68 protein-coding genes and 1 pseudogene (2 of these 69 cut by a window edge) are annotated in these 53,626 nt (G+C 57.2%); 36 read left to right on the top strand and 33 right to left on the bottom strand.

What is annotated here, in order from left to right:
• The 3 genes in view from ALB80_RS17115 to ALB80_RS17105 are tightly spaced (at most 2 nt apart) and all read left to right on the top strand, a layout consistent with a single transcriptional unit that may run on beyond the window.
• Positions 1-109, top strand: partial view of a Fur family transcriptional regulator gene (locus tag ALB80_RS17115; protein ID WP_050605309.1) — the end only. 404 nt of this gene lie to the left of the window's left edge; only the last 109 of its 513 coding nucleotides appear in the window; its start codon lies beyond the left edge, outside the window; the stop codon is at positions 107-109.
• A gap of 2 nt (positions 110-111) precedes the next feature.
• On the top strand, positions 112-852 hold the full coding sequence (locus ALB80_RS17110) for a metal ABC transporter ATP-binding protein (RefSeq protein ID WP_050605308.1): 741 nt from the start codon (positions 112-114) through the stop codon (positions 850-852).
• Positions 852-1,649, top strand: coding sequence for an iron chelate uptake ABC transporter family permease subunit (locus ALB80_RS17105; RefSeq protein ID WP_050605307.1), 798 nt, complete (start codon positions 852-854; stop codon positions 1,647-1,649). The genes ALB80_RS17110 and ALB80_RS17105 overlap by 1 nt, the downstream gene beginning before the upstream one ends.
• A 96-nt stretch (positions 1,650-1,745) precedes the next feature.
• Here ALB80_RS17105 and ALB80_RS17100 read toward each other — a convergent pair whose 3' ends face one another.
• Positions 1,746-2,342: a LysE family translocator gene (locus ALB80_RS17100; RefSeq protein ID WP_050605306.1), complete on the bottom strand. Its 597-nt coding sequence runs from the start codon at positions 2,340-2,342 to the stop codon at positions 1,746-1,748.
• A 73-nt stretch (positions 2,343-2,415) separates the two neighbouring features.
• Between ALB80_RS17100 and ALB80_RS17095 the strand changes: the two genes are divergently transcribed.
• Both ALB80_RS17095 and ALB80_RS17090 read left to right on the top strand, forming a co-directional pair.
• A complete protein-coding gene (locus ALB80_RS17095) occupies positions 2,416-2,868 on the top strand; it encodes an Lrp/AsnC family transcriptional regulator (protein WP_050605339.1) in 453 nt (150 codons plus the stop codon).
• Positions 2,869-2,987: 119 nt separating this feature from the next.
• A complete protein-coding gene (locus tag ALB80_RS17090; RefSeq protein WP_050605305.1) occupies positions 2,988-3,566 on the top strand; it encodes a PA14 domain-containing protein in 579 nt (192 codons plus the stop codon).
• Positions 3,567-3,610: 44 nt separating this feature from the next.
• Here the strand turns inward: ALB80_RS17090 and ALB80_RS17085 are convergent, their stop codons facing one another.
• Positions 3,611-4,573: an L-malyl-CoA/beta-methylmalyl-CoA lyase gene (locus ALB80_RS17085; RefSeq protein ID WP_050605304.1), complete on the bottom strand. Its 963-nt coding sequence runs from the start codon at positions 4,571-4,573 to the stop codon at positions 3,611-3,613.
• Between the two features lie 295 nt (positions 4,574-4,868).
• On the opposite strand from ALB80_RS17085, the gene dgcN reads away from it, so the two are divergent.
• The 3 genes from dgcN to ALB80_RS17070 all read left to right on the top strand — a co-directional run bounded on the left by dgcN (position 4,869) and on the right by ALB80_RS17070 (position 7,781).
• Positions 4,869-5,870, top strand: coding sequence for an N-acetyltransferase DgcN (gene dgcN, locus ALB80_RS17080; protein ID WP_050605303.1), 1,002 nt, complete (start codon positions 4,869-4,871; stop codon positions 5,868-5,870).
• A gap of 74 nt (positions 5,871-5,944) precedes the next feature.
• Positions 5,945-6,910 (top strand): N-acetyl-D-Glu racemase DgcA, encoded by a 966-nt coding sequence (gene dgcA / locus ALB80_RS17075; protein ID WP_050605302.1) that lies wholly within the window; start codon positions 5,945-5,947, stop codon positions 6,908-6,910.
• A gap of 10 nt (positions 6,911-6,920) precedes the next feature.
• A complete protein-coding gene (locus ALB80_RS17070) occupies positions 6,921-7,781 on the top strand; it encodes a D-amino-acid transaminase (RefSeq protein ID WP_050605301.1) in 861 nt (286 codons plus the stop codon).
• Positions 7,782-7,823: 42 nt separating this feature from the next.
• Here ALB80_RS17070 and ALB80_RS17065 read toward each other — a convergent pair whose 3' ends face one another.
• The 3 genes from ALB80_RS17065 to ALB80_RS17055 all read right to left on the bottom strand — a co-directional run bounded on the left by ALB80_RS17065 (position 7,824) and on the right by ALB80_RS17055 (position 9,291).
• Complete coding sequence (locus tag ALB80_RS17065) at positions 7,824-8,138, bottom strand: DUF1244 domain-containing protein (RefSeq protein ID WP_050605300.1); 315 nt, start codon at positions 8,136-8,138, stop codon at positions 7,824-7,826.
• 89 nt (positions 8,139-8,227) lie between these two features.
• Positions 8,228-8,467: a DUF6868 family protein gene (locus ALB80_RS17060; protein ID WP_050605338.1), complete on the bottom strand. Its 240-nt coding sequence runs from the start codon at positions 8,465-8,467 to the stop codon at positions 8,228-8,230.
• 86 nt (positions 8,468-8,553) lie between these two features.
• On the bottom strand, positions 8,554-9,291 hold the full coding sequence (locus ALB80_RS17055; protein WP_050605299.1) for an N-formylglutamate amidohydrolase: 738 nt from the start codon (positions 9,289-9,291) through the stop codon (positions 8,554-8,556).
• 140 nt (positions 9,292-9,431) lie between these two features.
• On the opposite strand from ALB80_RS17055, the gene pyk reads away from it, so the two are divergent.
• The 5 genes from pyk to rplT all read left to right on the top strand — a co-directional run bounded on the left by pyk (position 9,432) and on the right by rplT (position 13,898).
• A complete protein-coding gene (gene pyk, locus ALB80_RS17050) occupies positions 9,432-10,877 on the top strand; it encodes a pyruvate kinase (protein WP_050605298.1) in 1,446 nt (481 codons plus the stop codon).
• A 254-nt stretch (positions 10,878-11,131) separates the two neighbouring features.
• Positions 11,132-11,569, top strand: a complete 438-nt coding sequence (locus tag ALB80_RS17045) for a universal stress protein (protein ID WP_050605297.1) — start codon at positions 11,132-11,134, stop codon at positions 11,567-11,569.
• Between the two features lie 13 nt (positions 11,570-11,582).
• Complete coding sequence (locus ALB80_RS17040; protein ID WP_050605296.1) at positions 11,583-13,133, top strand: sodium:alanine symporter family protein; 1,551 nt, start codon at positions 11,583-11,585, stop codon at positions 13,131-13,133.
• A 184-nt stretch (positions 13,134-13,317) separates the two neighbouring features.
• Positions 13,318-13,518 (top strand): 50S ribosomal protein L35, encoded by a 201-nt coding sequence (gene rpmI, locus ALB80_RS17035; RefSeq protein WP_050605295.1) that lies wholly within the window; start codon positions 13,318-13,320, stop codon positions 13,516-13,518.
• 14 nt (positions 13,519-13,532) lie between these two features.
• The gene (rplT, locus tag ALB80_RS17030) at positions 13,533-13,898 is read left to right on the top strand and encodes a 50S ribosomal protein L20 (protein WP_050605294.1); all 366 of its coding nucleotides are present in this window, start codon (positions 13,533-13,535) and stop codon (positions 13,896-13,898) included.
• 148 nt (positions 13,899-14,046) lie between these two features.
• Here the strand turns inward: rplT and ALB80_RS17025 are convergent, their stop codons facing one another.
• Positions 14,047-15,288 (bottom strand): membrane dipeptidase, encoded by a 1,242-nt coding sequence (locus ALB80_RS17025; RefSeq protein ID WP_050605293.1) that lies wholly within the window; start codon positions 15,286-15,288, stop codon positions 14,047-14,049.
• A gap of 171 nt (positions 15,289-15,459) precedes the next feature.
• On the bottom strand, positions 15,460-16,851 hold the full coding sequence (locus ALB80_RS17020; RefSeq protein WP_050605292.1) for an aspartate aminotransferase family protein: 1,392 nt from the start codon (positions 16,849-16,851) through the stop codon (positions 15,460-15,462).
• Between the two features lie 215 nt (positions 16,852-17,066).
• Between ALB80_RS17020 and ALB80_RS17015 the strand changes: the two genes are divergently transcribed.
• Positions 17,067-18,695: an acyl-CoA synthetase gene (locus ALB80_RS17015; protein ID WP_050605291.1), complete on the top strand. Its 1,629-nt coding sequence runs from the start codon at positions 17,067-17,069 to the stop codon at positions 18,693-18,695.
• Here ALB80_RS17015 and ALB80_RS17010 read toward each other — a convergent pair.
• From ALB80_RS17010 to hmgA, 8 genes are all read right to left on the bottom strand, one after another.
• Positions 18,692-19,027, bottom strand: a complete 336-nt coding sequence (locus ALB80_RS17010) for a DOPA 4,5-dioxygenase family protein (protein WP_050605290.1) — start codon at positions 19,025-19,027, stop codon at positions 18,692-18,694. The genes ALB80_RS17015 and ALB80_RS17010 overlap by 4 nt on opposite strands.
• An 85-nt stretch (positions 19,028-19,112) precedes the next feature.
• Positions 19,113-19,751 carry a maleylacetoacetate isomerase gene (gene maiA / locus ALB80_RS17005; RefSeq protein WP_050605289.1) on the bottom strand — a complete coding sequence of 213 codons (639 nt, stop codon included), beginning with the start codon at positions 19,749-19,751 and terminating at the stop codon, positions 19,113-19,115.
• An 11-nt stretch (positions 19,752-19,762) separates the two neighbouring features.
• The gene (locus ALB80_RS17000) at positions 19,763-19,960 is read right to left on the bottom strand and encodes a DUF2783 domain-containing protein (protein WP_050605288.1); all 198 of its coding nucleotides are present in this window, start codon (positions 19,958-19,960) and stop codon (positions 19,763-19,765) included.
• Positions 19,961-19,965: 5 nt separating this feature from the next.
• Positions 19,966-21,576 (bottom strand): FAD-dependent oxidoreductase, encoded by a 1,611-nt coding sequence (locus ALB80_RS16995; protein ID WP_050605337.1) that lies wholly within the window; start codon positions 21,574-21,576, stop codon positions 19,966-19,968.
• 133 nt (positions 21,577-21,709) lie between these two features.
• Positions 21,710-22,660 (bottom strand): MBL fold metallo-hydrolase, encoded by a 951-nt coding sequence (locus ALB80_RS16990; RefSeq protein WP_050605287.1) that lies wholly within the window; start codon positions 22,658-22,660, stop codon positions 21,710-21,712.
• Positions 22,661-22,670: 10 nt separating this feature from the next.
• Positions 22,671-23,927 (bottom strand): fumarylacetoacetase, encoded by a 1,257-nt coding sequence (gene fahA, locus ALB80_RS16985; protein ID WP_050605286.1) that lies wholly within the window; start codon positions 23,925-23,927, stop codon positions 22,671-22,673.
• Between the two features lie 21 nt (positions 23,928-23,948).
• Complete coding sequence (locus tag ALB80_RS16980; RefSeq protein ID WP_050605285.1) at positions 23,949-24,572, bottom strand: LysE family translocator; 624 nt, start codon at positions 24,570-24,572, stop codon at positions 23,949-23,951.
• Positions 24,569-25,924, bottom strand: a complete 1,356-nt coding sequence (gene hmgA / locus ALB80_RS16975) for a homogentisate 1,2-dioxygenase (protein ID WP_050605284.1) — start codon at positions 25,922-25,924, stop codon at positions 24,569-24,571. The genes ALB80_RS16980 and hmgA overlap by 4 nt, the downstream gene beginning before the upstream one ends.
• A 183-nt stretch (positions 25,925-26,107) precedes the next feature.
• Between hmgA and ALB80_RS16970 the strand changes: the two genes are divergently transcribed.
• The 4 genes and pseudogenes from ALB80_RS16970 (at position 26,108) to ALB80_RS22715 (ending at position 28,616) form a co-directional block, all read left to right on the top strand.
• Positions 26,108-26,434, top strand: a complete 327-nt coding sequence (locus tag ALB80_RS16970; RefSeq protein ID WP_371255996.1) for a MarR family winged helix-turn-helix transcriptional regulator — start codon at positions 26,108-26,110, stop codon at positions 26,432-26,434.
• A gap of 60 nt (positions 26,435-26,494) precedes the next feature.
• On the top strand, positions 26,495-27,745 hold the full coding sequence (locus ALB80_RS16965) for an adenylate/guanylate cyclase domain-containing protein (protein ID WP_050605336.1): 1,251 nt from the start codon (positions 26,495-26,497) through the stop codon (positions 27,743-27,745).
• 246 nt (positions 27,746-27,991) lie between these two features.
• On the top strand, positions 27,992-28,189 hold the full coding sequence (locus ALB80_RS22915; RefSeq protein ID WP_216597685.1) for a sulfotransferase: 198 nt from the start codon (positions 27,992-27,994) through the stop codon (positions 28,187-28,189).
• A pseudogene (locus ALB80_RS22715) lies at positions 28,158-28,616 on the top strand (sulfotransferase family protein). The gene ALB80_RS22915 and the pseudogene ALB80_RS22715 overlap by 32 nt, the downstream one beginning before the upstream one ends.
• A 149-nt stretch (positions 28,617-28,765) precedes the next feature.
• On the opposite strand, the gene ALB80_RS16955 reads toward ALB80_RS22715, so the two are convergent.
• Positions 28,766-29,575: a division plane positioning ATPase MipZ gene (locus tag ALB80_RS16955; protein WP_050605281.1), complete on the bottom strand. Its 810-nt coding sequence runs from the start codon at positions 29,573-29,575 to the stop codon at positions 28,766-28,768.
• Positions 29,576-29,793: 218 nt separating this feature from the next.
• On the opposite strand from ALB80_RS16955, the gene ALB80_RS16950 reads away from it, so the two are divergent.
• Both ALB80_RS16950 and ALB80_RS16945 read left to right on the top strand, forming a co-directional pair.
• Positions 29,794-30,681 carry an AEC family transporter gene (locus tag ALB80_RS16950; RefSeq protein WP_050605280.1) on the top strand — a complete coding sequence of 296 codons (888 nt, stop codon included), beginning with the start codon at positions 29,794-29,796 and terminating at the stop codon, positions 30,679-30,681.
• Positions 30,682-30,734: 53 nt separating this feature from the next.
• On the top strand, positions 30,735-31,145 hold the full coding sequence (locus ALB80_RS16945; RefSeq protein WP_253276902.1) for a VOC family protein: 411 nt from the start codon (positions 30,735-30,737) through the stop codon (positions 31,143-31,145).
• A gap of 72 nt (positions 31,146-31,217) precedes the next feature.
• Here the strand turns inward: ALB80_RS16945 and rpmE are convergent, their stop codons facing one another.
• Together rpmE and rplS are read right to left on the bottom strand one after the other, a co-directional pair.
• Positions 31,218-31,439, bottom strand: coding sequence for a 50S ribosomal protein L31 (gene rpmE, locus ALB80_RS16940; protein WP_050605278.1), 222 nt, complete (start codon positions 31,437-31,439; stop codon positions 31,218-31,220).
• A gap of 11 nt (positions 31,440-31,450) precedes the next feature.
• Positions 31,451-31,834 carry a 50S ribosomal protein L19 gene (gene rplS / locus ALB80_RS16935; RefSeq protein WP_050605277.1) on the bottom strand — a complete coding sequence of 128 codons (384 nt, stop codon included), beginning with the start codon at positions 31,832-31,834 and terminating at the stop codon, positions 31,451-31,453.
• Positions 31,835-32,204: 370 nt separating this feature from the next.
• Between rplS and ALB80_RS16925 the strand changes: the two genes are divergently transcribed.
• Positions 32,205-33,005, top strand: a complete 801-nt coding sequence (locus ALB80_RS16925) for a GH25 family lysozyme (RefSeq protein ID WP_050605335.1) — start codon at positions 32,205-32,207, stop codon at positions 33,003-33,005.
• Here ALB80_RS16925 and ALB80_RS16920 read toward each other — a convergent pair.
• The 10 genes from ALB80_RS16920 to ffh all read right to left on the bottom strand — a co-directional run bounded on the left by ALB80_RS16920 (position 33,002) and on the right by ffh (position 39,810).
• Positions 33,002-33,427 (bottom strand): hypothetical protein, encoded by a 426-nt coding sequence (locus ALB80_RS16920; RefSeq protein WP_050605275.1) that lies wholly within the window; start codon positions 33,425-33,427, stop codon positions 33,002-33,004. The genes ALB80_RS16925 and ALB80_RS16920 overlap by 4 nt on opposite strands.
• 134 nt (positions 33,428-33,561) lie before the next feature.
• Positions 33,562-34,371, bottom strand: a complete 810-nt coding sequence (gene trmD, locus ALB80_RS16915) for a tRNA (guanosine(37)-N1)-methyltransferase TrmD (protein WP_050605274.1) — start codon at positions 34,369-34,371, stop codon at positions 33,562-33,564.
• 2 nt (positions 34,372-34,373) lie between these two features.
• Positions 34,374-35,183 (bottom strand): hypothetical protein, encoded by an 810-nt coding sequence (locus tag ALB80_RS16910; protein ID WP_050605273.1) that lies wholly within the window; start codon positions 35,181-35,183, stop codon positions 34,374-34,376.
• Positions 35,183-35,686, bottom strand: a complete 504-nt coding sequence (gene rimM, locus ALB80_RS16905) for a ribosome maturation factor RimM (protein WP_050605272.1) — start codon at positions 35,684-35,686, stop codon at positions 35,183-35,185. Before rimM ends, ALB80_RS16910 begins: the two co-directional genes overlap by 1 nt.
• A gap of 148 nt (positions 35,687-35,834) precedes the next feature.
• Positions 35,835-36,470 carry a 5,6-dimethylbenzimidazole synthase gene (gene bluB / locus ALB80_RS16900; RefSeq protein WP_050605271.1) on the bottom strand — a complete coding sequence of 212 codons (636 nt, stop codon included), beginning with the start codon at positions 36,468-36,470 and terminating at the stop codon, positions 35,835-35,837.
• Between the two features lie 12 nt (positions 36,471-36,482).
• On the bottom strand, positions 36,483-36,863 hold the full coding sequence (gene rpsP / locus ALB80_RS16895) for a 30S ribosomal protein S16 (protein ID WP_050605270.1): 381 nt from the start codon (positions 36,861-36,863) through the stop codon (positions 36,483-36,485).
• Positions 36,864-36,905: 42 nt separating this feature from the next.
• Entirely contained in the window at positions 36,906-37,202 is a 297-nt protein-coding gene (locus ALB80_RS16890) for a chorismate mutase (protein ID WP_050605269.1), read from the bottom strand.
• Positions 37,199-37,750: a GNAT family N-acetyltransferase gene (locus ALB80_RS16885; protein WP_050605268.1), complete on the bottom strand. Its 552-nt coding sequence runs from the start codon at positions 37,748-37,750 to the stop codon at positions 37,199-37,201. The genes ALB80_RS16890 and ALB80_RS16885 overlap by 4 nt, the downstream gene beginning before the upstream one ends.
• Positions 37,747-38,301 carry a GNAT family N-acetyltransferase gene (locus tag ALB80_RS16880; RefSeq protein ID WP_050605267.1) on the bottom strand — a complete coding sequence of 185 codons (555 nt, stop codon included), beginning with the start codon at positions 38,299-38,301 and terminating at the stop codon, positions 37,747-37,749. The genes ALB80_RS16885 and ALB80_RS16880 overlap by 4 nt, the downstream gene beginning before the upstream one ends.
• The gene (gene ffh, locus ALB80_RS16875) at positions 38,302-39,810 is read right to left on the bottom strand and encodes a signal recognition particle protein (protein WP_050605266.1); all 1,509 of its coding nucleotides are present in this window, start codon (positions 39,808-39,810) and stop codon (positions 38,302-38,304) included. It abuts the gene before it with no gap.
• Between the two features lie 352 nt (positions 39,811-40,162).
• Here ffh and ALB80_RS16870 point away from each other — a divergent pair, with 352 nt between their 5' ends.
• The gene (locus ALB80_RS16870; RefSeq protein ID WP_050605265.1) at positions 40,163-40,693 is read left to right on the top strand and encodes a prolyl-tRNA synthetase associated domain-containing protein; all 531 of its coding nucleotides are present in this window, start codon (positions 40,163-40,165) and stop codon (positions 40,691-40,693) included.
• On the opposite strand, the gene ALB80_RS16865 is transcribed toward ALB80_RS16870, so the two are convergent.
• Positions 40,694-41,431, bottom strand: a complete 738-nt coding sequence (locus tag ALB80_RS16865; RefSeq protein WP_050605334.1) for an aspartate/glutamate racemase family protein — start codon at positions 41,429-41,431, stop codon at positions 40,694-40,696.
• Positions 41,432-41,501: 70 nt separating this feature from the next.
• The gene (locus tag ALB80_RS16860) at positions 41,502-42,083 is read right to left on the bottom strand and encodes an FMN-dependent NADH-azoreductase (protein ID WP_050605264.1); all 582 of its coding nucleotides are present in this window, start codon (positions 42,081-42,083) and stop codon (positions 41,502-41,504) included.
• 120 nt (positions 42,084-42,203) lie between these two features.
• Between ALB80_RS16860 and ALB80_RS16855 the strand changes: the two genes are divergently transcribed.
• The 3 genes from ALB80_RS16855 to ALB80_RS16845 all read left to right on the top strand — a co-directional run bounded on the left by ALB80_RS16855 (position 42,204) and on the right by ALB80_RS16845 (position 44,534).
• Positions 42,204-43,082 carry a LysR family transcriptional regulator gene (locus ALB80_RS16855; RefSeq protein WP_050605263.1) on the top strand — a complete coding sequence of 293 codons (879 nt, stop codon included), beginning with the start codon at positions 42,204-42,206 and terminating at the stop codon, positions 43,080-43,082.
• On the top strand, positions 43,079-43,993 hold the full coding sequence (locus ALB80_RS16850; protein ID WP_050605262.1) for a DMT family transporter: 915 nt from the start codon (positions 43,079-43,081) through the stop codon (positions 43,991-43,993). Before ALB80_RS16855 ends, ALB80_RS16850 begins: the two co-directional genes overlap by 4 nt.
• Positions 43,994-44,120: 127 nt before the next feature.
• Entirely contained in the window at positions 44,121-44,534 is a 414-nt protein-coding gene (locus ALB80_RS16845; RefSeq protein WP_050605261.1) for a universal stress protein, read from the top strand.
• Here ALB80_RS16845 and ALB80_RS16840 read toward each other — a convergent pair.
• Positions 44,531-44,866 (bottom strand): helix-turn-helix transcriptional regulator, encoded by a 336-nt coding sequence (locus ALB80_RS16840; RefSeq protein WP_050605260.1) that lies wholly within the window; start codon positions 44,864-44,866, stop codon positions 44,531-44,533. The genes ALB80_RS16845 and ALB80_RS16840 overlap by 4 nt on opposite strands.
• 40 nt (positions 44,867-44,906) lie before the next feature.
• Positions 44,907-45,119 carry a hypothetical protein gene (locus ALB80_RS22240; RefSeq protein ID WP_157054233.1) on the bottom strand — a complete coding sequence of 71 codons (213 nt, stop codon included), beginning with the start codon at positions 45,117-45,119 and terminating at the stop codon, positions 44,907-44,909.
• A 106-nt stretch (positions 45,120-45,225) separates the two neighbouring features.
• Here ALB80_RS22240 and ALB80_RS16835 point away from each other — a divergent pair, with 106 nt between their 5' ends.
• The 8 genes from ALB80_RS16835 (at position 45,226) to ALB80_RS16800 (ending at position 50,714) form a co-directional block, all read left to right on the top strand.
• A complete protein-coding gene (locus tag ALB80_RS16835) occupies positions 45,226-46,140 on the top strand; it encodes a LysR family transcriptional regulator (protein WP_050605259.1) in 915 nt (304 codons plus the stop codon).
• 184 nt (positions 46,141-46,324) lie between these two features.
• On the top strand, positions 46,325-46,657 hold the full coding sequence (locus ALB80_RS16830; protein ID WP_050605258.1) for an AtpZ/AtpI family protein: 333 nt from the start codon (positions 46,325-46,327) through the stop codon (positions 46,655-46,657).
• A gap of 2 nt (positions 46,658-46,659) precedes the next feature.
• A complete protein-coding gene (locus tag ALB80_RS16825) occupies positions 46,660-47,418 on the top strand; it encodes a F0F1 ATP synthase subunit A (RefSeq protein WP_050605257.1) in 759 nt (252 codons plus the stop codon).
• A gap of 48 nt (positions 47,419-47,466) precedes the next feature.
• The gene (locus ALB80_RS16820; protein ID WP_005981269.1) at positions 47,467-47,691 is read left to right on the top strand and encodes a F0F1 ATP synthase subunit C; all 225 of its coding nucleotides are present in this window, start codon (positions 47,467-47,469) and stop codon (positions 47,689-47,691) included.
• A gap of 86 nt (positions 47,692-47,777) precedes the next feature.
• The gene (locus ALB80_RS16815) at positions 47,778-48,329 is read left to right on the top strand and encodes a F0F1 ATP synthase subunit B' (RefSeq protein ID WP_050605256.1); all 552 of its coding nucleotides are present in this window, start codon (positions 47,778-47,780) and stop codon (positions 48,327-48,329) included.
• Between the two features lie 5 nt (positions 48,330-48,334).
• Complete coding sequence (locus tag ALB80_RS16810; RefSeq protein ID WP_050605255.1) at positions 48,335-48,895, top strand: F0F1 ATP synthase subunit B; 561 nt, start codon at positions 48,335-48,337, stop codon at positions 48,893-48,895.
• Positions 48,896-49,094: 199 nt separating this feature from the next.
• Entirely contained in the window at positions 49,095-49,928 is an 834-nt protein-coding gene (locus tag ALB80_RS16805; protein WP_050605254.1) for a hypothetical protein, read from the top strand.
• A 3-nt stretch (positions 49,929-49,931) separates the two neighbouring features.
• Positions 49,932-50,714, top strand: a complete 783-nt coding sequence (locus tag ALB80_RS16800; RefSeq protein ID WP_050605253.1) for a class I SAM-dependent methyltransferase — start codon at positions 49,932-49,934, stop codon at positions 50,712-50,714.
• Positions 50,715-50,731: 17 nt separating this feature from the next.
• On the opposite strand, the gene ALB80_RS16795 is transcribed toward ALB80_RS16800, so the two are convergent.
• Entirely contained in the window at positions 50,732-51,502 is a 771-nt protein-coding gene (locus ALB80_RS16795; RefSeq protein WP_050605252.1) for a FadR/GntR family transcriptional regulator, read from the bottom strand.
• A 149-nt stretch (positions 51,503-51,651) separates the two neighbouring features.
• Here ALB80_RS16795 and ALB80_RS16790 point away from each other — a divergent pair, with 149 nt between their 5' ends.
• From ALB80_RS16790 to ALB80_RS16780, 3 genes are all read left to right on the top strand, one after another.
• Complete coding sequence (locus ALB80_RS16790) at positions 51,652-52,845, top strand: PLP-dependent aminotransferase family protein (RefSeq protein WP_050605251.1); 1,194 nt, start codon at positions 51,652-51,654, stop codon at positions 52,843-52,845.
• 44 nt (positions 52,846-52,889) lie between these two features.
• On the top strand, positions 52,890-53,285 hold the full coding sequence (locus tag ALB80_RS16785) for a hypothetical protein (RefSeq protein WP_050605250.1): 396 nt from the start codon (positions 52,890-52,892) through the stop codon (positions 53,283-53,285).
• 141 nt (positions 53,286-53,426) lie between these two features.
• Positions 53,427-53,626, top strand: the 5' end (the start) of a protein-coding gene (locus ALB80_RS16780) for a chromosome segregation SMC family protein (RefSeq protein ID WP_050605249.1). It continues 3,256 nt past the right edge of the window; only the first 200 of its 3,456 coding nucleotides appear in the window; it begins with the start codon at positions 53,427-53,429; the stop codon falls past the right edge of the window.

Genomic DNA, 53,626 nt, shown 5'->3' with positions numbered 1-53,626 from the left:
TCCGGCCAAAGGTGCTCTGGGCGCTGCCGCGCGCGCGGCAGGTTTCGAGATCGAACGAACAGTTGTAGAGGCCGAGGGTCTCTGCCCCGACTGCACCGAAAAGGCATAAAGATGACCTTGATCACTGTTGAGAACCTTAGCGTGCGCTATGGCGCGCATACCGTGCTGAGCCGTGTGGACATGGCCGTCGAACCGGGTGAGATTGTCACCATCGTTGGTCCCAACGGATCGGGCAAGACAAGCCTGCTGCGCGCCATCATAGGTGCGACCCGGCCGTCTGCGGGGCAAGTGTCCCTGAAGCCAGATCTGAAAATCGGATATGTGCCGCAGAAGCTGCATGTCGACCCGACGCTGCCCATTTCCGTCGAACGGTTCATGCGCCTGACCGACCGCGTGTCGCGCAAGCAATGTGTTGCGGCGCTGGAAACTGCGGGCGTGCCGGATCTGTTGTACCGCCAGATGTCGCAGTTGTCCGGTGGACAATTCCAAAGGGTGCTGCTGGCGCGGGCGTTGATCAACCGGCCTGACATTCTGTTGCTGGATGAGGCAACCCAGGGGCTCGATCAACGCGGGTCAGCCAGTTTCTATCAGCAGATTGAGGCGGTGCGCCGTGAAACCGGATGCGCCATTCTGATGATCAGCCACGAATTGCACGTGGTCATGAGCTCCTCGGACAGGGTGATATGCCTCAATGGGCATGTCTGTTGCGAGGGCTCTCCTGCGGTTGTGGCTTCGGCACCGGAATACCGGGCGTTGTTCGGAACAGGCACGGGCGGCGCGCTGGCGCTTTACCGGCACGAACATGACCACAATCACGATCATGATCACTCCTCCAAGGAAGCGGCTGAATAATGCTTGATGATTTTATGACTCGTGCGACGCTCGCCGGTGTCGGCGTGGCTTTTGCAGCCGCCCCCCTTGGGTGTTTCGTCGTGTGGCGGCGTATGGCGTATTTTGGGGATGCGACCGCACATGCCGCGATCTTGGGTGTGGCACTGTCGCTGACCTTTCAGATGTCGATATTCACCGGCGCGCTGGCCGTGGCGCTGATCATGGCGTTGACCGTTACACTGTTGGCCGGTCGCGGCTATGCGATGGATACACTGTTGGGCGTTCTGGCGCATTCTGCCTTGGCGTTTGGATTGGTCGCTGTTTCGTTCCTGTCCGGTGTGCGCATTGATCTGATGGCCTATCTGTTCGGGGATATTTTGGCGGTCTCACGCTCGGATCTGCTCGTGATCTGGGGCGGTGCCGCGCTGGTCGTTGCGCTGATCACGTGGCGTTGGTCACAGCTGTTGACGGCCACTCTGAACGAGGAACTGGCTTATGCCAGCGGTTTTGATCCCAAGCGAGAGCAATTGATCCTGACCTTATCCTTGGCTGTTACCGTGGCGGTCGCGATCAAGGTTGTGGGCGTGTTGCTGATCGCGGCGATGCTGATCATTCCGGCTGCCGCAGCGCGCAATCTGGCGCGCTCGCCGGAATCGATGGCCTTAATTGCCGCTGGGATCGGGGCGTTCTCCGCCGTTGCGGGATTGAGGGCGGCTTACGTTTTCGATACCCCTGCAGGGCCTTCGATTGTCTGCGTGGCCGCCGTTCTTTTCGCCTGTTTTAGCATCCTCGGTTTGAAATCACGGGGCAGGACGTAAGGCAGCGTTGAACCTAAGTGCTTGTGAACATGTCATTGTGCTGATTGTGCAGGGCGGACTGTATCCAGATTCGGATCACATCCGATTGGACTTTGCTCAATGGGGCCAAAGCACTGGATAAAGCGAGGCAAGTAGCAGCGCGGCCATTGTCCAGTTGAACGCAACCAACCGGCGCGGGTTTGTCAGCACGCGCGCCATCTGCTGTCCAAGGACAGTCCAGGTGCTGACCGAAGGCAGATTGACCGCCCCAAAGACAAGCGCCACCAGCAGGATCGCGTGCAACGTCTGGTTAGGTGCATAGGCCGTCGTAGCGGTCAGGGCCATGGCCCAGGCCTTGGGATTCACCCATTGAAAGGCGGCCGCTTGCAGGAATGTCATGGGGATGCCTGACGCCTCGGATCTTTTGGCAGGTGCGGCATGGGCGATCTTCCACGCCAGATACAGCAGATATGCCACCGATACGATTTTCAGTGCGGTATAGCTGACCGGGTATCGGTCAAAAACCTGCACCAACCCTGCGCCGACCAGCAGCACCATGATCGTGAATCCCAAACCAATGCCCAACATATGCGGGATCGAGCGCCGAAAACCGAAATTTGCACCTGATGCCATCAGCATCAGGTTGTTGGGCCCTGGTGTGATCGAGGTCACGAAGGCAAAGACGATCAGGGCCATCAGGATATCATAGGTCATGGCGCGCAGTATTGACCGTGACCATGAAAATGAAATTGCTTATTTGTGCGTGATTCCAGTAAATTCACAACTTATGACGAAAGAGGATCAGATAAACCGCCAGATATTGCGGGAATTAACACGCGACGGGCGCATCAGTAACCTGGAATTGGCCGAACGGATCGGTCTGTCGCCCTCGGCCTGCTTGCGCCGCGTGCAAGAGCTTGAAAGGGCTGGGGTGATCACCGGCTATCGGGCCGTTTTGGATCCAGCCGCTATGGGTGTGGGTTTTGTTGCTTATATCGGTGTTGGCCTTGGTGAACACACCAAGGCCGCGCAAGAGGGGTTTGAACGGGCCCTGCAACAAGCCCCCGAAGTGGTCGAGTGCCACAATATCACCGGTACAATCGAATACCTGCTTCGGGTCGAATGTGCGAACCTGCCGTCCTACAAAACATTCCATACCGAGGTGCTGGGAACGCTGCCACATGTCACATCAATCACCTCCTACGTTGTTATGGGATCGCCCAAGGACTTGAGGGCGTAGCGGCCGAAATTGTGAAGTTTCACTCTCTTGCAGGGAAAAAATTCAGGGCCTAGTGTCATGGTAATGACGTTGCCAGGGGATACGCCCAGCCATAATGGCACGCAAACAGGGAGATACCGATGAAACTTGTTCGAACAGTGGCGACCGCAGTAGCCATGTCGCTTGTTGCCGGGGCTGCTTTGACTGCCCCGCTGAAACTGCAACCCGCCAGTCCACAACCCAGTCCAAAGGCAGGGTTGAATGTGAAGTATTATGGTACAGGCAACCAACACAAAAAGATCCGAGATCTGAGCGAGGCAAAAAGCCTGCTGTCTCAAGCGAAGCCCGGAAAGCCGTTGCGGGGGTTGGATTACAGGGACACCAGCAAGGGCGAAGACGTCATGACGTTCGACCAGGCTTACAATGTTGCTGCCGAGGTGACGGGGTATATGAAGTTCGACTCGGCGGGGGTTTACGAGTTGGAAACGTGGTCGAATGACGGGATCGAGGCTTGGGTTGGTGGCCAACAGATTGGCCGCGTAACAAGCATTCAAGGCTGTGAAGCCAATCAACGCACCGAAGTAGAAGTGCCCAAAGCGGGCTGGTATCCATTGAAGATCGTCTATTTCCAAAAACTGGGAACTTCATGCCTGATGATGAAGTCAGGAAAGAAGGGTGACCGTGTCACATGGACGCCCAACGAGGCCTTTGGTCGTTGAATTGACTACATGAGGGCGCTCGATTGAGCGCCCTTTTTTGTGACTTAGCTGCCCGCCGCAATCAGTTCGGCCTGCGCCACAATAACTTCGGCTTGCTTGATTGAGGCAATATCGACCAAACGCCCTTTATAGACGGTCGCGCCTTCACCATTTGCCTTGGCCTGTTCCATTGCCGCTAGAATTTCGCGGGCCTCGGAAACGGCTTCGTCCGACGGGGTGAATACCTGATTGGCCAGCGCGATCTGCTTGGGATGGATCGCCCATTTGCCGACCATGCCCAAAGTTGCAGACCGTTTGGCCTGAGCGATATAGCCTTCGTCGTCGCTGAAATCGCCGAAAGGTCCATCCACCGGCAACACACCATGCGTGCGGCACGCCGCCACAATGGCCGCCTGCGCCCAGTGCCATGGATCGGACCAGTGTTTCTCGCCCTCGCGCAGCATGTAATAGTTTTCCTGCGTGCCGCCGATGCCCGTGGTCTGCATTCCCATCGAGGCAGCAAAATCTGCGGCCCCAAGGCTCATGGCCTGCAAACGGGGTGAGGAGGCTGCGATCTCTTCCACATGCGCGATACCGGCAGCGGATTCGATAATGACTTCGAAGCTGATCGGTTTGGTCCGGCCCTTGGCGCGTTCAATGGCGGTGACCAGAGCGTCCACCGCATAGACATCCGCCGCGCAACCGACTTTGGGAATCATGATCTGATCCAGACGGTCGCCTGCCTGTTCCATCACGTCGACAACATCGCGGTACCAGTATGGGGTATCCAGCCCGTTGATCCGGACGGACATGTATTTGTTGCCCCAGTCCACGGTGTTCAGTGCCTCGATGACATTGGCGCGTGCTACGTCCTTGTCCGAGGGTGCGACCGAGTCTTCAAGATCAAGGTTGATGACATCCGCAGCCGAGGCGGCCATTTTGGGGAACAGTTTGGTGTTCGACCCCGGGCCAAAAAGCTGACAACGATTGGGGCGTGCTGGTGCAGCGGGTTGGATGCGGAAGCTCATCTGGACCTCGTGTGGGTAATGAAATTACGATTTTCCTGCTCAATGAGGTATTAAATTGCGTGTCGCAGCGCAAGAGCGATTGTGCATCTGCGGCAATGCGGCTGCAGAATGGAACTTTAGGTTAACTGGGAAGGGGTGATTAAAGTTTAATCACTTTGAAAACTTCGAATAAATTTGCGCCATGGCGTAAGTACGCGCAAAAACGTCGCGCGTTAATCGTGTTGGGCGGATCAAAACGCGAAACGTTCGTTTTGCTGCTTCTCTAGCTTAGGCCGGAATCAAAGGAGTGACCGCAATGATCGAGACACCGTACCTGCTGTTTCTGGGCGATGCGCCCGACCAATTGGCGGCCAAAGTGGCTGTGGGCATCAAGGATTGGCGCCCGGAAAACGCCGTGGGCCAATACCGGATGGATGACTGCAAGGCCGACCTGGGTCTGACCGACATGACCCTGACCGAGGCGAAAGAGGCCGGCGCCAAAACGCTCGTGATCGGTGTGGCCAACCGTGGTGGTGTGATCAGCCAGGAATGGAAAAAGGTTCTGGTCATGGCGCTGGAGGAAGGATTTGACCTGGCTTCGGGTCTGCACAACTTGCTGCGCGATGAGCCCGATCTGGTAGCCGTGGCCGAAGCAACCGGTCAAAAGCTGCACGACGTACGCGTGCCCGAAGTGGATTACCCGATTGCCAACGGCAAAAAGCGTAAGGGCAAGCGTTGTTTGGCTGTGGGTACCGATTGTTCGGTGGGCAAGATGTACACCGCCATGGCGATGGATGCCGAAATGCGCAAGCGTGGTATGAAGTCGACCTTCCGGGCGACCGGTCAGACGGGTATCCTGATCACTGGCGATGGTGTGCCGCTTGACGCGGTCATTGCCGACTTCATGGCCGGTTCGATCGAATGGCTGACACCCGACAATGATGACGACCACTGGGACCTGATCGAAGGGCAGGGTTCGCTGTTCCACGTGTCCTATTCCGGCGTGACGATGGCACTGATCCACGGCGGCCAGCCGGACGCCCTGATCCTCAGTCACGAACCGACTCGCGAACACATGCGTGGTTTGCCGACCTATCAGCAGCCATCTTTGGAGACACTTCACGACACCGCGCTTGCGCTTGCCAAGGTAGCGAACCCGGATTGTCAGGTTGTTGGCGTTTCGGTCAACACGCAGCATATGTCCGAAGAAGACGCGATCGCCTATTTGGCCACGATTGAAGCCGACATGGGTCTGCCTGCAACCGACCCGTTCCGCTTTGGGTCCGGCAAGCTGGTGGACGCGCTGGCCGCGATGTGATCTGAGACACGTGCCGGTGGCGGGCTCATCCGCCTCCGGCGGGAGTATTTGGGAAAAGATGAAGGGGCGGGTGCGTGCAGATAGAGGTCTCTCGCGATGTGTTTCGGCTGGCGCAGGTGTTCACCATCTCGCGCGGGTCGCGGACTGAAGCAAAGGTGCTGACGGTACGGGTGTCGGACGGAACCCATCAGGGCTGGGGCGAATGCGTTCCCTATGCGCGCTATGACGAAACGCTCGAGTCGGTTGAGGCCGAGATTGCGGGTTTGCCTGCAGAGTTCACTCGACAGTCGCTGATGAATCTATTGCCAGCGGGTGCGGCCCGAAACGCCATGGATTGTGCCCTGTGGGATCTGGAGAGCAAGCGCGCTGGCAAACGTGCCTGGGACTTGGCCGGTCTGCCGGTGCCAGGCCCAGAGATCACCGCGTACACCCTGTCGTTGGATATGCCAGAGGCGATGCAAGCTCAGGCGGCTGAGAACGCGCATCGTCCGCTGTTGAAGATCAAACTGGGTACGCCTGACGATATGCCACGGCTTGAGGCCGTACGCGCGGGCGCTCCGAACTCCAAGATCATTGTGGACGCGAACGAAGGGTGGACGGCCGAAGTTTATGCCGATCTTGCGCCGCATCTGGTGCGCCTGGGCGTGGCCCTGGTCGAGCAGCCCCTACCGGCCGGAGATGACGATGCGCTGATCGGAATGGATCGCCCGGTCCCGGTCTGTGCTGATGAATCCTGCCATGACCGCAACAGCCTGCCCAAGCTGAAGGGCAAATATGATGTCATCAACATCAAGCTTGACAAGACGGGGGGCTTGACCGAGGCGCTGGAACTGCGCACTGCCGCGATTGCCGAAGGCTATGACGTCATGGTGGGTTGCATGGTCGGCAGTTCGCTTGCCATGGCCCCCGCGACATTGCTGGCGCAAGGTGCGATGGTAACGGACCTTGACGGCCCGCTTTTGTTGGCCGAAGACCGTGATACCCCGCTGATTTTTGACGATGCCGGAGTGCACCCACCGGTGTCCGCGCTCTGGGGTTGAGGAGACAAACATGACCCGAACCGTATACGTAAATGGCGAATACCTGCCCGAGGCAGAGGCCAAGGTGTCGATCTTTGATCGAGGTTTTCTGTTCGCAGACGCGGTTTACGAAGTGACCAGTGTACTGGACGGCAAGCTGATTGATTTCGAAGGCCATGCAGTACGTCTCAGGCGATCGCTGGACGAGTTGGAGATGGCCGAGCCATGCACCAAGGATGAGTTGCTGGAAATCCATCGTAGGCTGGTTGAGCTGAACGGCATCGAAGAGGGTCTCGTTTACCTGCAAGTCTCGCGCGGCAGCGATGGCGACCGGGATTTCGTATTCCCCTCGGCAGATACCGATCCGAGCCTTGTTTTGTTTACGCAGAACAAACCTGGTCTGGCTGATAGTCCGGCTGCCCAGAAAGGTGCCAAGATCATCTCGATCGAAGATATCCGCTGGGGCCGCCGCGATATCAAAACCGTGCAGCTGCTCTACCCATCAATGGGCAAGATGATGGCAAAGAAAGCAGGTTGCGATGACGCTTGGCTGGTCGAAGACGGTTATGTGACCGAGGGCACCAGCAACAACGCCTACTTCGTCAAGAACGGCAAGATCATCACCCGACCGCTGTCGAACGACATCCTGCATGGGATCACGCGTAAGGCTGTTCTGCGCATGGCAGCGGAAGCGCAGATGGAAATCGAAGAGCGTCTGTTCACCATCGACGAAGCCAAAGAGGCGGATGAGGCATTCACAACCTCGGCCAGTGCTTTTGTGATGCCGGTGGTCGAGATTGACGGGGTCGCGTTGGGTGATGGCACGCCAGGGCCGATCGCCAAACGCCTTCGCGAAATTTATCTGGACGAAAGCCGCAAAGCTGCAGTCTAAAGAATAGGCCCGCCGATTTGGCGGGCCTTCTTCGTTTCGAACTTAACCCTTTTTCGTTACATTCTCTTCGAACGCAACCTTGAAGGCTGCCTGTTTTTCGGGGCTGGCGTCGGTCTGATAATTGGCTTTCCATTCATCCATGGTCATGCCGTAAAAAACCTCGCGGGCTTCGTCCTTGCCCATCTCGATGCCTTTGTCATTGGCGGCTTCCTGATACCAGCGCGAAAGGCAGTTTCGGCAGAACCCGGTCAGATTCATCATATCGATGTTCTGGACGTCTGTGCGGTCTTCCATCAGGTGCTTTTGCAACCGACGAAACGCGGCGGCCTGAAGTTCGATTTCGGTTTGCTTGTCCATGATGCGGCTCCGGGTGGCTTTGTGTGCTGTGTCTGACCTAACAATCCCGCTGTCCTGTTACAACAATCAGACTTGCGATCCGAACTTGCTCACATCAGTTTCAAGGCCAACCAAGGTACGACACAAAAGATCAGTGTCAGGATCTTGTAGTTGGCAAGATATCTGAAATAGGCACGTTTCACATCGGGACGCTCCATCTGAAACATCCTGCCGTGAATGCCCGCGATCCAATCCTGCAACAGCAGGACCATCACGGTGGTGAACAGAAGAACCGCGATATTGAGCGCAGCCATCCAGCCAAAAAACGTCGTCAGAAAGTCATGTGTCACGATGATCCCCTTTCCCATATTATATGGGGGTTGAGGGCTGCGCTCACAATGGCGTGAAGTGTGGAAAGCCTGTGCCGGACTTGCGGTTAAAGGTCGCTGGTTTCCAATGCGCCCTGCAGGATACGGGCCAATCTTTCGGCCCATTCCCTTTGCCCCGCGTGATCCGCGATCAGATCATTGCGCAGTTCGATCAGGGCGTTGGGACGCCCGAACGCGGTGCAGTGCTTGTCAATCGCGTCGCCCGGCAGAACGCCGGTGTAGGGTTCGTTGACGCCTACGCACATATCGTCCTCGGCCTGAAGCCGGTCGATCAGGGCGCGCGCGAACCTCTCGTCTGGGGTGTGCAAGACACCTATGTGCCAGGGGCGCGGGTCACGTCCGCGCAGCTGGCGGGTGAAGGAATGCATCGAAACGATCACAGCGTGCGGCAATGCGGCCATCCGAGCCAGCGCCTCGTGATAGGGGCGGTAACACATGTTCAGGCGACGCTCGCGTTCAGCTGCGTCCGCATGGCGGTTGCCGGGGATGATTGAGCCGTCATAAAGCTTCATCAACAATGTCGGGTCGTCTTCACCGCGGTTGGGATCGATCACCAAACGCGAGAAATTTGCGGCAATTACTGGCGCGTTCAGGATCTCGCCCAAATGTTTTGACACCTCATAGGCACCGACATCATAGGCGATGTGGCGCTCCATGTCTTCGCGTGGCAGGCCAAGGTCGCCTCCGTTCACCTCAGGGGGTACAGTATTGGTTGCGTGGTCGCATGTGATCAGCCAACGGGACGGGCGATCCGCGCCGTGAACGAAAAACGGGGTGTATGTCATGAGCCTGTCATCTAGTTTGTCGCAGGTGTAGGGCAGTTGCTTTGAAAAGGGAATTGGGCAATAAGCACTGAGCTAATGTTTGCGGTAACATTTTACTGCACCCTAACTGCAACTAAGACGACGTGAGGAGAGCAGGACTGATGCGACGCCTGAGAAATGTAAAAATCGTGGCGACGCTGGGACCGGCGTCCAGTGATTATGAAACCATTCGTGCCCTGCACGAGGCTGGTGCGGATGTGTTCCGTTTGAACATGAGCCACGGCAGCCATGATGAGATTCGCGAACGGCACAAGATCATTCGGCAGGTTGAAAAAGACCTCGACAGCCCGATTGCCATTCTGGCTGACCTTCAGGGGCCCAAGCTGCGCGTTGGCGTTTTTGCCAATGAGGCGGAAGAGTTGGAAGAAGGCGCGGCATTCCGCCTCGACCTTGACCCTGCTGCCGGCGACATCAATCGGGTCTGCCTTCCGCACCCCGAGATTTTTGCAGCACTTGAGCAAGGCGCACGTCTTCTGGTGAATGACGGAAAGATACGTCTGACCGTACAGGATTGCGGACAGGATTTCGCCAATTGCAAGGTTGATGTGGGAGGTACGATCTCTAACCGCAAGGGCGTGAATGTGCCGGATGTGGTGCTGCCGCTGGCGGCGCTTTCGGCGAAGGATCGCGATGATCTTGAGTTTGTCTGCCAGTTGGGCGTCGACTGGTTGGCGCTGAGCTTTGTGCAGCGCGCAAAGGATGTGTTTGAAGCTCGGGCTTTGGCTGATGGCCGTGCTGCGATCCTGTCGAAGATCGAAAAGCCCGCCGCGGTTGAGGCATTTGAGGATATTCTCGACGCGTCAGATGGGATCATGGTAGCGCGGGGCGATCTGGGTGTGGAACTGCCCGTATCCGCCGTACCGCCAATCCAGAAACGGCTGGTCCGCAGGTGCCGTGGTGCCGCCAAACCGGTTATCGTCGCGACCCAGATGTTGGAAAGCATGATCGAAAGCCCGATGCCCACCCGCGCCGAAGTGTCGGATGTGGCCACTGCGATCTATGAAGGCACGGACGCCATCATGCTCAGCGCGGAATCGGCGGCAGGTGCCTATCCAATCGAAGCCGTGCAAACCATGAACAAGGTCGCCATCGAGGTTGAGGCCGATCCGACCTACACCCAGATCATCGCCGCCTCGCGTACTGCCAAGGGCAGCACCGTGGCCGATGGCATCGTCGCAGCGGCCCGTGAAATAGCGGAAAAGACCGACATCAAGGCCATCTGCTGTTTCACCCAGAGCGGCACAACTGCCTCGCTGACTGCGCGTGAACGTCCTGGTGTGCCGATCATTGCCATGACCTCGCAACGTGGCACGGCGCGTCGGTTGTGTCTGAGCTGGGGGTGCAACTGTGTGATGACGCCCGAACTGCAGCGGTTCAAAGGCGCGGTGGTGAACGCAGCGCGTGCCGCGCGGGCGGGCGGTTTTGCGTCTGAATCGGATCAGATCGTGGTCACCGCCGGTGTTCCGTTCAATGTCCCCGGCACTACCAACATTCTGCGGGTTGCCCCCTGTGACGAACGCCTGATTTACAGCACCGACCCTGAATAATTTGGGCTCAAGGCGACATCGGAACGTAGAAAACGGCTGCTTCAGAAGCAGCCGTTTTCTTTTTCGAGCCGGGTGAAAAACTTGATTAATAAGCGAAATTTGACCGGTGTTGGTGAATTTGCCACAATAGTCTTCATTCATGAGTAGAATTTTCTAATAAATGACCTAAGGGCAGTCTCAGCCAAAGTTCCAAGTTCCGGCTGTCCTGCCGGGGGCACGGGCCCCGGACTTAACAACAATAATGGAGGAACAAGATGACAACAAAGATTGTCATAGGACTCGACGGGACAGAGACCGGTGAACGCGCGATTGCTTTTGCCAAAGATCTGGCAAAGCTAATCGGATCCTGCGAATTGCTGGTCGCTTATGTGATTGAATGGTCCCCTTACACATTTCAGACACCGGAGGAAAATGCCTTGCGTCACAAGCGGCGCGAGGAAGAGGTCGATCTGGCAACGTCACGCGTCGTGACGCCCGCCGTCGATGCCCTCAAGGCGGCTGGTTTCGAGGCGCGAGGCGTCGTGCGACATGGTGATGTGGCAGAAACCCTGAACACCATCACGGTCGAAAACGGCGGTTCTCAGATCGTTGTGGGCCGGGCTTCGGCAGACGGGATCAAGAAACGAATCTTCGGCAGTTCAACGCAAAATCTTGTGATGCACGCTGAAGTTCCGGTCACAGTTGTAAATTGAGGTGGGCAGAAGAATGAAAACGCTACAACACCTGTACCTTGCGGCGCTTGCCGCCTTAATGGCCACCGCCGCTTCCGCGCAAGAGGCTCCGGGCCTGGATGACAAGATCAATCAGGCTTTCGCTGATGCAACCGGACCCTTCGTCAGCTTTATCTTTGCCCCTTTCCCGGGAACTGGCTTTCCGTGGATTGTGGGGTGGCTGGTGGTCGCGGCCACAGTTTTCACGCTGTATTTCGCGTTTGTTCAGTTCCGCTTCTTTGGACACTCGATCAGCCTTGTCAAAGGCGACTATTCTGATCCAAACGATGCCGGTGAGGTCAGCCACTTTCAGGCTCTGGCCACGGCGCTGTCCGGCACGGTTGGTCTGGGGAATATCGCCGGTGTGGCGGTTGCAGTCGGCATCGGTGGTCCGGGCGCGACCTTCTGGATGATCGTCGCGGGCCTGCTGGGCATGGCGTCGAAATTCACGGAATGTACGCTGGGCGTGAAATACCGAAATGAATACGATGACGGCACCGTATCCGGTGGCCCGATGTATTACATGTCCAAAGGGTTCGACGAGTTGGGCCTGCCGGGTGGCAAGATCCTCGCGGTTCTGTTCTCGATCTTCTGTATCCTTGGCGCGCTGGGTGGGGGCAATATGTTCCAGGCCAATCAGGCGCATCAGCAGATCGCGGGCATTGTGGGTGACTATCCTGGCTGGATCACGGGTCTGGTCTTTGCCGTGATTGTGTTTGCGGTGATCGTAGGCGGTCTGAAATCCATCGCACGGGTGACTGAGAAGGTCGTGCCGTTCATGGGGGTGATGTATGTATTGGCGGCGCTGGTTATCATCATCATGCATGCAGATCAGATCGGCTGGGCCTTTGGTCAGATCTTCGCGGGTGCCTTTACTGGCCTCGGCGTTGCGGGCGGCATGGTCGGCGCGCTGATCCAGGGCTTCCGCCGGGCTGCATTTTCGAACGAAGCGGGCGTTGGTTCTGCTGCGATTGCCCACTCGGCCGTGCGGACTAAAGAGCCGATCACGGAAGGGTTCGTGTCGCTGCTGGAGCCGTTCATCGACACCGTCGTGATCTGCACCATGACAGCGCTGGTGATCATTATAACCCAGCAACTGATTGTGGACCCGGAAACCGGCAACTACATGCTGAACGAGGCGGGTAACGCCATTGCCACCGTTGACGGCAACACCGGTGTCAGCCTGACCTCTGCCGCTTTCGGCAGCGCGTTCAACTGGTTCCCCTTCATCCTTGCGATTGCCGTGGTTCTGTTTGCCTTCTCAACCATGATAAGCTGGTCTTACTATGGCCTAAAAGCCTGGACCTACCTGTTCGGTGAAGGCCACACCAAAGAGCTGGTTTTCAAGATCATCTTCTGCGTCTTCGTGGTTATCGGTGCGGCAGCCAACCTTGGTCCGGTCATCGACTTCTCGGATGCGGCGATCTTTGCGATGGCTGTGGTGAACGTTTTTGCCCTCTACTTCCTGATGAAAGTCGTGCGTCAGGAACTGGCGTCTTATGCCGAGCGATTGAAAAGTGGAGAAATCCGCAAGTTCGAGCATTAAACCAATCCACCGGGGCGGCGAGTGCCGCCCCGGTGCCAGGCCAGCCGCGCACAAAGCGCAAATTCTGGTCGAATCCCCCTTGCCAGTATGACGGAACTTGCGTAAATGGCGCTTCTGATCGCGTGACCGGCCGAGATGGCATGCCGAGTCGCGTTTGAAACCGAACCCGGAAAAGGAGACGGAAATGCCTAAGATGAAGACAAAGTCGAGCGCCAAGAAGCGCTTTAAGGTGACTGCGACCGGTAAGGTCATGGCAGGCCAGGCCGGTAAACGGCACGGCATGATCAAGCGGACCAAGAAATTCATCCGCGACGCCCGTGGCTCCACCACCCTGTCCGCCCCCGACGCCAAGATCGTCAAGGGCTACATGCCCTACGACCGCTAAGAGGAGATTAAGACATGTCCCGCGTTAAAGGTGGAACCGTAACTCACGCCCGTCACAAGAAGGTCATTAAGGCCGCCAAAGGTTACTATGGCCGCCGCAAGAGCACCTTTAAGGTTGCCCGTCAGGCCGTCGACAAGGCCAACCAGTATGCAACCCGCGACCGTAAGAACCGCAAGCGCAATTTCCGTGCGCTGTGGATCCAGCGTATCAACGCTGCCGTCCGTTCGCATGACGAGGCACTGAGCTATTCCCGTTTCATCAACGGCCTGAACCTGGCCGGTATTGAAGTGGACCGCAAAGTTCTGGCCGACCTGGCCGTGCACGAACCGGAAGCGTTCGGCGCGATCGTCGCCAAAGCTCAGGCCGCTCTGGCTGCCTGATCCTCTCTTGGAGAGACAGTGAAAGAAGGGCCGTTCCGAAAGGAACGGCCTTTTTTGTTTTCTGGGTAGAGAATGTCGGCTGAGAGCCCAGACCGGTCAATTAATTAGGCGATGGGAGTAACTCCGCGTGTGCTCGTTTTTAGGACAACTAGCGCGAGAAGAACAACTCTTCCATTTCGCCTCGCATCCGCAAGCGCTCGGGATACTCCTGCAAAAATACGTCGGGTGGCTTGCCTTCCCAGACCTGTGCAAAAACCCGCATTTTGTTCCCCCCATAGATCTTGGCAAGGTCTTCGTTCGTGTAGCCACGTGCCCACAGATCGTCAGTAATCGCGGCGAGAATCTTGGCCAGTTCGCCATTGCCGGTCGCGCCGCGATTAAAGGCATCGATCATGTAGCCGCCATCGTTGTACAAGTCGGCATTTGCTGTGGCGAAATCAACGACAAGCTCAGTTGAGAACATGTCGTCCGATGCTATTCCAACATGATCGACCCCAATAAGCTTTACGTAGTAGTCGATCATGTCGGCCGCTTGTTTCGGCGAAATGTCTTCTGGCCACACCCCATCCATCATCCATTCAGTGAAAGTTGGTGACACATAGCCACCGGAGTTTGCAGCCCTAATTGCTTCGTCGTCCGGAATGTTCCGATAGCAACCCTGTGGGGTCGCGTTCGATTCATTTGCATACAGCCCTGCAGGAATAGAATGGGTGTAGACATAGGGCACGCCTGGGTAGTTTTCGTCCATGTAGTCCATGGCATCATCGGCAGTCTTCGATCCGGTGTGGCTAAGATCAAGCAGAATGCCGAACCGCACCATTTCGTCGATGACCGACTCCCCCCAAGCCGTGAGGCCGATATCGCGTCCGTTTTGCGCGGCCAGTTGACCCGACCCTGTCCGAAAAATGTCGTTGTAGGCGAGGATCATGCTCTTTATGCCCATGTCCTTGAGCAGCGCCATCTTCTTCAGATCGCCGTTCAGGATTGTGGCGGTCTGGCTGTTCCAGATGACGGCGGTTTTGCCCTGGATATGCGCCGCCTCGATGTCGCGTGTCTCATTCACGATCTGATAGTTTTCGGGTTGCTGCGCCATCGCGGCGCGGTAGTGATAGTGCTGCTCTAGGAGTGTTTCAAACGTCATGTCGGCCGCAGAGAGTGTCATCTCATGCCCTGTGATCCCATTGTCACGAGCCCGCTGAAAATAGGTATGGAGTTGTTCATGTTCTGTCCATCCGGTTCCATAGGGACTGGCGATCATCCCCAACACGATGGTTTCTTTAACAAACTGCTTAGCCTCGTTTGAGGCCTCCCACGTTTTGCTTTCTTCGCTCGCGTGGGCGGGTATGACCAGTGCCAATGCCAGCGAACCCGCTGAAATCAATCGCTTCATGATGTTTGAACCTCCGCAAGCAAGTCAATTAGGTTCTACCGTGCACTCTTCTCAGTGATTACGACAGGCTTTTTATTGGTATGGCAGTGTGTCCGCTTAGTCCGCGTAGTAGAAGTTTAAAAAAAACCGGCGCTTCGGGCGCCGGTTTAGCATTTTTGGTGTCTGACCGGGTTACCCAAACACACGCCCCAACGCGCCATCGACCGCGTCGGTGATCTGGTCGATGTCATCTGACGTTGCGATCAGCGCGGGAGAGAAGCACAGGGTGTTGTTGCGGCTGGGGATCGACCGGTTGGTGGCGCCGATGATCACACCTTGCGCCATACAATCGGCAACAACGGCCTGAACCCGCTTTTCGTCCACCGGATCTTTGGTCTCTCGGTCGGTGACAAGTTCAGCGCCCAGGAACAGACCCTTGCCGCGCACATCGCCAATGACTTTGTGCTTTTCCATCAACGCCTGCAGGTTGCCCATCATGCGGTCGCCCATGTCGGTGCAGTTGCCCAGCAGGTTCTCATCTTCGATGATGCGCATGTTCTCGATGGCTGCAGCCGGACCAGCGGTGCAGCCGCCAAAGGTCGAGATGTCGCGGAAATAGTTCAACGGATCCGACGCATCGTCCTTGAACATGTCAAAGACTTCCTCGGTCGTTACCATCACCGCAATTGCGGCATAACCCGAGGCGACGCCCTTGGCCATTGTCACGAAGTCGGGCTTGATGCCGTACTGCTGATATCCGAACCACGTGCCGGTCCGACCAACACCGCAGACAACCTCGTCGATATGCAGCAGGACGTCGTATTTCTTGCAAATCTCCTGCACGCGCTGCCAGTACCCTTCGGGCGCTTCGATGACGCCGCCGCCGGCGGTCACGGGCTCAAGGCACAGGGCACCAACGGTTTCGGGACCTTCCCGCAGGATGACCTCTTCGATCTGATCAGCGGCCCATTCACCGAAGTTTTCGACCGGTGCACCGTCCAGTTCATGCTTTCGGTATTCCATGCAGTGCGGCACGCGGATGAAATCGGGCGCGAAGGGGCCGTATTGCGCGGTACGCTCGTCCTGACCACCCGCCGACATGGTCGCCAGAGTCGAGCCGTGGTAGTCGCGGTCGCGGTACAGGATTTTGGTTTTCTTGCCGCCATAGCGCTTATGCGCGATCTGACGAACCATCTTGAACACCTTCTCGTTCGCTTCGCTCCCCGAGTTGGTGTAGTAGACGCGGCTCATGCCGGGCATCTTGTCGATCAGCTTTTCGGCGAAGATGGAACCGGGGATCGAACCTGCGGTATTGGCGAAATAGCACAGTTTCATCAACTGGTCATAAACAGCCTTGCAGATCGATTCGCGGCCATAACCAACGTTCACGGTCCAGACACCGCCGGAAACAGCGTCCAGGTGCTCTTTGCCCTTCTGGTCCCAGACACGCATGCCTTTGCCTTCAACGATGATGCGCGGATCATTGGTTTCAAAGGGTTTATGCTGCAGCAGGTGGTGCCAGATATGGGCGCGGTCGGCCTCGACCACGCGGGAAAGATCGTTTTCGTTGAACGTGCCGTCCATGACAAGTCCTTTCACTAAGATGTGCTTTTTGGGGATATGGTTAGGCCATCCCCAGCCATTGTTTAAGATGCTTCAGATCACCGCGAAAGGCCCTCTGTAAGTAGGGCCAGATCACATCATCCCGTATTGCCAGAAGCAATCGTATTACTACGGATTTGTCAGGGCACCAAGTTTATGCTCAAGTCGCGCAGACTGTGATTTGGGAGGATCAGCGGATGACAGCCACAAACATCTACGAGCGTCATTTGGATAAAAGCCGGGCCAACTACACGCCTTTGTCGCCGCTGACCTTCCTTGAACGAACGGCTCAGGTCTATCCGGATTACCCTTCGGTGGTGTACGGGGTCCGTCGGTATTCCTGGGCTGAAACCTATGCCCGGTGCCGACGTTTGGCAGGCGCGTTGAGCGCGCGAGGCATCGGGAAAGGCGATACCGTTTCAATTATCGCAGCAAACATTCCCGAAATGTATGAGGCGCATTTTGGCGTACCAATGTCTGGCGCAATTCTGAACGCCATCAACACGCGCCTGGATGCACCGATTGTTGCCTTCATCCTAAAGCACGCCGAGTCTAAAGCGCTGCTGGTTGATCCGGAATTCTCTGGCGTCGTGAAAGACGCGTTGGAGCAGGTCGACCATGATATCCTGATCATAGACATTGAAGACCCCGGCTTTGAGGGCGGTGAAAAGCTGGGCAGCCTGACGTACGATGCCCTGCTGGACGAGGGCGCCCCGGAATTCAAATGGTCTCTGCCAGAGGATGAGTGGGACGCAATTACGCTGAATTATACTTCGGGCACCACAGGAAACCCGAAAGGGGTTGTGTATCATCACCGTGGCGCCACCCTGAACGCGCAGTCAGATTTGCTGGATTGGGACATGCCCAAACACTCGGTTTATCTGTGGACTCTGCCGATGTTCCATTGCAACGGCTGGTGCTTCCCTTGGGCCATGGCAGCCAATGCAGGCGTGTCTGTGTGTTTGCGCGCTGTACGGGCCGAGCCGATCTATGCGGCATTCCGCGATGAGAAAGTCACCCATTTCTGCGGTGCGCCCATCGTTTTGAACATGCTGGCCCATGCGCCGGATGAACTGAAAGACTTCGATCACCAGATCAAGGTGATGACGGCAGGTGCCCCGCCGCCTGCCGCTGTGATCGAAGCGATGGAGGCGATGGGCGTCGAGGTCACCCACGTCTATGGCCTGACCGAGACCTATGGGCCTTCAGTTGTTTGCGCCTGGAAAGACGAATGGAATGAGAAAGGGCCGGAAGACCGCGCTGCTCTGAAGGTGCGCCAGGGCGTTCGGTATACGGCACTGTCTGGCCTGATGGTGGCTGATCCCGATACCATGGAACCCGTGCCGTCGGATGGCGAGACCATGGGTGAGATCTTTATGCAAGGTAACGTGGTGATGAAAGGGTATCTCAAGAACCCCGATGCCACAGATGATGCCTTTAAAGGAGGCTGGTTTGCATCCGGTGATCTGGGTGTCATGCACCCTGACGGCTATATCGCGCTGAAGGACCGTTCAAAGGACATCATCATCTCAGGCGGCGAGAATATTTCGTCTGTCGAAGTGGAGGGTATCCTTTACAAACACCCGGCGGTGATGGAGGCAGCTGTGGTTGCACGCCCTGATGAGAAGTGGGGCGAAACCCCATGTGCCTTTGTTGAGCTTAAGCCCGATGCTACTGCGACCGAAGCAGAGCTGATTGCGTTCTGTCGGGACAACATGGCCCATTTCAAAGTGCCCAAGAGCGTGGTGTTCGGCACTTTGCCGAAAACATCGACTGGCAAGGTGCAGAAATTTGTTCTGCGGGATCAGGCGCGGGCGCTGGGTTAAAGCTTGTCGAAGATCGAGAGGTCCAGATCCAGCATCTCACCCATCCAGATTGCCCGGTCACGGTGATCTTCCAGATGCTCACCGGTTTCAGGGTGGGTGAAAACAGTCAGGCCTTGCCGGTTCAGCATCAGCCATGGCATGACCTGATCAAACGCACCAGCAGCAAAGCCAAGCTGGCAGCTCCAGCGCGGGTGGGGGCCGACGTTGCGGGTATGCATACGCCCCATCTGAACCGGAAACAGCCGTGCAGCCTCGTCACAGACCTGTTGCGCCGTATCCCGTGTATCGGCATCGAAATAAACATGGGCGTGGTAGCCAGTGATCTCGGGCATGGAAACCTCTTTGCATTGATGGAACAAAGCTATGACCGATCAGGCTGGACGCCTAGTCGCACAGGCACACAGAGACTGTGCGACGTTATTGGGGCACGTGCGCGTCAGGATGCGCCGCGACAAAGGCCGGATGATCGGCGCAGTCCGCCTCGACCCCAAGAAGGCGGGGCATGTCCGACAGATCAACCTGCCAGCGTCGCGCGTTGTAGACTTGCGGGATCAGGCAGATGTCCGCAAGACTAGGTCGCTTACCAACACAGTAGGGCGCTTGTTCGAACTCGCCCAACATGGTCTCGAAGGCCTGCAAGCCAGGCCGGATGAAGTGCCGCATCCACCCGCCGGGCATATCGGTTGCATCTTTGCTTAGGGACGTCGCGTGACGAGCAACAGACAGGTTGCAGACCGGGTGAATGTCCACCGCAATCGCATATGCCAGCGCCTGCACACGCGCGCGCTCTGCCGCGTCTTCGGGCAATAGGTTTAGCTGGCGCGTGCGGTCCAGATAGTCGAGGATTGCCAAGGACTGCGTCAGTCGTAGCCCATCGATATCCAGAACTGGCACAAAGCCTTGTGGATTTCGCGCGATATGTTCATCACCTCTGTGTTCGCCACCCACCAGATCGACAACAACTGCGTCATAGTCGATTCCGGCCAGATTCAGGGCGATCCGCACCCGATAGCTGGCCGAGGACCGCCAATAGTCAAAAAGAACGGTTTTGCTCACACTGAGTCCCGTCAATTTTTGCTCAAAGCGGCTGCGCGAATGGCGTCTGATAACACCGTACCGTCGCCGATGTGATTGGCCAGAACCAACACCAGTCTGGCGTTCAGCGCGTCGCTGTCGGGTTTTTCGAGCCCTTCATGAGCGGCCAGAAGGTTGGCGTAAAAATCATCGGCATTGTCGAGATTGGGGGTTAGGATCAGGTCTGACATTGCGCTTACTCCTTACCACAGGCTCTGCGGATTGCATGACGGAAACTGTTTTCTTGATAGCTGTCCCGTCGTGCTGCCACGTGTTGATCCGGGCGGATCAGATACACTGCGCTGGTTGCATCACCCAAGTAACGGCGTTTGAGAGCCAGCGTCAGGTCGTCTTTGACTGACAGTGCCAGCCGCGTGACCTCAACCCCATCCTCTTCCAGCGTGTCAGGGGCATCGGCATCGATGGTCAGCAAGGTGAACTTGCCTGCCAGCTTGGGCAGCAGGAATTCATCGCCCAGCGGTGCGTCCGGGCAGGCCGATCCCGGGCGTGTGCAGGCCGGGCCGTCCAGCGCATCGGCTGAGTTCAGCGAGGACCCGTCATATGTGCAGGGCTGACTCAACCGGCCCGAGTTTACCAGAGGGCGGGCGAACTCGTACTGTTCGCTCAAGTCCAGAACCGCATCCCGCATGACCCGCGACATCTCGGATTTTGGAGTGATGAAATCGGTGGATCGGCTGGATTTCTGAATATTCTCGTCGGCCCCGTGCACACGTTCCGTGTTGTAGCTGTCCAGCAGGCTTTCGGGGGCTTTGCCATCCAGTACCAGCTTCAGCTTCCAGCACAGGTTGTCAGTGTCTTGCAGGCCGGAATTCGCCCCGCGCGCGCCAAAGGGGCTGACCTGATGTGCGCTGTCACCAGCAAACAGAACACGGCCTTTGCGGAAGCTTTCCATGCGTCGACACTGGAAGGTATAAATCGAAACCCATTCCAGTTGAAACTCTACGTCGTCGCCCAACATCGCCTTGAGGCGCGGGATCACATTCTCGGGGCGCTTTTCGCGTTCCTTGTCGATGTCCCAACCCAGTTGCAGGTCGATGCGCCAGACATTGTCGGGCTGTTTGTGCAACAACGCGGATTGCCCGCGATTGAATGGCGGATCGAACCAGAACCAGCGTTCCGAGGGGAAATCCGCATCCATGATCACATCCGCGATCAGGAAGTTGTCTTCGAATACACGCCCTTCGAAATCGATGCCCAGCATCCGCCGGGTGGGTGAGGTGGCTCCGTCGCAGGCGAGCAACCACTCGGCCTCAACCGTATAGGGGCCTTCGGGGGATTCGACCTCCAGCCGAACGTGATCCTCGTGAGTCCCGATTGCATCAACCTTGTTACGCCCGCGAATCTCGATCGGGGCACCTTCTGCCTGCAACTCGCGAACCCGTTGAACGAAGTAATCTTCAAAGTGGTATTGCTGCAGGTTGATGAAGGCCGGGTTGGCATAGCCCTCATCCGGTTGCAGGTTGAAGTCATAGACTTGACGATCATCGAAAAAGACCTTGCCACGGTCCCACAATACGCCTTTGTCGACCAATCGGCGCCCACATCCCAGGCGGTCAGCAATTTCCAAAGTGCGTTGAGAAAAACAGATGGCGCGGCTGCCGAAGCTGACCTTGTCGTTCTCGTCCAGAACCACAACTTCGATCCCTTGTTGGGCCAGATCAATGGCTGCGGCCAAACCAACCGGACCGGCACCAATCACGATGACCTTGCGCCTGACGGGCGTTGGGTTGTCCTGATCCGGGCTGCGTTCATAGCCGTAAAGCGGTGTTTCAAAGATCTTGTTCATGGGCTCCCCCCAAGCAAATGCACCAATGTGCTGCATATCCTGTCCCCCGGCGACAGGCGCCGGAGGCCTTGGCTTATGGTTTCATCGAATCCCGCCGCAAAAAACGATCTGGATCAAACTCGGCCGTTTTTTGTCAGCCTTGCAGGGCCTCCCACATTTCAAGGTCGCGTTGGGCGGTCCAAATGCGGGGCGTGTCGATGCCGCGCGCCTCGTCATAGGCGCGTGCCACGTTGAACGGCAGGCAGTGTTCGTAGATCGCGTAGTCAGCAAATTTGGGGTCGCATTCGGCGCGCACGGCGTCCCAGGCTTCTTTCAGGCTGCCACCGCGTGCCGCCACCTTGGCGGCCGGGCGGTAGGTGCTGCTGACGAAATCGCGTGTATTTTCAATGGCGGCATTGACCATATCCTTGCCGACCAGTGCGTCGCCGCGCCCTGGGGCGATGGCGTCCACATCAAACCACTTGATTTCGTCCAGCGTGTCGCCCCAGTCGCTGAAATGCCCGTCGCCGCAATAGCAGGCCGAGTGGTATTCGACGATGTCACCCGTGAACATCACGTTCTGATCCGGCACATGAATTACGATATCACCGGCGGTGTGCGCGCGGCCCAGATGCATCAGGTCGATCCGGCGGTTGCCCAGATAAACGGTCATCGTATCGCTGAACGTGGTGGTGGGCCAGGTCAGGCCGGGGATGCTCTCGTGCCCTTCGAACAGGCGCGGAAAGCGTTGGAATTCGCTGTCCCAGTCCTCTTGCCCGCGTTCCACGACCATGGCGCGCGCCATGTCCGACATCAGGATCTGTTGCGCGCCAAACGCGCTTGCACCCAGAACGCGAACGGCGTGGTAATGGGTCAGGGCCACATGGGTGATCGGTTTGTCCGTGACCGACCGGACGCATTCGATCACCTTGTTCGCCAAACGCGGGGTCGCCTGAGCTTCCACGATCATCACGCTGTCATCCCCGATGATGACGCCCGAGTTCGGGTCGCCCTCGGCGGTAAAGGCATAGAGACCTTCGCCTACTTCGGTGAATGAGATTTTCTTTTCCGACATGTCCCCCTGGGACGCGAATGCTTTGACCATGGTGGGTTCCTTATCGTGAATAGGGGTTTTCAAGAGCGGGCAAAACTGTGCCACCGCAGTCGCCGAAGCCGATTGTGTAGCCGTCACCTTTAGCGTTGCCGGTCAGAGTCAGGGTATCACCGTCTTCAATGAAACTGCGGGTTTCGCCAGTGCCGAGCGTCAGCGGTTCCTTTCCGCCCCAGCTCAGTTCCAGCAGCGACCCGCGTTCTGGCTTGGTCGGGCCCGAGATGGTGCCAGACCCCAACAGATCTCCGGTGTTCATGGGACAACCCGATGTCGAATGATGCGCCAGCTGCTGTGCTGCCGAGTAATACATCTGGTTGTAATTGGTGTTGGCGATGGTGGTCGACGACTGACCTTCGGGGGCCATGGTGATGGCGAGATCGATGTCATAAAGCATCGGGCCGCAGTCTTTCAGGTGATCCAGCAGCTCAAACTCTCGGGCGGGCGTGTCACAGCGGAAAGGTTCGAGTGCGGCTTTGGTCACGATCCAGGGGCTGATCGAGGTTGCTGTGGCCTTGGCCTGGAAGGGACCTAGCGGCTGGTATTCCCAGGCTTGAATGTCACGTGCGGACCAGTCGTTCAGAAGGACGTAGCCGAAAATGTTGTCGTCGGCTTCCTGCACCGTGATCGGGCCATCCGAAGGGGTGCCAACGATTGCTCCCATTTCAAGCTCGATGTCAAAACGGCGGCTGGGCAGGAAAGCGGGCAGGTCTTGGTCAGGCGACTTCAGCTGACCCCACGGGCGGCGAATATCTGTGCCCGACACAACAACCGACGACGCGCGGCCGTTGTAACCGATTGGAATATGCAGCCAGTTCGGTGGCAATGCGTTATCCGGTCCGCGGAACATGGTGCCCACGTTGAAAGCATGGTTTCGACCGGCGTAGAAATCGGTGTATTCACTGACCGCGAACGGCAGGTGCATCTCGGCGTCGTCTTGTTTGACAAGCAGCGGTTCAACCTTGCTCTGCTCTTCCGAGTCTTCGGCCAGCAGGCTGATCAACCGCTGGCGCAGGGCGGTCCAGACGGCTGGGCCTTCCTCCATGAGGGGGTTCCAGAAGGGCATGTCGAACAGTGGCTCATCGCTTAGGGTGATCAACCCTTCGGCTTCGGCGGTGGTGACGTCGAGGATCATGTCGCCAATGGCCACGCCACATCGGGGATCATCGCCCTGGGTCGAGAATACGCCATAAGGCAGATTGTTCAGTGGGAACGGATGTGTCGCGCCATTGGCCGACGTCACCCAGGATGTCATTAGAGGCATACGATGTCCCTGTTTTATTGGTTAAGTTGAGGAGCGAAGGGATTTCAGACCCAACAAGATAGCAGCCAGGATCATGAAGCTGCCGCCAATTCGATCTAGCCACAGCTTTGCCGGGCCTTGCAAGTGGCGGGCCAGCCAACTTGCGCTGCCGCCATATGCAGTCAGCAATATCCCGTCCATGACCAGATAGGTCACCGATAGAATGGCAAATTGAGGCCAGAAAGGCAGCGTTCCATCGAGGAACAGCGGAAACAGCGCTGCAAAAAAGACCACGGCCTTTGGATTAGCGGCAGAAGTTATGAAACCTTGCAACCAAAGCGCCTTGCGGCTGGCTTTTGGCGCGGTCTGCGTGGCAGACACGCGCGCCTTCAGGATTTGTTTGACCCCAAGGTAAACCAGATAGGCGACACCAAGCCATTTGATGACGGTCAACGCAGTTGCGGATGTAGCGATCAGAGCGGCCAGGCCAAGCCCCGCCGCCAGCATCTGCAGAAAGTTCGCCGTCAGATCTCCGGCAGCTGTGAACAGCCCGCGCCGAAGCCCGTTGGTCGCCGAGTTTGACAACATCAGCAATTGGCTGGGTCCCGGTGTGCTCATCAGAAACAGGACAGTTGCCACATAGGTGAACCAGAGGTCCAAGTTCATTTCTTACCCGGCGTTCCGTCGAACTTCTTTTCAAGCGATGTCCAGCAGTCGATATAGTCGTCCTGAAGCGGTGCTTCTTTGGCGGCAAACGGGGTCAGGTGCTGGGGGAAGCGGGTTTCGAACATGAACGACATTGTCTTGTCCAGCTTGTCCGGCCCCAGGTTGGAGTATGACGCCTTGTCGAAGGCCTCCCTGTCGGGTCCATGCGGGATCATCATGTTGTGCAGACTGGTGCCACCGGGCACGAAGCCCTGCGGTTTCGCGTCGTACTGGCCGTAGATGTTACCCATCAGCTCGGACATGATGTTCTTGTGATACCACGGCGGGCGGAACGTGTCTTCCATCACCATCCAGCGTTCGCGGAACAGAACAAAGTCGATATTGGCCGTGCCGGGCTGCCCAGACGGAGCTGTCAGAACCGTGAAGATCGACGGGTCGGGATGGTCGAAAAGAATCGCGCCAACCGGGCAGTAATTGCGCAGGTCATATTTGTAGGGCGCATAGTTGCCGTGCCACGCGACCACATCCAGAGGGCTGTGACCGATCTTGGTGGTGTGGAACTGACCGCACCATTTGATTGTCACGGTCGAGGGTACCTCGCGGTCCTCGAACGCCGCCACCGGTGCCTTGAAATCGCGCGGGTTGGCCATGCAGTTTGCACCAATCGGCCCACGGCCCGGCAGTTCGAACTTTTGCCCGTAGTTTTCGCAGACAAAACCCCGTGCAGGGCCTTCCAGAACCTCAACCCGGTACAGCAGGCCGCGTGGAATGATCGCGATGTCCTTGGGTTCCAGATCGATGATGCCCAGCTCGGTCGCAAAGCGCAGCCGGCCTTCCTGTGGAACAACCAGAAGCTCGGAATCGGCCGAGAAGAAATAGTCATCGATCATAGATTCCGTGGCCAGATAGATATGGCAGGCCATGCCTACCTGCGTGTTTACATCCCCCGCAGTCGTCATGGTCCGCATCCCGGTCATCCAGTTCAGACCTTCATCGGAATGCGGGACGGGATCCCAGCGATACTGGCCCAGGCTGATCACATCAGGGTCGATGCACGGGGCGGACTTCCAATACGGGAGATCGATTTTTTCGTAGCGATGTGAATGCTTTACGGATGGGCGAATGCGATAGCACCAGGTGCGCTCGGGCGGGTTCGCGGTAAAGGCGGTACCGCTCAACTGCTCTCCGTAAAGGCCGTAGTTGCACCGCTGCGGGCTGTTCATCCCCTGCGGAAGGGCGTCGGGCAGGGCTTCGGTTTCAAAGTCGTTTCCAAAGCCGGGCATATAACCGGCATGTGTGCCGACCGGCGTTGCAGCCTGTGTCAGCATGTGCGGATTACTCGGACGATTCATGGTGTTTTCCTCCGTTTGCTGCTTGTCGAGTAATAGTTGATTTTGTAACTAACAAGCATGTCACACGTACAATCCGAAAAAAATGATGACTTTGATCTGCAAAATTTTCTGCCCTTCCTCTTGAACCAGGCGTCAGAGCGGGCATCATTGGAGTTTCAGAGCGTCTATAAAGGCCGTTACGGGATGCTCAGAACCGAATGGCGGGTGCTGTTCCATCTTGGGCTTTTTGGCGAGATGACCGCCAAGGATATCGGTGAACGCGCCAAAATGCACAAAACCAAAATCAGCCGGGCGGTCGCCAAGTTGGAGCAACGCAGGTACCTGAAACGTACCCGGGATGAGGCCGATCGGCGGGCGGAATGGCTGGCGCTGACACCGGCGGGACAAACAGTGTATCGTGACTTACGCAATGTGGCCGCAAATTACGACGCCAGACTATCAAGCTTGTTTAATGAGGAAGAGGCTGCGCTGCTGCGACACATGCTGCAGCGGTTGGCCGGACTGGATTGACCACTGGTAATTGGGCCATGCCGGCCCCAGATGTATCCCATGCTTGATACGGATTTTAGAATGACGTCATTTGAACCTGCTTCATCCTCGACCAATGACCTGATCAACTGGCTGGTCGATAAGGGGCTTGAGGGTGCTGGGCAGGAAGAATTGCTCGAAGGTTTTTGTACCAGCCTCGTGGATATGGGTATTCCGTTGATGAGATTTCACGCGGCGCAATCGGCCCTGCACCCTGTCTACGGTGGAACCGGCTATAGCTGGTATAACGGTTCGGGTGGAGAATCCGAGAGATTCGAAAACACGGATACGCCCAGCGAAGTCTGGCAACAAAGCCCGCTTTATGCCCTGCTGCATGAGGATCTGGACGAGATTCGGGTCAAATTGGTAGAGCAGAACGAACCAAGTCGTTTTCCATTGCTGAATGACCTGCGTGAAATCGGAGCAACCGACTATTATGCGACCGGGCTTTCCTACGAAGGAGCAGGCTCGGTTTCCCTAAAGGGGTCTAAAAAGATTGGCGATGGCGTCTTGATGTCCTGGACCAGCGATGCCCCCACTGGTTTCGAAGATAATGACCTGAGCCGGATCAACAGCGTGCTGCCGCATCTGGGACTGGCGCTCAAATCCGCCAAGAACCAGAACCTGACAAAGGATTTGATGCGGGTTTACCTCGGCCGCGATGCCGGCCGCCGGGTTCTTTCGGGTGAGATCCGGCGCGGGTCCTTGCAGCAAATCGATGCAGTGATCTGGAATTTTGACCTCGAAGGTTTCACTACCTTGTCCGAGGACCTGCCGGGGAACGAGATCATCGACATGCTGAATGATTATCTGGCCGTGGCCGTCGGTGTGGTGCATGACAGGGGCGGTAACATCCTGAAATTCATGGGCGACGGGCTGATGGCGATGTTCGACGTCGGTGAGATAGACGAGGACGCCCACGCCGCGCTCGGCGCCGTACCCCTTCTCCAAGCCCGCATGGATGACTTGAACACCAAACGTCAGGCCGAAGGCTTGCCGGTTGCGAACTTCACATTGGCGCTTCACTCGGGCGAGATTCTCTACGGCAATATCGGGTCCAAGACGCGGCTGGACTTCACGGTGATCGGTCCGGCCGTCAACCAGGCCGCCCGCATTGCCGGAATGCACCGGTCGCTGGGTCAGAGAATCCTGATCTCGGACGATGTCGCCCGCGCCGCGTCGCCCTGCGCGCAAGAGCTCGTCTCGGTCGGTCGCTACATGCTGCGCGGTGTGCACGAACCGAAAGAGTTATTCACGGTATACAGTCCGGGAGGACCATCAGTAACTGATTGAAACTGAGGCTATTCCGAAGTTGAAAGACTTGGCGGAATGTCCTGGTCCCGCCGGACGTCAGCGATTGGTTTGCCTGGATGGTCGACCTTAGTGCGGATTTCGACCAATGACCGGTGTGAGCCCGAAGCAGACATCAAATCAAACTGTCAATCTCCAAACTTGCACATATTGGTGACAGTAGACAAAATGTTGGGCTTATTGTTAGCCAATCACATTCAGACAGAACTAAATTCTTAGGAGATTCATTTGCCACTTTCAGTTATTGGCGCAGGATTCGGTCGCACAGGCACCGAGTCGCTTAAGAAGGCTATTGAAATTTTGGGGTTGGGACCTTGCTACCATATGTTCGAAGTGCTGCCCTATCCTGAGCGAGTAGCGGTTTGGCGCTCCGCCGCCGGAGGGGACACACCAGATTGGGATCAGGTCTTCGCCGAATATATATAATGCAACCGTTGACTGGCCTGGCGCCTATTTTTGGAGAGAATTGAGCGCACACTTCCCGAAAGCGAAGATCATCCTCTCCGAACGCGATGCCGACGCATGGTACGAAAGCATGGATAAGACGATATTACCGATATTGCGGAATAGCGAAGACGCCGACTCAATTGGGATTAAGTTAATCGCCGAAAGAGTGTTCGGCGGTAATATCGCCGACCGAGATCATATGATTTCTGTTTACGAAAAGAATATTTTGGATGTTCAAGCAGAGTTCGGGAGAGACAGACTTCTGACTTATGAGCTTGGTAGCGGGTGAGAACCTCTATGCAGATTTCTGGATTGCCCAATCCCCGACCAACCCTATCCACACGGCAATTCAACCGACGAATTTCAGGGAAATGTCGACGCTGTCACTGACGCTCCTTCGGGCTGAAACTCTTGGCCTTCCAAAACGCTCAGTTATTCCACTAGTCGCCAGTTGAAGTCCGGTATTGAATTCGGCACGGAAGGCAACAAAAGAGCGTAAACTGGCACGTAGAAGAATGGTGGCTCTGTCCGCAAAGCGGCAGCCAAGACAGCCGGTCAAAAATCGATCTCAACACCCGGAAGGTTCAGCTCTTTCATCATGTCGCGCAGCTCTTGACGGGCGGCGATATTCGAGATGTTTAGCTGCTTGACGCCGATATCCTTGAGGTCCAGCAGGGTCAGACCGCGGGGGAACAGCTCACGGAAGATGACCCGTTCGGAAAAGCCCGAAGCGACGCGAAAACCGATGCGCTGCGACAGCATCTCGATGGCGCGCTGCATCTTTTCCTTGTTGACCATCCGCTGCGTGCCTACCCGGTTACGAACCACAACCCAGTCAATGGGCTTCAGCCCGGCTTGTGCGCGCAACTGCCGCGCGTTCCAGACCATCTCGGAATAGACCGACGGGCCGAGGATTTTCTCGCCCTTTGAGTCAATCCGCGCCAGCAGGTCAAAGTCGATGAAACTGTCGTTCAGCGGCGTGATCAGCGTATCGGCCAGCGAATGTGCCACCTGGCTGAGCCGGGTGTGAGAGCCCGGGCAGTCGATCAGAATGAAGTCGCTGTCGCTCTCCAACTGCGAAACGGCGGCGGACAGGCGGTGGTCATAGATGTTCTCGCCCGGCTTCAGCGTGGCGGCGTCGATCTCGGGCAGGTCGTGATGGCGTGGGCCGGGCAGGGTCAGGTCCGAGCTTTTGAGGAAGTTGTTTCTGTTCTCAAAATAGCGTCCCAGACTGCGTTGCCGCAGGTCCAGATCCAGCGTGCTGACCTTGTGTCCCAATCGGGCCAGTGCGGTCGCCACGTGCATCGACACGGTCGATTTGCCTGCGCCACCCTTTTCGTTCCCGACCACAATGATATGTGCCATGCTTGTATTCCCAAGTCCCGCCGTGCTTAACTACACGTTGTTGGTTCCCACTATATGTTGTGTCGCCTTGGAAGAAAAGAACCTCAAGCGGCGGTTTCTGGCAATATCAGACCCTAAATCGGAAAACCCTGCGTGGTGCGCAGGTTACAGACGGGCACTTGCCAATGTATCGGCCCTGATTCACAGTCCATATGCGGGTCTGGCAGGGAGAATGTGGCTTGGAACACTTGTTCCTGAACGTTTTGAACGTGGTTTTGCCGGTTCTGATCTGCGCCGGGATCGGCTATGGCCTTGCGCTGATTCACGCCCCATTCGACAACAAGGTGATCGGTGGCATCGTCTCAAAAGTTGGTTATCCAACGCTGATCATTTCGCATCTTTCGACCACCAAACTTGCCGTTGGCACCTTTCTGGATGTGATGACTGCGGCCGCGTTGGCAGTGGCAGGGTTTGGCGTGTTGGGGTTTGTCGCACTCAAGGTCATGCGCCTGCCGGTCAGGGCGTTTCTGACGCCGTTGATGCATGGAAATGTCGGCAATATCGGTTTGCCGATCACTCTGCTGGCTTTGGGCGACGCGGGCATGGCTTATACCATGGCGTTTGTGGTGGTTGTGCTGATTAGCATCTTCACCGTGGGCATGTGGATTCCAGCCGGAGAGTTTTCACCCAAGAAACTGGCCACATCCCCGATCATTTATGCCGTGGCGCTTTCGCTGATACTGATGGCGACGGGAACCAGCCTGCCACAGCCGATTTCGAAGTCGTTTGATATACTGGGCGGGCTGTCGATCCCACTGATGCTGCTGACGTTGGGCCACACCCTGGCTACATTGCAGGTGAATAGTCTGGGACGGTCGATCCTGTTGACGCTTTTTCATTTGGTGATGGCTGTTGTCATTGCCAGCGCATTGATCTGGTTGTTCGGATTTACAGGACCGGAACGGGGTGCTGTAATCCTGTGTTGCCTAATGCCGTCGTCGGTGGCGACCTATCTCTTCATCGATCAGCATGTGCCGGAATACGGGCCTGATGTGGCGGGCTTTATTCTGGTCTCGACACTGACGACAATACTGGTGTTGCCGGTGGCGCTGTCCTACTGGATCTGACACCCGACCGATGCCGGTTTCGTGACTTGTAACCCTCGGGAGCCTGACAGACTATGCCCCGGATATCACGCAGTATTCAAAAGGGCTCACATATGATCGGATATGTAACCATCGGCGTTTCCAACATGGACGCCGCCAAGACATTCTATACTTCGCTGTTCGAGGATAAAGGCGCACAGGTTCTGATCGACGCGGGTCGCATTGCCTTTATCGGCAATAATCCGGCGGCACCGATGCTGGCCGTTTGCGAGCCTTATGATGGCAATGACTGCGCGTCAGGGAATGGCAATATGGTGTCTTTCGCCGCCGACACCAAAGAGGCTGTCACCACAATGTATGACAAGGCGATCAGCCTTGGCGCGACGGACGAAGGCGAACCCGGGCAGCGCGTACCGGACCGGTTCTATGGTGCTTATGTGCGGGATCCAGATGGCAACAAGCTTTGCTTCTACGTCTTCGGATAATTCCGGACACAACGCAGGCAAGAAAAAAGGCCGCCCCAAAGGGCGGCCTTTCGCATTTCATACCAGTCAGGCTTAGAAGCCCAGACCTTCGTATTTCTTTTTGAACTTCGACACGCGGCCGCCGGCGTCCATCAGGCGCGACGAGCCACCGGTCCATGCCGGATGCACAGAGGGGTCGATTTCCAGAGCCAGCTGATCGCCTTCGGCGCCCCAGGTGGATTTCATCTGAACTACGGTGCCATCGGTCATTTTGACGTCGATGACGTGATAATCGGGATGGATGTCTTTTTTCATCTTTCCGTTCCTTACGCTTCGGCGCCAGCCTTGGGCTTGTAGTTGGTGACTTCCGCGATACGCGCGGACTTACCGCGACGGGTGCGCAGATAGTACAGTTTGGCGCGACGAACGCGGCCACGGCGGACAACAGTGATGCTGTCGATGTTGGTCGAATACAGCGGGAACACACGCTCCACGCCTTCGCCAAACGAAATCTTGCGAACGGTGAACGAGCCGGCAATGCCAGTGCCGTTGTTGCGCGCGATGCAGACGCCTTCGTAGTTCTGCACACGGGTGCGCGACCCTTCGGTCACCTTATAGCCGACACGGATGGTGTCACCGGCTTTGAAGTCGGGGATGTCTTTCCCCAGGGCGGCAATCTGTTCCGCCTCAAGCTGTGCGATCAGGTCCATCGCAGGTACTCCTATCTGCTCGTGGTTGGTCCACGAAGTTTGGGCGCGGCCTGAGAGCTCTTGGTCTTCACCGGGTCCTGCATGCAGCCCGCCAGAGATCAGATCGACTGTTCCTTGGGTCTGGTCAGATCTGACACGTCCCGGCCGAAGAAAGCTGAGCGTCACGCCACGATGCAAACCAAAACACCGGAGTCGCAGGATGCGGCACCGGATTGCGGTCGTGTACGGGGATTGGGCGCTGGGATCAAGTGCAAATTGTGGGGCATGGCGGTGGGAATCCGCCTTTCCGAAATTGCACCGTTGTCATGATGGTCAGATCAGGCATTCTAAGGGGAATTAAAAGAGCAGAAATTTCAGGCAGGATCCAATGATGCGAATTACGTTCATGCTGGCCATAACGGCTGCTGTGCTTATGTCTTGCGGGCGCGGTGGCCCGAAACCGCAGGTCGTAGAATCCACACCGGGCGTGGACAGGACTGCACCGTCCGTAATCTACCCTGACTTTGGCGACGCAGATCCACATGAATGGGAGGGGCGCCATCCCGGATTGTATCCGATCCACGGGCTGGACATCTCACGCTGGCAGGGACCGATAGACTGGCGCACGGCCAAAGCATCGGGTGTGAGCTTTGCATTCATGAAAGCGACGGAAGGCGGTGATGTGGCCGACCCGATGTTCGACGAACATCGACGTAGCGCGCAGGCGGCAGGCGTGCCTTGGGGGGCCTATCACTATTATTATTTCTGCCGGTCCGCCCGTGAACAGGCCCGTTGGTTCATCCAGAACGTTCCGAAAGGGGCAGACCTACCGCATGTTCTGGATATGGAATGGACGCCGCATTCCAAAACCTGCACGCTGCGGCCCGATGGCAGAACCGTTCGGGCCGAGGCGCAGCGGTTCCTGGACATTCTGGAACGGCACTATGGCCGACGTCCAATCGTCTATACTACTGTGGACTTTTTCGCAGACACGGATATCGGACGCTTGCCCAAGACCGAATTCTGGCTGAGGTCGGTCGCCGGCCACCCGCGCCAAGTCTATCCGCGCACTGTCTGGCGGTTCTGGCAATACACCGGCACCGGGCTGGTACCGGGTGTTCAGGGCAGGGTGGACATCAACACGTTCAACGGAACTCCGGAAGCTTGGGCCAGCTGGAAGTCTGGGAATTAGGTGTTAGGTGTTCCGTAGGTCTCGATAGTACCGCCCGTCACCAGATGGCCCAGTCGTCGTTCGCGTTCTTCACCGTACGCGTTGCGCAGCCAGAACGACTCGCCTGCACTCAGCTCGCGGCGTTCAAACCCGCGCTCGCGGAGGCACCGGTCCACTTGATCGATTTCGCCCTGTACGCGCAACTGGTCCTGAATCGGAACGGTAACGGCGGGTCCGACAATAATTCCCCAAAGAAGGATATTGGTCGCATAGCCCCCAATGACGGCGCTGTTTCCGCCTTCATCCGCTTCTTGAGAGCAGGAATCGACTGCGACCCGCGCCGAGTGCAAATTATGTCCGGCTTGCGTAGGAATAGACGTCCCGAGGGGTTTGGTGGTGCAGGCCGAGGCAACCAACAAAGCGCCAAGCAATAACTTCTTCATAATGTTGTTAGTCTCACTCTTAATTACCCAAAAATTGTATGGGACTTAAACGTGAGTAAAATGAGGTACAAACAACTTCAAATGGCATTCTGACAAACATTTAACCTGCGGCATGTCGGCCACATACCGCGTCTTTAGTCTGCGCTTTCGGCAGATGTTTTCAGATATTCCGCCCAGATGTCCGGGCGACGTTCACGCGTCAGATCTTCGGCCATCTTCTGGCGCCATTCCGCGATGCGGCCGTGATGGCCTGACATCAGAACCTCGGGAATCGAACGGCCCTTCCAATCTGCAGGACGGGTGTATTGGGGGTGTTCCAGCAGGCCCGAGGAAAAGCTTTCCTCTTCGGTCGACGCCTGATTGCCCAATACTCCGGGAAGCAGGCGTACCGTTGCATCGATCAGGGCCTGCGCGGCGATTTCCCCGCCGGTCATCACGAAATCGCCCAGTGACACTTCCTGCGCGCCGTAATGTTCCAGCACGCGCTCGTCCACACCTTCGAACCGGCCACACAACAAGGTCATCCCGTCACAGCGGGCAAGGTTCTGCATCATGCGCTGATCCATGCGTCGTCCGCGCGGGCTGAGGTAGATCAGCGGCCAGTTGCCGCGCACATCAGCCATGGTATGTTCAATCGCATCGCCAAGAACATCTGCACGCAACACCATTCCCGCACCACCGCCAGCGGGCGTGTCATCAACATTGCGGTGCTTGCCGGCGCCGAACGGCCGCAGATCCACGGTCTCCAGCTGCCACAACCCCTCCTGCAACGCTTTGCCGGTCAGGCTCTCGCCCAGCACACCGGGAAAGGCGTTGGGAAACAGCGTAATGATCTTGGCTTTCCAGACCCCATGCAGATCCGGGGTCGGGGTCATCAGTTCACGCGGCTTCAAGGTGGGCCGGATCGCCTTGCGACCATGGGACTTGCTGGGTTTTTCTGTCATATCTAGCGGGCCAGTTCGTTCTGCGCGGTTTGAATCAGAGCCTTCTTCTGGGTGATCATTGCGCCTTCGTCCAGCGATGAACGGTTCAGCACCAGCATTTCTTCCAGTGTATCGGCAGAAAACCTGGGGCTTGTCCGCGTGGGCCCAACAAGCTGCGCTGTTTTCTCGGGCGGCAGATCCAGGAACTCCGCCAAAGGCGCAGCTGAACCAAACTTATGGTTCTGAACCTCTTCCATCCACCCGGTCCGTACGGTGACTGAAGGCAGCCGGTCCCTGATCCTGTCCACCGTGTCCTGCAGCGGCGGCAGATGGGCAAGGGCGTTGCAGTAGGCGTCCAGATCCTGAACAAGGCGGGAATGCTGCAGATCATGGGCCCAAAGGCTGCGCAACCATTGATCCTGCTGGCGCAAAGACAGGTAGATTGTGAATTCGACTTCCTGCCCCAGCAGACGGCGGCGCAATACGCTGACCAGAGTCTCTGCCAGTTCCGGTGCCGCCCCATAACCTTCGCTTTTGTTTCTGCTGGGGCGAAGGCCCAGAAAATTCTCTTCGCTCACGATCAACCCGCGACGAGCTCCGAAATCCAGACCATCAAGGAATTCGCTCATCTGCCCGCCAAACCCTGCCAGCGTTGCGTCCAGACGATAGATCGAATGGCGCGTGGCCGCTTCGCTCAGCCCCAACTTGCGCGTTTTATAGGGAAGAACCAGCGAGTAACGGGGCCAGATCAACTCGCGGTTTTCATGCAAAAACGATTGTGCGGCGGCCATGCCGGTCTTGTGCAAACCCAGATGCAGCAAGACCCGACGCATCAGATCAGACCTTCGGGCGGGTCGGCCACGATGCGGCCTTGCTCCAGATCTACAGTGGGTATCACTTGCAGCGTAAAGGGCAGCAGAACCGTGGATTTCAAACCTGGCCCATGCAGTTCCAGCAAATCCGCCGCGCCGTGATTTTGCACGGATTTGACCTTGCCCAGCAGCGTGCCGCCGGTGTCATAAACGTCAAGTCCGATCAGGTCGGTGTGATAAAACTCATCATCAGGCAAGGACGGCAACTGATCGCGCCGTGCAAACAGGCGCAGACCGTTCAGCGCATCGGCCTCTTCCTTTGTTTCGACCCCACCCAGACGGGCCGCAAACCCGTTCTTTATCGCGCGTGTCAGAACAACCGGATAGCGTTCCTTACCCGCCTCATCGGTCAGCGGCGAATACGCTTCGATTTCTTCGGGAACGGCGCAAAAGCTTTTCAGGCGCACTTCGCCGCGTACGCCGTAAGATCCTGCAACACTGCCGACGCAGATCAGATCACTCATTGGAAGCGCCCGTCGTCAAACAAATTCCGTTTCTCCATTCCCCAAGCCCCTCGCAGGCTTCGCGTTGATTGCTGCGTTCGAAGAACACGCCAACAATAAAGGCGATCAGCAGCAGAATGGGAAGTCGTATCAATCCGAACATGTGGCCTTACCGTGTTTCGATTTTCAGACCGTCAGCCCGGTTTTCCCAACCGACTTGTTCAAGTTCCGGCGTGTCCGAGACCCGCTCGGGCCAGCCGACACAGAAATATCCGATCAAACGCCAGTCTTCCGGCGCCTTCAGATCGCGCATCATCTGTTCGGGATCCAGAATAGATACCCAACCTAAACCCAACCCTTCGGCCCGCAAGGCCAGCCAGAACAGGGTTATGGCAGACACAACGGAATAACGCCGCATCTCGGGCATCGTGCCTGCACCCAGCCCCATGCCCTTGTCGGTGCTGTCATCGCAGAACACGGCCAGTTGTACAGGGGCTTCCTGCATCCCGGACAATTTCAGGCGGCTGTATAGCTGCGCCTTGTCGCCGGAATACCCCGCCAGAGCTTCGGTATTGGCGGTTTGAAAATTCTTCAACGCTGCGGCCCGTGCCGCGTCGCTTTCGACGCGGATCACGCGCCAGGGTTCGCTGAGCCCCACCGAAGGGGCCAGTCGAAATGCGTCGAGGCAGCGCGCCAGCACTGCCTCGTCTATCGCGTCGGTGCGGAACCGGCGCACATCACGCCGGAGCCGCAACAACAGCTCGAACTGCGTGCGAAAATCGTCAGTAAAGGTTTGATTCCGCACGCGCCCGCCTGCTTATTCTTCTGCAGCCGCTTCTTCAGCCGGTGCAGCGGCAGCTTCAGCTGCCTTTGCCGCTTTCTCTTCCGCGCGCTCCTGAGCTTTCTTGCCCGGGGTACCCTTGTTGGGGTTGTTGCGCTCGGCCTTGTCACGGCTGCCGGCTGCTTCCAGCATACGTGCGATACGGTCGGTAGGCTGAGCGCCCTGATCCAGCCAGTACTGAATGCGCTCCATGTCCATTTTCACGCGCTCTTCGCTGTCTTTCGGCAGCAGCGGGTTGTAGGTGCCCAGTTTCTCGATGAAACGGCCGTCGCGGGGCATGCGGCTGTCGGCTGCCACGATGCGATAGAAGGGACGCTTTTTCGAGCCGCCGCGGGCGAGACGAATTTTCATTGCCATGGTGGTATCTCCTTTAGATGGCGTGTGCCGGGAATTGCCCGGTCAATTCTGGTGTTTCTTGTGGTGTCGGATGACTTCCTGAATGATGAAGTTCAGGAAAGCCTTGGCGAAATCGGGGTCCAGATCGGCCTCTTTCGCCAGGTCTTCGAGCCGTGCGATCTGCGCCGCTTCGCGCGAGGGATCGGACGGGGGAAGGTCGTGTTCAGCCTTGAGTTTGCCAACGGCCTGAGTGTGCTTGAACCGCTCGCCCAGCGTATAGACAAGAATCGCGTCCAGTCGGTCGATGCTTTCGCGATGCTCTTTCAACAGCGTGGCAGCCTGTGTCACGGGGTTGGTCATTGGCCAGTCCTTTCGGTGGTCAAAGCGGGTTCAGACAAATCGATTTGCGGGTGCCGCCAGATCTGGGCTTTTTTACCCAGCAGCTCGGCTTCGCGCTCATAGGTCGCGCCAAGACGCTCGGCCAAGGCGCGCGAGCGGTCATTAGCTTGGGCGATGTAGGACATCACGCCATTCAGGCCTTGATGACGGGCCGCATAGTCGCGCGCAGCTTCTGCGGCCTCAAATCCCAGACCTTTGCCTTCGGCTTGCTCCATCAGGGTCCAGCCCAGTTCCGGTTCATCCCAGCCCGGAGCAAAGATGATGCCTGCCCAACCGACGAACACGCCGCGCGATTTCTCGGTCAGATGCCAAAGGCCAAAACCATTGAGTGCCCAATGACCCAGTCGTTTGACCAGTGAGTCCCAGCTTCCCAGCTCATCTTTCGGACCACCAACCATGTGGCTGCGCTCGGTCGCAAAGAACGCGGTCATCGCGGGCAGGTCGTCCTGGTGCGGTGCGCGCAGGATCAGACGCTCGGTTTCGACAGTGGGGATAGTGAACGAGGTCATGCGTAGGCCTCCATTCCACCGTTCACCAGATCTGCCGGGGCAGGGTGTCGCCAGATTTCCGAGATCCCATATTTGGGGTGCTCGTAGTTGTATTCGAACTGTGCGCCCAAACGCTTGGCAACGGCGATGCTGGCGTGATTGTCAGGATCGATCAGCGAGATCGCGGTGTCCCAACCCAGAACATCATAGGCATAGCTGCGTGCCGCAAACCCGGCTTCGGTGGCATATCCTCTGCCGGTGGCATGGTTCAGCAGCGTCCAGCCGACTTCGGGTTCGGGCCATCCTTCGGGGCACCAGAGTCCGACACGACCAACATAGGTGCCGGTGTCTTTTTCATCGACGCTCCAATACCCGTAGCCGCGCAGAGTCCAGTGACCCAGCAGAGCGGCAATCACGCGCCACACCTCATCCCGGCGCATCTGACCGCCGACATACTTCGCAGCATCACTGGCGAAGAACGCGGTGTCTGCGTCAAGATCAGCCTCGGACGGAGCACGCAGGATAAGGCGTTCGGTCTCAAGCTGAGGGATATGAAGCGCGTGGGTAGTCATTTACTTCTTTTTGCCAAACCCGCTCAGCCCGGGGGGCAGACCCATGCCGCCACCCATGCCGGGCATGCCGCCGGGCATCTTGCCGCCCATCGCCTTGGCCGCCTGTTCCAGCGCTTTGGGGTCCATGCCTGCTGCCATGTCTTCGGGCGAGGGGCCGCCTTTGCCAAACATGCCCTTCATGGCCTGTTTCAGCATCTTGCCTTTGCCCATCTTGCCCATCTTCTTCATCATGTCCGACATCTGCCGGTGCATCTTGAGCAGCTTGTTGAGGTCGCTGACCTCCATGCCCGAGCCTGCCGCGATCCGCTTTTTACGGCTCGCCTGCAACAGCTGCGGGTTGGCGCGTTCGCGTTTGGTCATGGACTGGATCAGGGCGATCTGCTGGCGCAGGATCTTGTCGTCAAGCCCCGCCTGATCCATCTGCTTGGCCATCTTGCCCATACCCGGCATCATGCCCATCATGCCTTGCATGCCGCCCATCTGGATCATCTGTTCCAGCTGCATTTTCAGGTCGTTCATGTTGAACTGACCTTTGACCATGCGCTTCATCATGCGCTCGGTCTGTTCCATCTCCATCGTTTCCTGGGCCTTTTCGACCAGGGCAACAATGTCGCCCATACCCAGAATACGACCAGCGATCCGGTCCGGCTCGAAGGTTTCGAGCGCGTCCATCTTCTCACCCAGACCCACAAAGCGGATCGGCTTGCCGGTGACTGCGCGCATCGACAGCGCCGCACCGCCGCGCCCGTCACCGTCCATACGGGTCAGGACCACGCCCGAGATGCCAACCTTGGCGTCAAATTCCTCGGCCACCTCAACAGCGACCTGACCGGTCAGGCCGTCGACAACCAACAGGGTCTCGCGCGGGTCAACTACGTTGCGAACCTGCTCGACCTCGTTCATCAGCACTTCGTCGATGTGCAGACGGCCCGCGGTATCGAGCATGTAGACGTCATAGCCACCCAGCGTTGCCTGCTGCTTGGCACGCTTGGCGATGTCGACCGGCGACTGGCCGGGAACGATGGGCAAAGTATCGACGCCGACCTGAGTACCCAAAACCGCCAACTGATCCATCGCCGCCGGGCGATAGACGTCGAGCGAGGCCATCAGAACCTTCTTGCCCTCTTTCTCTTTCAGGCGCTTGGCGAGCTTACCTGTCGTGGTCGTCTTACCCGATCCCTGCAGACCGACCATCAGGATCGGGGCGGGCGGGTTGTCGATCTTCAGCGCGCCGGGGTCTTCCTCGCCGCGCAGCGTATCGACCAGCGCGTCATGTACGATCTTGACGACCTGCTGGCCGGGTGTGATCGACTTGGTGACGGCCTGACCGGTTGCCTGTTCCTGAACTTTCTTGACGAATTCGCGCGCCACCGGCAGCGAAACATCCGCCTCTAACAGGGCAACGCGAACCTCGCGCAGGGCGGTTTTGACGTCTTCCTCGGACAGGGCACCCTGTTTCGTCAGCCGATCAAAGACGCCAGAGAGGCGTTCGGATAGATTTTCAAACATGCCTTCGGCCTCCTTCGCCGGTTTTGACTAGGCGCTTCCTAAGTAGGAACCACCGGTTGAGTACACAATTGCCCCCTCCCACTGAATTAGACGTGGGGGTAATGCCAAATGGCATTGCCCCCACGGGCGAAACTCGCTGGTGGGGGGCGATCCCTGAACGACTCAAGGGACCGGAAGATCAGACGCTTCCGGATGTTTGGACCGGGCTTTAGGCGGAATGGCCGTCAGAGTCAACTGCGTACACTTTGAATCTATGGTTTGGAATGGCCAATGCTCTTAACTGTAATTCGGCTGATTGCGGGCGCGTCCGTTCTGTGGCACAGCGCAGGAAATTCTGCGCAAGGAGATCGGGATGGACGCTTCATCCGCCTATCAGGACACACTACCGCTGAGTTCCGACGCATTGCTGGCGCAACTGGACGAGTGGGGGTTGGCCTATCGTATGCATACTCATGGGCCCCTGCGTACGGTCGAGGATGCCAAGTCCGTCGAAGGTCAATTCACGGTGCCGGGCGAGAATGCGTTGCGGGTCAAGAACCTGTATCTGCGCGACAAGAAAAAGCGCAACTATCTGGTGACACTTGAGCAAAGCCGCGAGATCGACCTTAAGGCGCTGGGTGCTGAGTTGGGAATTGGCAATCTGTCCTTCGGCTCGGCGGACAGGCTGCTAGAGAACCTCGGCATTCGACCCGGCGCGGTCAGCCCTTTGGCGATGATCAACGGGGTTCAGAATGATGTGCGGTTCTTCATGGACGCGGCGGCCCGACAGGCCGAGGTGATTTACATGCACCCGCTAGTCAATGACCGCACTGTCGTCCTGAAACAGACCGACATGATGGCTTTCTTTGATCGCATCGATTGCAAAATCACCTGGCTGCCCTGATCACTCAAGCGCCTCTTTCAGCGCGGCGGCGACATGCGCGGCAGACGGGTTGACGAACATGTGCCCGTCAGCCTCGAACACCGGGTCGTCCAGATTGTTCGGAAAAGCCAGTGGCAGCTCGGTACAGGCCAGAAGGATCGCGGTTCCCGGACTGGCGTGTTTGTTGCAAAAGGCCAGCAATCGCGCGCGCGCGGTGTCGGATGCGCCACCGTAGAAGTCGCTGTCGATCATGGCCTGCATCTCGGATATCTCGGGCTCTGGCAGCCGCTCATTTGCAGTGATGCCCTCGGCGGCCAGACGATCCGCATAGTTGGTGGCCTGCATCGTAACGGTTGTGCCCAGGACCAGAGCCTCGGACGCGCCAGTTCCTGCCGTGGCGTCGGCGGTTGCATCAAAGATGCTGAGGATGGGCATGGAAACACCCAGCCGGATCGCGTGGAGCCGTGCGTGCGGTGTGTTGGACGCGATGATGCCGAAGTCGCAGCCTGCACGCTCCAACGTCAGCAGTGCATCACGGAATACGGCATCAAAACCCGCCCAGCTTGCCTCATCTCCGGCGACACCGCGCAAGGCGCGCGTCTTGGCCTGTGTGACAGATTCGATCGTCATCGGAGGGATCGGCAAAGGAGAGCCATGGCCGCGTTCCGCGAAATAACGCCCGGCTCCTTCGGCAATCGCCCTGTAATAGTCGACGGTCGAGGCCCAGCCCACACCGCCCAGAATGCCGATTTTCTTCATGTGCCCATCCAGTCTGCCTGTCATACTGAATGGCAGACTGGACGTTTCCGGGCTCATTGACCAGAGGGGATCAGGCTGCAAGCTCAGCTACAGCCTTATGGGCGCTTTGCAACGCTGCATCGGGGTTCACGGCCATCTGATCGGCAGCGATGACGTCCACGTCATGGATGCCGATAAAGCCCAGAACGTGGCGCGCGTAGTTGGTGGCGAAATCCGCCTCGGACCCGACAGGGACACCGCCCGAAGCGATAGCCAGAATGGCGCGTTTACCTTCCAACAGACCTTTGGGACCGTTTTCGGTATAGGAAAAAGTCAGACCGGCGCGTGCAACAAGGTCGATCCAGGCCTTGAAAGCGGCCGGAACCGAGAAGTTGTAGATAGGCAGGCCAATGACGATGGTGTCGGCGTCCTGCAATTCGGCCACCAGCTGGTCTGACAGGGCGAGCCGGTCGCGTTGTACTTCGTCGCGCTGTTCCACTGGTGTGAAGTTGGCAGCGATCCAATCTTCGGTCAGCATTGGAAGTGGGGTGGAAAGATCACGCCGGATGATGCGTTCTGCGCCCAGTTGCTTGATCACACGCTCTGACAGATCGCGCGTGGTCGAGTCCACGCGGCGGGCGGATGAGTCGATATGAAGGATAGTATTGGTCATTGATTGGGTCCTTTGGGTCAGGGAAATCTTGTCCTGCTTCCAATATGAATGTTGCACTGGTGAACAAAACTCGGATACATCAACAGTTATTGTTGGAAATTGCACAGTGACGACATTGCCATGGACAATTGGGATGAGGTGAGAACCGCCTATCAGGTGGCCCGCATGGGGACGGTAAGTGGTGCCGCCGAGGTTCTGGGGGTGCACCACGCCACAGTGATCCGCCATATCGACGCTATCGAGGCGCGGTTGGGGGTCAAACTGTTCCAGCGTCACGCGCGCGGGTACACGCCGACCGAAGCGGGTGACGATTTGTTGCGTGTGGCCCAGGCCACTGAAGACCAGTTCAATCAGCTTGTGGGCCGAATGAAGGGTCGGGGTGACGATGTTTCGGGCGAGTTGGTCGTGACGTCGCTGGGCTCGATTGCACCTCTGGTGGTGCCAACGCTCACCGCGTTTCAAGAGATGCATCCGGATCTGATAGTGCGTTACCTAACCGGAGACCGGCTGTTCCGGCTGGAATATGGCGAAGCGCACGTAGCAATCCGCGCCGGGTCGGCACCGGATCAGCCAGACAACGTCGTTCAGCCCTTCAGGCAAGAAGAGGTCGGCCTGTATGCCAGCACTGCATATGTCGAACGGTTTGGTAAACCGTCGGGCACCGAAGATTTCGCGAGGCACCAATTTGTCAGCTCTGATGATGAAGGCAGCCGGGCACCGTTCACCCGGTGGCTGCGCGCGACGGTGCCTACTGACCGCATTACCTTTCGCTGCACCAACAACTTCTGTATGCGCGAGGCCGTTTTGGCCGGCGCCGGTATTGGATTCATGTCCCGATGGGAAGCAACCCGCCATGACAATCTTGTCGAAGTGATGGAGCCGCTGCCAGAATGGTTCGGCAACCTGTGGCTGGTGACGCATGTGGATCTGCATCGAACGACCAAGGTGCAGGCGTTCCTGACTTTTTTGAAAGCACAGGCCAAAGGCTGGCAATCATGACCCCTCAGGCCCGTGGCCATCTGGCCATGCTGGCTTTTTCTGCCCTCGTTGCGGGCAGTTTTTCGCTTGGGTCGATGATTGCGAACGAGATTGCCCCGGCGGCGCTCAATGCGGTGCGGTTTGCCATTGCGGCGGTGGTGATTGGTGTCGCCGCTCTGGCCACAACCGGATTGCCGCGCGCTGCGGCGCAGGCCCCCTGGCGCTATCTTGTGTTGGGCGGGTTGTTCGCCACCTACTTCGTGCTGATGTTCTATGGTCTGCAAACCGCGCCACCGGTCAGTGCCGCCGCAGTCTTCACGCTGACACCTGTCGTCTCGGCCCTCGCAGGATGGGTTCTGTTGCGTCAGATCACCACCCCGCGTATGGCGCTGGCTTTGACCATTGGGGCAGTGGGGGCGTTGTGGGTAATCTTTCGAGCCGATTGGCAGGTGTTTCGCGCCTTTGAGATCGGGCGCGGAGAGGTCATCTATTTCTGGGGCTGTGTCGCCCATGCGATTTATACTCCGATGGTACGTAAACTGAATCGTGGAGAGCCCGCTGTGGTCTTCACCTTTGGTACCTTGCTTGCCGGATGTCTTTTGCTGACAGTGTTTGGTTGGTATGATCTGAGGGCTACAGACTGGGCCGCGCTTCCGGCCATTGTCTGGATTGGTTTGCTTTATATTTCGTTTTTTGCAACGGCTGCCAGTTTTGTGCTGGTGCAGTTCTCGTCTTTGCGGCTGCCCTCGGCGAAGGTGATGGCTTATACCTATCTGGTGCCAAGTTGGGTGATCTTGTGGGAAATCGCGCTGGGCAAAGCTGTACCCACGGGTTTGATCCTGGGTGGGGTGGTGCTGACCGTCATCGCTTTGCTGATGCTGCTGAAAGAGGAAGCACCGCGTGCCGTGCAGATGAGCACAACTGCGGAATAACGCCGAACCTGCGCTTTAAGCCGCCTAGGTTTTCGAATGCATTCCGAATGCGGAAGTTGCTTGAGCCAGATCAAGGCTTGAGATTTGCCTCTCCAATACACTGCAAAGAAAGTGAGAGGAGGAGGTTATGTTCAAGCATATTATGCTGCCGATAGATCGGCATCTGCCGCCCGAGGTCCGCAAAGCTGCTGATATCGCTGCGGAAGTGGCGAAATGGCAGGGGGCTAAAATCACTCTGGTCAGCGTGACCGGAGCCCATATGGGTGAATCCACGGAAACCGAAGCCGAAATCGACAGGGATTTGGCGGTGTTCACCGAAAAGCTTGCCGCCGATAGTGGGACCAAAGTTGCCATCCGCAAGATTCACTCGGTCGACGTTGCCGCCGAAGTGGACGGCGACCTGACCCGCGCAGCGGAAGAGATGGGGGCTGATTTGATCATTGCGGGAACCCATGCCCCCCGGATTACGGACTACATATTCTCCAGCCACGCCGGGTATCTGGCCAAACATGCCAGCATGTCGGTCTTTGTGGTGCGCTAGGCTTCGTCCGAGGCCGGAAGCTCAACTTCCAGAAAACGCTCGAACGCATCCAGATTAACGGGTTCGAACTGACCGAACCCCTGCATCCAAACTGATGCGGCGCGCAGTGCGTCAGGTTCCAGCTTGCACCATTTCACCCGCCCGCGTTTCTCCTGACTGATCAACCCGGCTTTCGTCAGAATGACCAGATGCTTGGAAATCGCAGCCAGTGACATGTCGAATGGCTCGGCCACATCAGTCACGGCCATGTCATCCTCCAGCAGCATTGCCAGGATAGCACGGCGCGTGGGGTCGGCGAGGGCTGCAAAGACTGTGTCGAGCGGATCGTTCATCACGCTTTCATAGCCGCTTGGCGTGCGCGCGGAAAGGGCGTTACAGCATCGGATGGTGGAGTCTGTCAAAAGGCAAGTGCATCCGCAATCGATCCACATCACTTTCAATCAGGCCGATATCCCGGGCCATGCGCGCAGTTGCTGGCAAAGGCGTCGCCCTGGCGCGCCGTTTACGGTTTAGAAGTGAAAAACATCGAAGTGGTTTAAAAATCAGACGTAAATTAAATTTCCATTTCTTCTGAATCTGTTCCATTACGTACTCCTTATCCTCTAATTTCATTGGGAAAATGAGCTGATCTGTAGGGAAATTCAAAATCAATTACTTGACTCAATACGTTACAAAAAAGCACATAATTGGAATGGCCCGCATATTACCTCCTCTTAATGCTCTGAAAGCGTTCGAAGCTGCGGGACGGCACGAAAGTTTCAGCCGTGCCGCGGATGAGCTGAATGTCAGCCATTCTGCGATCAGCCGACATGTGCGAGGTCTCGAGGATCGGCTGGGTGTCGCTCTGTTCCGGGACCTGCCGCGCGGCGTTGAGCTGACGCTGGAAGGGCGCGGTTTGCTGATCAGGGTCATGGCGGCGCTCGACGAGATTGCCGAAGCCACCGAACTGGTGCGCCAGCGGCCCGAAGGAACCATCACGATCAGCTGTGAGCCGTTGTTTGCACAGAAATACCTCGTCCCCCGGTTGTCCGGTTTTTACAACGCCTTCCCGGGTGTTGAGTTGCGGCTGGAGGCCTCGCAGGCTTTGGCCGACGTTGACCGTCACGACGCGGATCTGGCCGTTCGCTTTGCGCATCGTGGTGAATTGGACATACCGTCAGACCTGATCAGCGACGCGCCGGTATATCCCTATGCCGCGCCAACCCTGCGGCCCGAAGGTTGGAGCAACCCCGCGCAAATCCTGAACTATCGTCTTTATCGCGATCGACCGGCCGAAACCTGGCGGCGTTGGGCGGAATTGGCTGGAATTGAAATGCCCGAACGCCGTATCGGTGGCTGGAAGACCATGACGGGGCTGGCGATGGAGGCGACGTTGTATGGTCAGGGCATCTTTCTGGGGTCCGCAGATTGTATGCTTATGGATCTCAATGCGGGGCGGCTGATCCGGTGCTTTCCGATCGGCTTTAGGGACGGGGGATTCCGGTTGGTTCTTGGAGCGGGCGCAGTCCGCAGGAAGTCTGTTCAGGCCTTTCGTGGCTGGTTGCTGGATGAAACAGCCGGTCTTCGCGGGCAACCTGTTGAGGGGGATAATCAACTCTTTGGTTGAATATGAGGTTTGGACGCATTTTTGGACCGGCGCTCGGGTGTGATATACCCATGAGTCAAGTGGATGCTAAAAATATAATGTAAAAACATATACTTAAGGTGCGGCAATCAAGGCGCGCAAGCCCGTTGACTCTGGGCTTCTGTCCCCTTAGCACCATGCCCAAGACTGTACGAGGGAAACGCCCGTGACCGATGACGACCAAAAGCAGCGTATGGCGCAGCTTGAGGCCAAGATCGACGCGGCGAAAAAGGCCAAAGCGCCTAAGCCGCGTGCGGATGCTGACGTGTCCGGGGGCGAGCTTGCCTGGAGGATGGTCATCGAAATGGTATCCGGTCTGGGGATCGGATTTGGCATCGGATACGGGCTGGACAGCCTGCTCGGGACAATCCCGATATTTCTGGTGCTGTTCACATTGCTGGGTCTTGTCGCGGGCGTGAAGGTTATGCTCCGCAGCGCACAGGAAGCTCAGGCGAAGCAAACGGCAGCTGACGCGGCCGAAAAGGACGAGAGGGACTGAACGTGGCGACTGAGACCACCGCAGCAGAAGGCAGCAGCCTGGTTTTTCACCCGATGGACCAATTCATCGTCAAGCCGTTGTTCGGCGACGGTGCGGTGGGCATGTTCACAGTCACCAACGTGACCCTGTGGTTGTTCCTGGCAATTGCTGCCGTTGTGGCTCTGCTGGTGCTGCCCACGTCGAAACGAGCAATCGTTCCGACCCGCATGCAGTCGATTGCGGAACTTACCTACGGTTTCGTCTACAAGATGCTGGAAGATATCTGCGGCAAGGAAGGCGTCAAGTTCTTCCCGTATGTCATGACCTTGTTCATGTTCATCGTCTGCGCGAACTTCCTGGGCCTGATCCCGACCTCGTTCACCACGACGTCGCATTTCGCAGTCACCATCCCGCTGGCACTGGCCGTGTTCCTGACGGTAACCATCCTGGGCTTCGTCAAGAACGGCGCGGCCTTCCTGGGCCTGTTCTGGGTCTCCAGCGCACCCTTGGCGCTGCGTCCGATCCTGGCGATCATCGAGCTGATCTCGTACTTCGTACGTCCTGTCAGCCACTCTATTCGTCTTGCTGGTAACGTCATGGCTGGCCACGCGGTTATCAAGGTTTTCGCGGGATTCGCCGCGGTTGCCGTGATCTCGCCCGTGTCGGTTCTGGCGATCACCGCAATGTACGGTCTTGAGGTCCTTGTGGCCTTCATCCAGGCCTACGTTTTCACCATTCTGACCTGTGTTTATCTGAAAGATGCGCTGCATCCGTCGCACTAAGGTCCGATACCCAAACATCGAAACTTCCAATTCGTAAGGAGAAACATCATGGAAGGCGATCTCGCACACATCGGCGCAGGCCTGGCAGCAATCGGTTCCGGCGCAGCCGCAATCGGTGTGGGCAACGTAGCAGGAAACTTCCTGGCCGGAGCCCTTCGCAACCCTTCGGCGGCTGCTTCGCAGACCGCAACCCTGTTTATTGGTATCGCATTCGCAGAAGCCCTGGGGATCTTCGCATTCCTGGTCTCGCTGCTGCTGATGTTCGCCGTCTAATCTGCGGAACCTGATCCTTACGCGCGGGTGGGCCCAAGCCATAGCGGCCCACCTGTTGTAAAGACAACGTTCCGACGGAGGACATCATGGCGACTGAACCCCTTACAGAAGAGGTAGCTGGCTCGTGCGTTGACTCCTATGGCTCTGCCATCGGGATGCCGCAGCTCTGCTTCGATTGGTTCCCCAACCAGATCTTCTGGCTGGTCATTACGCTGGTCGTCATCTTTCTGGTCTTGTCCCGAGTGGCTCTGCCACGCATTGCGGCAATCCTGGCTGAACGTCAGGGGACCATTACAAATGACCTGGCTGCGGCCGAAGATCTGAAGGCCAAGGCGGTCGAGGCTGAAGAAGCCTATAACAAGGCGCTGGCCGATGCCCGTGCCGAAGCGCAGCGTATCGCTGCCGAAGCACGCGCCGAAATCCAGGCTGGACTGGACGACGCGATTGCCAAGGCGGATGCGGAAATCGCTGCAAAGGCGGCTGAATCGGAAAAGGCAATTGTCGAAATCCGTGCCGGTGCGCTGGAAAGCATTCAAGTGGTTGCCAAAGACACGGCGGCCGAACTGGTTACAGCTCTGGGCGGCGAAGCGGAAGCGGATGCCATTTCCAGTGCCGTAGATACGCAGACGAAAGGATAAGTGACATGCGGAACACTCTTGCCCTTATCCTGACATTTGGCGCAGCCAGCCCGGCGCTTGCCGCCAAGGGGCCGTTTATCTCGCTTGGCAACACAGACTTTGTTGTTCTTCTGGGCTTTATCGTCTTCATCGCGGTCCTGTTCTATTTCAAGGTCCCCGGGATGATCGGCGGCGCTCTGGACAACCGGGCCGAAGGCATCAAGTCAGAGCTCGACGAAGCCCGTGCCCTGCACGAAGAAGCACGCAGCCTGCTGGCCTCGTACGAGCGCAAGCAGCGCGAGGTGCAGACTCAGGCTGACGCCATCGTTGCGGCGGCCAAGCAAGACGCGGTTCTGGCAGCTGATCAAGCGAAGGTTGACCTTGAAAAGTCGATCGAACGTCGTCTGGCTGCGGCTCAGGACCAGATCGCTTCGGCTGAAGCATCTGCTGTGAAAGAAGTACGTGATCAGGCCGTTTCGGTTGCGGTTGCTGCTGCAGGTTCCGTATTGGCCAAGCAGATGACCGCGGCACAGGCAAACAAACTGATCGACGCGTCGATTGCAGATGTGGGCACCAAGCTGCACTGAGGGATGCCCCTTACAGAAAAGTGATGCAGACGACCCGAAGGCCAGTGGCTTTCGGGTCTTTTGTTTCTTGAGCAGTTCTGCTTTTTTGTTGTTCACACTCCGAATCCTACCAACCGTCGGGGATCAGGTTGGCAGGTAAACTCCGCGAAGAGCGTTACAGTTCAGGGAAAGACAGACCGTGTCGGGCGACCCAGTTTCGATGAATATTATTGGCGTGGTCAGAAACGGCGGCTTGGCGCTGATCGATACGATCAACAGGATGGAAAATCTGTCGGCCCAGTTGAGCCGGTATTCAGCCACCATTGCGACCAATGACAACACGGACGATACGGACCGTGTGTTATTCGATTACGCTGATCGAAGTCAGCACGTCGATATCATTCAACTGGATGGGCTCGCTTCTCGTGTACCTGATCGGATTGAGCGCATCACAGCCGCAAGAAATGCCGTACTCAACAGATTGGAAGAGAAAGACATCGATCTCGATCTTACCCTGGTGCTGGATCTGGATGGCCCGAACGTCTGTCTGGATGTTCAGGCGGTTCTGTCAGCGGCGCAAAGGGTTGCCCCTTTGTGGGAGGGTGTCTTCGGCAATTCCAAGCCTGCATATTATGACATCCATGCCTTGCGCTGCTCCGGTTGGTGTGATGAAGACGTCTGGCAGCGCATTCAGAGCACGCGCAGACCATTGTTCGGGCGTCGCAAATGGCGCCATAGTTTGCTGAAGTCAGCGGTCTTTGACCGCCAGTTCCATATTCCGGCCGAAACGCCGCTTATCCCGGTTGATAGCGCTTTTGGAGGCGCCGGCTTGTATAAGACCCGCGCGCTCAGGGGCTTGCGCTATTCTTGCCGGGACGAAAAAGGTCAGCAGGTGTGCGAACATGTGATGCTGCACAAACAGCTTCGGGACCGTGGCGCAAGATTGTTCATCGATCCGGCGCTGACAACATTGGCCCCTGATCATCATTTGGGAGAAGGCAGCGGCGCGCCATTTCCATCTAATTTACTGCCTAGAGAAGCAGGGGCGGCCTAACAAATGTCTCATTCCCCTCTGACTGGTGAAAAAGGTGAGTTTCTGTTTGAGGCCGATGTAATCGGCTGTCACCCGGCGCGGTACTTTCTGGACAAAAGTTGCGGGTTTATCTGGGTGGATTCTCCCACCTGGCTGAACGAAGCTTATAGCGATGCCATCGCCCTGACAGACACCGGAATTCTTGCGCGCAACCTGAACAATATTCGCGGTGTGTCACTTGCCATGCGCGCAAATGGCCTTGCCGAGGCTCGTGGCATCGACATTGGAGGTGGCTACGGGCTGCTCGTGCGTGGCCTGCGTGATATCGGGCTTCATTTCCATTGGTCCGACCCCTTTGCCGATAATCTGGTTGCGCGTGGGTTCGAAGCGGATAACGGTTCCTATTCTGTTGCCACCGCCTTCGAAGTGTTGGAGCACCTGCCCAACCCACTTTCACAAATCAAAGAGGCGCGCGCCCGGTTCGGTTTTGACACTTTGTTCTTTTCGGCCACATGCTTCGATCCAAACGCCATACCCTCACGGGACTGGTGGTATTGGGTCTTTGAAACCGGACAGCATATCAGCTTTTCCTCGGAACAGTGCCTTGATTTCATGGCCTCTGAACTGGGAATGCGAAAGGTTCACCTGACCGGCGACATCTATGTTTTCACGACATTGGACAAGTTTGCGTGGCCTGGAAAATGGCATCGCCGAAAGCTGAAAAAGCGCTTTGGCCACGACAGCCTGACGCAGGTTGACTATGACGAAATGAAGCGTCGCGTGACCGAGCAGCAGCAAAAGCCCTGAATGGCGGTTGGCGCTTGTCAGTCGTGTTCGGTTTCGTGGGCCAGCCGCTGTTGTGCGATGGCTTCATTACGTTCGGCCTTTCGTTGATCCGCCATGCTGCGTTCAACAAAGTCCAGATGCTGTTCAATTGCGTTGCGTGCAGCCGAAGGATCGCGCGCCTGAAGCGCGCCATTGATCGCCCGATGCTGGTCCAGAATGGCCTCGCGCGTGGCGCGCTGTTGGAACATGGTCTGTCGGTTATAGAACACGCCCTGTATCAGCAGATCATACATCGAGCGCATCATGTGCAGCATGACGACGTTGTGGCTGGCCTCGATGATGGCCATGTGGAATTCGGCGTCCAGTTGCGCCTCGTCATGCGCCGCGTTCCTGTCATGCGCCGCCTGCATCTTGTCAAAGACCGCCTGAACCACCTTCAGGTCGCTGTCTGATCCCAGCCGTGCGGCCCGTTCTGCGGCCAACCCCTCCATGTCGCGACGAAAGGACAGGTAGTCAAATACCGCTTCGTCATGACTGCCAAACAATCGGATCAGCGCCGGGGAAAAGGCAGATCCCAGTACCTCGGCTACATAGATTCCTGATCCGGCCTTTGCGGCCAGCAACCCCTGCGCCTGAAGTTCGGATATCGCATCGCGCAACGACGGGCGCGACACCCCCATCCGCTCGGCCAACTCGCGTTCGGATGGCAGGCGTTCACCGGGGCGCAGGATGCCACGCAGGATCAGAAGTTCGATCTGGCGAACGACGGCAAGCGAGAGTTTTTCGGTTTCGACTTTGTGAAAGGGCATCTTCGTTCCGGAATTGGTCAACTCATTTGACCACGGGTGCGCAATGCGTTCAAGAACGCCAGTTCACATCGATTGAAATAATAGGTCAGCATTATTGACTTTAAGATGTATACCCATAGGCTGCCCTGAATTGAGATCGGAGGAGCCTCATGTCTCAACACTCATTGTTTGCCACCCGAACTTCCCGGATGAAGGCATCAGAAATCCGAGAGCTGCTGAAACTGCTCGATCAGCCCGGTATCATTTCTTTTGCCGGTGGCATCCCGGACCCTGCTTTGTTTCCAGCTGACGCGTTCGCACAGGCATTCCAAGCAGCACTGGGACCAGAGACACAGGCGCAGGCGCTGCAATATTCGGTGAGCGAGGGCTATGTCCCGTTGCGAGAATGGCTGGTGCAGCACATGCGTCAAATCGGAGTAGAGTGTGACATTGACAACATCCTGATCACATCGGGGTCGCAGCAGGCGTTGGATTATCTGGGCAAGCTATTCCTGTCTCCTGGTGATACGGCCTTGGTCGGATGGCCAACCTATCTGGGTGCACTTGCAGCGTTCAATGCCTACGAGCCCCGATTTGATCGGCTGAATGGCAACAACGGAGCCGAAGAATACATAGCAGCAGCAGGGGATGGCACTGTGAAGTTCGCTTATCTGTCGGCGGATTTTGCCAATCCAACCGGCGAAACTCTGGATCGGCAGGGCAGGGATGCTTTGTTGGATTTGGCAGAAGAACTGGACTGCGTCATAATCGAGGACGGGGCCTATCAGGCGTTGCGCTATGATGGTGATCCGATTCCACCGATCCTGTCCCTGGAGCTCGATCGTAAAGGGTCTATCGAAAGCTGCCGGACAATCTATTGCGGCAGTTTCTCAAAAACCCTGTCGCCGGGGCTGCGCATGGGCTGGGTTGTGGCCTCCAAACCGATCATCTCTCAGATGGTTTTGTTGAAACAGGCGGCGGATCTTCATTCGGCGACCATCAATCAAATGGCCGTACATCAGGTGGCACAAACGTGTTTTGACACACATATTCCCAAAGTGCGTGCGGTCTACAAGGCCCGTCGCGATGTGATGCTGGACGCGTTGGAACAGCATATGCCCGAGGGGGTCGAGTGGACGCGGCCCGAAGGCGGCATGTTCATCTGGGTCACGCTGCCCGCAGGGACCAATGGGTCTGACCTGTTGGCGCGAGCTCTGGATACGGTGAAAGTGGCCTTTGTACCGGGGCAAGCATTCTTCCCGGATGGCAGCGGCACCAATACCATTCGACTCAGTTTTTCAAATTCTGACGAAGCGACAATCCGCGAAGGTATTCGTCGTTTGGGAGAAGTCTTGCGGGCCTGAATTGGGAAAGGTTTCGTTAACCATATTGCCGCTAGAAATGCGGCATGACCCGAGTGTTTGCCTTTCTGTTCCTTACCGCTTGTTCAGGCGGCACGCCTTACTTCCGCGACCTGCCGGCAACACGTGTCGCGGTGAATGGCAGCGTCTTTGACGTGCGGGTCCGCAATGAACTGGCCGAGGCCGTCCGTGTGAACGCTCAATACGCCCCGCGCCTGGGCCCGATCCGCGACCGGGCCGCGTTGGCGATGGAGCACGTGTCGGGCTGTCCGCTTCTGGACGTATTGGGCGATGCGGCGGTCACTGTCGGGGTGCTGGGGTGCGATCGCGAATTGGGGGAAAAGCTGATTTTCGGCGCTCTCATCCTCCGCCCGTATCAATGTGTCGATTACGGTTATACCAGCGGCTATGACTATCAGGTGTTCGAGTGTACGCCCTACTGAGATACCCGGTCTTGCGCGTGGTTTTGCCAAGATATTGTGGATAACTCGACCCAATATGCCACATCCTGCGCAATCACGTTGACACTTGTACCCATGGTTGCGCAGACTTCTTAACCATAGGAATCATACCAAGAGCAGCCATTGCGTTTCAGCAAACTTAAACTGACCGGCTTCAAAAGCTTCGTGGACCCGACCGATTTGATCATCGCGGACGGGCTGACCGGAGTGGTTGGTCCAAATGGCTGTGGCAAGTCCAACCTTCTGGAAGCACTGCGTTGGGTGATGGGTGAAAACCGCCCCAAATCCATGCGTGGCGGCGCGATGGAAGATGTCATCTTTGC

Origin of the sequence: Ruegeria sp. 6PALISEP08 (assembly GCF_001238295.1) — a bacterium.
GTDB lineage: Bacteria > Pseudomonadota > Alphaproteobacteria > Rhodobacterales > Rhodobacteraceae > Ruegeria.
This window is presented reverse-complemented; position numbering and strand designations above follow the sequence as displayed.

Coding starts and splice junctions, on each gene's coding strand:
- ALB80_RS16810 (WP_050605255.1), top strand. CDS start 48,335: ATGCGGAACACTCTTGCCCTTATCCTGACATTTGGCGCAGCCAGCCCG.
- ALB80_RS17055 (WP_050605299.1), bottom strand. CDS start 9,291: ATGACATACACCCCGTTTTTCGTTCACGGCGCGGATCGCCCGTCCCGT.
- ALB80_RS17015 (WP_050605291.1), top strand. CDS start 17,067: ATGACAGCCACAAACATCTACGAGCGTCATTTGGATAAAAGCCGGGCC.
- hmgA (WP_050605284.1), bottom strand. CDS start 25,924: ATGAATCGTCCGAGTAATCCGCACATGCTGACACAGGCTGCAACGCCG.
- ALB80_RS16840 (WP_050605260.1), bottom strand. CDS start 44,866: ATGAACGATCCGCTCGACACAGTCTTTGCAGCCCTCGCCGACCCCACG.
- ALB80_RS16990 (WP_050605287.1), bottom strand. CDS start 22,660: ATGGTCAAAGCATTCGCGTCCCAGGGGGACATGTCGGAAAAGAAAATC.
- ALB80_RS16980 (WP_050605285.1), bottom strand. CDS start 24,572: ATGAACTTGGACCTCTGGTTCACCTATGTGGCAACTGTCCTGTTTCTG.
- ALB80_RS17065 (WP_050605300.1), bottom strand. CDS start 8,138: ATGGACAAGCAAACCGAAATCGAACTTCAGGCCGCCGCGTTTCGTCGG.
- rpsP (WP_050605270.1), bottom strand. CDS start 36,863: ATGGCAATGAAAATTCGTCTCGCCCGCGGCGGCTCGAAAAAGCGTCCC.
- ALB80_RS17010 (WP_050605290.1), bottom strand. CDS start 19,027: ATGCCCGAGATCACTGGCTACCACGCCCATGTTTATTTCGATGCCGAT.
- ALB80_RS17020 (WP_050605292.1), bottom strand. CDS start 16,851: ATGGACGGCACGTTCAACGAAAACGATCTTTCCCGCGTGGTCGAGGCC.
- fahA (WP_050605286.1), bottom strand. CDS start 23,927: ATGCCTCTAATGACATCCTGGGTGACGTCGGCCAATGGCGCGACACAT.
- ALB80_RS16870 (WP_050605265.1), top strand. CDS start 40,163: ATGGACGCTTCATCCGCCTATCAGGACACACTACCGCTGAGTTCCGAC.
- ALB80_RS17040 (WP_050605296.1), top strand. CDS start 11,583: ATGAAAACGCTACAACACCTGTACCTTGCGGCGCTTGCCGCCTTAATG.
- ALB80_RS16845 (WP_050605261.1), top strand. CDS start 44,121: ATGTTCAAGCATATTATGCTGCCGATAGATCGGCATCTGCCGCCCGAG.
- ALB80_RS16860 (WP_050605264.1), bottom strand. CDS start 42,083: ATGACCAATACTATCCTTCATATCGACTCATCCGCCCGCCGCGTGGAC.
- ALB80_RS17085 (WP_050605304.1), bottom strand. CDS start 4,573: ATGAGCTTCCGCATCCAACCCGCTGCACCAGCACGCCCCAATCGTTGT.
- ALB80_RS16785 (WP_050605250.1), top strand. CDS start 52,890: ATGACCCGAGTGTTTGCCTTTCTGTTCCTTACCGCTTGTTCAGGCGGC.
- ALB80_RS17025 (WP_050605293.1), bottom strand. CDS start 15,288: ATGAAGCGATTGATTTCAGCGGGTTCGCTGGCATTGGCACTGGTCATA.
- ALB80_RS16805 (WP_050605254.1), top strand. CDS start 49,095: ATGAATATTATTGGCGTGGTCAGAAACGGCGGCTTGGCGCTGATCGAT.
- ALB80_RS16890 (WP_050605269.1), bottom strand. CDS start 37,202: ATGACCAACCCCGTGACACAGGCTGCCACGCTGTTGAAAGAGCATCGC.
- ALB80_RS16955 (WP_050605281.1), bottom strand. CDS start 29,575: ATGGCACATATCATTGTGGTCGGGAACGAAAAGGGTGGCGCAGGCAAA.
- rpmE (WP_050605278.1), bottom strand. CDS start 31,439: ATGAAAAAAGACATCCATCCCGATTATCACGTCATCGACGTCAAAATG.
- ffh (WP_050605266.1), bottom strand. CDS start 39,810: ATGTTTGAAAATCTATCCGAACGCCTCTCTGGCGTCTTTGATCGGCTG.
- pyk (WP_050605298.1), top strand. CDS start 9,432: ATGCGACGCCTGAGAAATGTAAAAATCGTGGCGACGCTGGGACCGGCG.
- ALB80_RS16865 (WP_050605334.1), bottom strand. CDS start 41,431: ATGAAGAAAATCGGCATTCTGGGCGGTGTGGGCTGGGCCTCGACCGTC.
- ALB80_RS16880 (WP_050605267.1), bottom strand. CDS start 38,301: ATGACTACCCACGCGCTTCATATCCCTCAGCTTGAGACCGAACGCCTT.
- ALB80_RS16835 (WP_050605259.1), top strand. CDS start 45,226: ATGGCCCGCATATTACCTCCTCTTAATGCTCTGAAAGCGTTCGAAGCT.
- ALB80_RS17000 (WP_050605288.1), bottom strand. CDS start 19,960: ATGTCAGACCTGATCCTAACCCCCAATCTCGACAATGCCGATGATTTT.
- ALB80_RS16965 (WP_050605336.1), top strand. CDS start 26,495: ATGACGTCATTTGAACCTGCTTCATCCTCGACCAATGACCTGATCAAC.
- ALB80_RS16885 (WP_050605268.1), bottom strand. CDS start 37,750: ATGACCTCGTTCACTATCCCCACTGTCGAAACCGAGCGTCTGATCCTG.
- ALB80_RS16925 (WP_050605335.1), top strand. CDS start 32,205: ATGCGAATTACGTTCATGCTGGCCATAACGGCTGCTGTGCTTATGTCT.
- ALB80_RS16920 (WP_050605275.1), bottom strand. CDS start 33,427: ATGAAGAAGTTATTGCTTGGCGCTTTGTTGGTTGCCTCGGCCTGCACC.
- ALB80_RS16820 (WP_005981269.1), top strand. CDS start 47,467: ATGGAAGGCGATCTCGCACACATCGGCGCAGGCCTGGCAGCAATCGGT.
- ALB80_RS16815 (WP_050605256.1), top strand. CDS start 47,778: ATGGCGACTGAACCCCTTACAGAAGAGGTAGCTGGCTCGTGCGTTGAC.
- ALB80_RS22240 (WP_157054233.1), bottom strand. CDS start 45,119: ATGGAACAGATTCAGAAGAAATGGAAATTTAATTTACGTCTGATTTTT.
- ALB80_RS17045 (WP_050605297.1), top strand. CDS start 11,132: ATGACAACAAAGATTGTCATAGGACTCGACGGGACAGAGACCGGTGAA.
- ALB80_RS16970 (WP_371255996.1), top strand. CDS start 26,108: ATGCTCAGAACCGAATGGCGGGTGCTGTTCCATCTTGGGCTTTTTGGC.
- ALB80_RS16995 (WP_050605337.1), bottom strand. CDS start 21,576: ATGAACAAGATCTTTGAAACACCGCTTTACGGCTATGAACGCAGCCCG.
- ALB80_RS16910 (WP_050605273.1), bottom strand. CDS start 35,183: ATGCGTCGGGTCTTGCTGCATCTGGGTTTGCACAAGACCGGCATGGCC.
- ALB80_RS16850 (WP_050605262.1), top strand. CDS start 43,079: ATGACCCCTCAGGCCCGTGGCCATCTGGCCATGCTGGCTTTTTCTGCC.
- dgcN (WP_050605303.1), top strand. CDS start 4,869: ATGATCGAGACACCGTACCTGCTGTTTCTGGGCGATGCGCCCGACCAA.
- ALB80_RS17095 (WP_050605339.1), top strand. CDS start 2,416: ATGACGAAAGAGGATCAGATAAACCGCCAGATATTGCGGGAATTAACA.
- ALB80_RS17090 (WP_050605305.1), top strand. CDS start 2,988: ATGAAACTTGTTCGAACAGTGGCGACCGCAGTAGCCATGTCGCTTGTT.
- rplS (WP_050605277.1), bottom strand. CDS start 31,834: ATGGACCTGATCGCACAGCTTGAGGCGGAACAGATTGCCGCCCTGGGG.
- ALB80_RS16945 (WP_253276902.1), top strand. CDS start 30,735: ATGCCCCGGATATCACGCAGTATTCAAAAGGGCTCACATATGATCGGA.
- ALB80_RS16855 (WP_050605263.1), top strand. CDS start 42,204: ATGGACAATTGGGATGAGGTGAGAACCGCCTATCAGGTGGCCCGCATG.
- ALB80_RS17110 (WP_050605308.1), top strand. CDS start 112: ATGACCTTGATCACTGTTGAGAACCTTAGCGTGCGCTATGGCGCGCAT.
- ALB80_RS17105 (WP_050605307.1), top strand. CDS start 852: ATGCTTGATGATTTTATGACTCGTGCGACGCTCGCCGGTGTCGGCGTG.
- rpmI (WP_050605295.1), top strand. CDS start 13,318: ATGCCTAAGATGAAGACAAAGTCGAGCGCCAAGAAGCGCTTTAAGGTG.
- ALB80_RS16790 (WP_050605251.1), top strand. CDS start 51,652: ATGTCTCAACACTCATTGTTTGCCACCCGAACTTCCCGGATGAAGGCA.
- trmD (WP_050605274.1), bottom strand. CDS start 34,371: ATGACAGAAAAACCCAGCAAGTCCCATGGTCGCAAGGCGATCCGGCCC.
- ALB80_RS16800 (WP_050605253.1), top strand. CDS start 49,932: ATGTCTCATTCCCCTCTGACTGGTGAAAAAGGTGAGTTTCTGTTTGAG.
- ALB80_RS16795 (WP_050605252.1), bottom strand. CDS start 51,502: ATGCCCTTTCACAAAGTCGAAACCGAAAAACTCTCGCTTGCCGTCGTT.
- rplT (WP_050605294.1), top strand. CDS start 13,533: ATGTCCCGCGTTAAAGGTGGAACCGTAACTCACGCCCGTCACAAGAAG.
- ALB80_RS17070 (WP_050605301.1), top strand. CDS start 6,921: ATGACCCGAACCGTATACGTAAATGGCGAATACCTGCCCGAGGCAGAG.
- ALB80_RS17100 (WP_050605306.1), bottom strand. CDS start 2,342: ATGACCTATGATATCCTGATGGCCCTGATCGTCTTTGCCTTCGTGACC.
- rimM (WP_050605272.1), bottom strand. CDS start 35,686: ATGAGTGATCTGATCTGCGTCGGCAGTGTTGCAGGATCTTACGGCGTA.